We start from the raw sequence: 57,671 nt of genomic DNA, 5'->3' as shown, positions 1-57,671 counted from the left end.
AAACTTATAATGATCCGCCAATGAACGTAGCATCTGGAAGTAATAGAAGTTGCGGCGATCCCAGCCACGAATTGCGCCACCCGCCAGTGACAGCTCCGGGTTTTGCAGCACACGGTCTGGGTCAAAGAATTGTTGCACGCCCAGACCATCACAGGTCGGGCAAGCACCGGCTGGGTTGTTAAAGGAAAACAGGCGTGGTTCCAGCTCACTCATGCTATAGCCGCAAATTGGGCAAGCAAAGTTGGCGGAGAATAACAACTCTTCGGCGTGTGGATCGTCCATATCGGCGACCACGGCAGTACCGCCGGAAAGCTCCAATGCTGTTTCAAATGATTCGGCCAGGCGCTGTGCCAGATCTTCGCGTACTTTAAAGCGATCGACCACCACTTCAATGGTGTGTTTCTTTTGCAGCTCTAATTTCGGTGGATCAGACAGATCGCAAACTTCGCCATCGATCCGCGCCCGGATATAGCCCTGCATCGCCAGATTTTCCAGCGTTTTGGTATGTTCGCCTTTGCGATCTTTTACCACTGGCGCCAGTAACATCAGGCGGCGGCCCTCGGGCTGACTGATGACGTTATCCACCATCTGGCTGACCGTTTGGGCCGCCAGCGGGACATCATGATCCGGGCAGCGCGGCTCGCCGACACGGGCAAACAGCAAACGCAGGTAATCATGGATTTCAGTGATAGTTCCCACGGTGGAGCGCGGGTTATGGGAGGTTGATTTTTGCTCGATGGAGATGGCCGGAGAGAGACCTTCAATATGGTCGACATCCGGTTTTTCCATCAGCGACAGAAATTGGCGCGCATAGGCGGAGAGAGACTCAACATAGCGGCGTTGCCCCTCGGCATACAGGGTGTCAAAAGCCAGTGAGGATTTGCCTGAACCCGATAGACCGGTGACCACGATCAGTTTGTCGCGCGGGATAATCAGGTTGATATTCTTAAGATTATGGGTGCGAGCGCCCCGAACTTCGATATTATCCATTCAAACATTTCCCGGATGTAAACTGAGCCTCTCAGCGTATCCCTTTCACCTTTCGTACTTGAAACTACAGAGTTGTTAGCTTGCTGCCTAACTGCAATTCCAATTACTTTGGGTGATATATAGGTGCATTTTGCAACACCCCAAAAGGACATAGCCAGTACGAAACGGATAATTATGACACAAAAAAACCTGAATGGATATCCAGTATCCGGGTGCAATTAAGGCTGTTATTGCGATAAATCTGCTATACATTCCGCAGTTATGATCAGTTGTGCCCTTTGCCTATTAGCGTGTTAAACTTACTCGCTTATACTCGTCATACTTTAAGTTGCATGTGCGTTGACCGCCTTCCTGCAACTCGAATTATTTAGAGTATGTACTGTACAAAATTTATTTCATCAGGAGAGTTCACATGGCCAGCAGAGGCGTAAACAAAGTGATTTTGGTCGGGAATTTGGGCCAAGACCCGGAAGTCCGCTACATGCCGAACGGCGGCGCTGTTGCCAATATCACCCTGGCGACTTCCGAAAGCTGGCGTGATAAAGCCACTGGCGAGCAGAAAGAAAAGACGGAATGGCACCGTGTAGTGTTGTTCGGCAAGCTGGCAGAAGTTGCGGGTGAATATCTGCGCAAAGGCTCTCAGGTCTATATTGAGGGTGCTCTACAGACCCGTAAGTGGACAGATCAGGCTGGTGTTGAGAAATACACCACAGAAGTTGTGGTTAACGTGGGTGGCACCATGCAAATGCTGGGTGGCCGTCAAGGCGGTGGTGCTCCAGCGGGTGGTGGCGCAGCACAAGAGGGTGGCGCACAAGGCGGTTGGGGTCAACCTCAGCAGCCACAAGGTGGCAATCAGTTCAGTGGCGGCCAGACTTCGCGCCCAGCTCAGCCTGCTCCAGCAGCACAACCACAAGGCGGCAATGAGCCACCAATGGATTTTGACGACGATATTCCGTTCTGATCCCGGTAATTCAAGACTGAGAAATCAAACCCAGTGTAATAGCTGGGTTTTTTATACTGACCAGTCAAGGCATTGCCGCTATTTTGTCACATTGTCGCTGAAGACCTGTCAGGATACTTTCTGCTAAGTCAGCCGGAAAATCAGCGGGAAGTACAGCCTGTATCTGGGTGACAACTCGTGGTGTTGCAGCAATAACTTCGTCAATAATAGTGTCAGCGAGAGCGGCTCCCAATCCAACAATCTCGGCCTGTTTTCGCCAATGGCGTCGCTGTATCTGGTTAATTAAATAGTAATTTTTACTCCCTCGCACCGCCATCGCTAACTTGGTTTTCTGGGCCGCAATTTGATTACGGCCCGCCCCGATAATCGGATGGGTTGGCACATATCCTCTTGCGGTAACCTGACAATCCAGCGGCTATCATTCGATAGTCGTCGGTCAAAGCGTTCAACAATCAATGCCTTTTGGTCTTCAAACCGGCCAATTTCACAGCGGGCGGCCTTGTTCGTTTGCTAACCATTCTTGGGCATAACTCAGTGATTCTTCGCCTCGTTTTTTTTCCCAATAACCAACTCGCTGGCCGTTCATCCAGATATTGAGCCGTTGAGTTCGACGAGTCATATCACCAATCCTCTTGTTTTGATGGTAAATGTTTTGACGGTAAATTTATCGCCGGACTTTTTTCTGACGGGTGCGTTTTACTGGGATGCGAGCTGGCGTTTTTTTTCTCACCAAGGATCAGCTCGATATCTAAAAGATGCAATATTTTAAAAAGTCGTTCAACACTGGCCGATGCAGGATTAGCCTCAAGCTTTGCATAGGACTGTTGGGTAATGCCTAATAGTTGGGCCAAGCTGGCCTGAGTCAGCCCTTTATTCTTTCGAAAGCCAATTAATGTAGGGCGCAATTGACTCAAAATTTTAATAGGATAATCCATCAAGACCTCCGCAGGGAATGGTGCGCAATAACATAATACAGCATATAAACTGTAATCTCACAATACAACGAATAAGCTGTAAATCAGAAATACAGACTATAAGTTGTGATTTGATAATACAGCTTTTAGGTTGTTATGGTGGATTACAATCTAAAGGCTGTTTTATGATGATATCAGAATAAATAACGTTATCTGGCTCTCGACTATAATAACTTCTTTAGCATTGTAACTTTCTCGGTCGCTTATCATATGGAGCATGGTTATGGTCATTGTTCACCATCTGAATAATTCACGTTCACAACGAATCTTGTGGATGCTGGAAGAGTTACAAGTTCCCTACGAGTTGAAGCGCTATCAGCGCGACCCCGGCAGCTTGTTGGCACCACCGGAGTTGAAAAAAATCCATCCGTTGGGGAAATCGCCAGTGATTACTGATGGCGACCTGACACTGGCGGAATCAGGAGCCATTATCGAGTATCTACAGGAAACCTATGATGCACAGGGCTTGTTTAAGCCCACCGGCCATTATGATCGCCAACAATTCCGTTATTGGATGCATTATGCCGAAGGGTCATTGATGCCGTTGCTGGTGATGAAGCTTATTTTCAGCCGCTTCGGTGGGCCGCCAGTGCCGTGGATTATTCGCCCGGTAGCCAAGGCATTGGGTGATGGGGTACAAAAAAGTTATTTGAATAAGCAAATAGCCACTCATCGCGATTATCTGGAACAACATTTAGCAAAGAATCAATGGTTTGCCGGCAGTGATTTCAGTGCCGCAGATATTCAAATGAGTTTTCCTATCGAGGCAATCAACACCCGTAATGGGCTTGAGGGTTTCCCAAAACTGCAAAATTTCTTGGTGCGTATCCATCAGCGCCCGGCTTATCAGCAGGCGATTGAAAAGGGCGGCGCTTTCAAATTAGAAAATGGATAAATCTACATGGGTTCCCTAATTAATGTCTCCCAGACAAATTAATGTAAGAAAATGCATTAAATGTCGCTTTCTGATGTTGATTAGTCGCTACGAATAGCTAGATAATCGTTTGCCTTACAATAAGGCTATTTTATTTGCCATTTTGAACTTGGGCAGTGCTAAAAATCCTCACGTACTGAGTGTACGCTCCGGTTTTTGCGCGCTGGCCGCGTCCAAACTGCCTGCAACAATGACGCTTATTGTAGTTTTTCTTCGATTTTTTTCAGTCATGCGTGTTTCCAGCTAATCGTTTGCTATTTTCTCCGTCATATCGGCGTTGGGAGAATTGACGAGTTAATCGGCAGAGACGGAAACGATTACGTTTGGAAAGGGCACGGGCTTGTTGACTACTTTAAAATGACACACAGGGGACATAACCATGTCTAGCACCAATCCTCAGGGGAACCAGGCAGTCAAGCCAAAAGGTTCGCTTGATGCGTTTTTCAAGCTTAGTGAACGTGGCAGTAATGTACGCCAGGAAGTGCTGGCCGGCCTGACGACTTTTCTTGCCATGGTTTATTCGGTCATTGTTGTGCCGAGTATGTTAGGTAAAGCGGGCTTCCCCCCAACCGCAGTGTTTGTTGCTACCTGTCTGGTTGCTGGCTTGGGTTCTTTGTTGATGGGGTTGTGGGCGAATTTGCCAATGGCCATTGGCTGCGCCATCTCATTGACGGCGTTTACAGCATTTAGCTTGGTATTGGGCCAGCACATCAGTATTCCTGTCGCCTTGGGCGCGGTATTCCTGATGGGCGTGCTGTTTACTATAATCTCCGTCACCGGTATCCGCTCGTGGATATTGCGTAACTTGCCGATGGGCGTAGCACACGGTACCGGCATTGGTATTGGTTTGTTTTTGCTGCTCATTGCCGCGAATGGTGTCGGCTTGGTAATCAAAAACCCGATTGAAGGTTTGCCAGTCGCGCTGGGCGCTTTTACTTCTTTCCCGGTTATTATGACGTTATTGGGCTTGGCGGTGATTTTCGGGCTGGAAAAACTGCGGGTACCGGGTGGTATTCTGTTGGTGATTATTGCCATCTCAATTATCGGCCTGATTTTTGACCCAAGTGTGACTTACCAAGGGCTGTTTGCCATGCCAAGCCTGGCAGATGCTAACGGTAACTCATTGATTTTCAGTCTTGATATCATGGGCGCACTGAATCCTGTGGTGCTGCCAAGTGTGTTGGCGTTGGTGATGACGGCAGTCTTTGATGCTACCGGCACCATTCGCGCGGTAGCTGGGCAAGCCAACTTGCTGGATAAAGACGGCCAGATTATCAGTGGCGGCAAAGCGCTGACCTCTGACTCGGTCAGCAGCATCTTCGCCGGTTTGGTCGGCGCGGCACCAGCGGCAGTTTACATTGAATCCGCTGCTGGCACGGCGGCTGGCGGCAAAACCGGTATGACGGCCACTGTCGTCGGTATTTTGTTCCTGTTTATGCTGTTCCTTTCTCCGCTTTCCTATTTGGTTCCGGCATATGCGACGGCACCTGCGCTGATGTATGTCGGTTTGTTGATGTTGAGCAATGTCGCTAAATTGGATTTCGAAGATTTCGTTGATGCAATGTCCGGCCTGCTCTGCGCGGTGTTTATCGTGCTGACTTGTAATATCGTCACCGGTATTATGCTGGGCTTCAGTTCACTGGTGATTGGCCGCATTTTCTCTGGTGAATGGCGTAAATTGAACCTCGGCACCGTGATTATCGCGGTTGCGCTGGTGGCATTCTATGCTGGTGGCTGGGCAATCTAAGCTCTCTGATATTGGGGGTATCCTGCCCCCAATATTGTCACCAGACTAATATCCCTATTTTCTTTGTTTTTCCTGCCATCAATTACCGATTTTTTTCCCCGCTGCGCAAAAAATTGATCTACTATCAAAAGCTACGCTTCGGCCCTGTCTATGGGGGGGGCGCTCAGGTTTTAAGTTGAAATAAATTAAGTTGAGTCGAGTCTAAGGAAAGCATGGAAATCTTTTTTACAATCCTCATCCTGATTTTGGTGGTGTCGCTTTCCGGCGTCGTCACCCGGATGTTGCCGTTTCAAATCCCTCTCCCATTAATGCAGATTGTTTTTGGTGCCTTATTGGCTTTCCCCCACTTTGGTTTGCATGTTGATTTTGACCCTGAATTATTCTTGGTGCTGTTTATTCCGCCGCTGTTATTTGCTGACGGCTGGAAAACACCGACACGGGAATTTATCCACCATGGGCGGGAAATATTTGGTCTAGCCCTGGCTTTGGTGTTGGTCACGATTGTGGGCGTCGGCTACCTGATTTACTGGATGGTGCCGGGTATTCCGCTGGTCGCCGCCTTTGCGCTGGCGGCGGTATTGTCGCCAACTGATGCGGTGGCGTTGTCCGGTATTGTGGGGAAAGGGCGCATACCTAAATCGATTATGGGCGTACTGGAAGGGGAGGCATTGATGAATGATGCTTCCGGTCTGGTGGCGCTGAAATTTGCCATTGCCGTGGCGATGGGCACCATGGTGTTTACGGTTTCCGGCGCGACGCTAGAATTCTTGAAAGTGGCGATTGGTGGGCTGTTGGCCGGTGTGGCTGTTACCTGGCTATACAGTAAATCGCTGCGTTTGATGAGCCGCTGGAGTGGTGATGACCCGGCAACACAAATCGTCTTGCTGCTGCTGTTGCCGTTCGCCTCTTACTTGATTGCCGAGCATATTGGGGTTTCCGGCATTTTGGCTGCGGTGGCTGCGGGGATGACCATCAGTCAGTCTGGCGTGATCCGTAACGCGCCACTGACCATGCGGTTACGCGCCGACAGTGTATGGTCGATGCTAGAATTTGTGTTTAACGGCATGGTGTTTATCCTGCTGGGCCTGCAATTACCGGGCATTCTGGAAACCTCGATCGTGCAGGCCGAACTGGACCCGACGATTCAAACCTGGAACCTGTTCGCCGATGTCGCCATCATTTATGGTGCCTTGCTGGTGCTGCGGTTTAGCTGGTTGTGGTCGATGAAGAAAATCAGCAAGCGAGTGTTGACTAAGCGGCCATTGGAATTTGGCAATTACACCACCCGCGAGCTATGGGTTGCTTCGTTCGCCGGGGTGCGCGGGGCAATTACATTGGCCGGTGTGCTGTCCATTCCGTTATTCCTCAGTGATGGCTCGGCTTTCCCATCCCGTTACCAATTGGTATTTATCGCCACCGGCGTGATTTTGCTATCAGTCATTGTCGGGGTCATTGCTTTGCCACCATTGCTGCGCGGTGTAGTGATGGCCGATAAAAGTGCCAGCCGCGAAGAAATTCGTTTGGCGCGGGCGGCGGCGGCGGAAGTGGCGATTGTCAGCTTGAATAAGATGGAAGAGCGCCTGGCCGCCAGCAGTGAGGAGAATATCGACCCTGAATTACTGAAAGAAGTCAGTTCACGGGTGATTGGTACTCTGCGACGGCGAACTGGTAGCAAAGATGAAATCGAGAACAGGTTATTGATAGAAAATCTGGAGCGGCGTTTCCGCTTAACTGCGCTGCGGGCCGAACGTGGCGAGCTGTATCACTTGCGCGCTACGCAGAAAATCAGCAACGAAACCCTGCAAAAATTGCTGCATGATTTAGATTTACTGGAAGCGCTGTTAATCGAAAAAGAAGGTTAATTCGCCTTAAACCGGCGACTCATCAGTGGCCGGTTTTATCTCAACCAATGAACCATTGGGCCAAAATTCACGGCAGCGGCTAATCCATGCTTGAGCACTGTGAGAAAGATAACTTCCTTGACGCCATATCAATCCTAACTGCCAGGGCATCAGCGGTTCTAATGGTAGCCATAACAGCGCGTTTTTATCCAGCCGCTGGCAAATAGGTTCCGGCAGAATGGCGATACCAATATTGGCTTGCACCATGGCGGCGAGAAAGTCCCATTGACCGCTACGCACGGCGATTTGGGGCGTAAAACCACCGGTGGTAAAAGCATCCATTAACTGGCGGTAAAGGGCGAAATCTTCGTTATAAATCAGGATGGGAAGGTCCGCCAACTCAGGGATACTAATGGTGGTACGGTTAAGCCAAAATGCAGTGCGCGGCACCACCACACACAGTGGGTGGCTGAACAGCGGCAATGATGTCAGCGGCAAATTGATATCTGCAGGAAGGGCGGTCAGGGCTAAATCAAGCTCACCGGATAACACCGCTTGTTGCACGGTCAAACCACCAAATTCGGCAATTTGTAGCTCAATACCGGGGTAACTTCGGCGAAATTCACTGATAAGTACCGCCATTTGCGTGCCGACCATCGGCGGAATTCCCAGCCGTAACTTGCCTTTCTTCAATGAACTGATGTCTTCCAGCTCCGCTTCCAACTGTTGAAATTGGTCGAGAATAGCCAGTCCGCGCTGATAAACCGCCTGCCCGCTGTCAGTCAAATGCAGGCGTCGTCCTTCACGAGTCAGTAAACTGCACTCCAATTCATTTTCCAAATTGCGTAGCATTTTGCTGATGGTGGGCTGGGTGACAAAAAGCTTCTCCGCCGCCCGAGTGAAGCTTTGCTGGCGCACCACTTCGACGAAATAACGCAATGTTCTGATATCCATCAGCTTTCCTATCAATGAGTGAGAGAGTGGCGGTGCAAAGCATTCCATTTAGGCATGATTCCAATGATTTTAATTCATTTTTCGCAAGGTTTCCTGCGGCCTATACTGAGCACTGGTAAAATTTCCCACTGGGGTTTCTCATGTCATTGGCGTTACGCAGTTTTGCGCCGTCTGTTCTCTCGCGTTTACAAGTGCCGGTTCAGGTGGCGCTGTATGCCGGGCTGTTTATTATTGCTGACCAACTGGTGAGTCTCTTTCACCTGCCGTTGCCCGCCAATATCGTCGGCATGTTATTGCTGCTGGCTATGATTATGCTGCGGATTCTGCCGGTGCGTTGGGTTCAAGCCGGTTCGCGCTGGCTGTTGGCTGAAATGCTGCTGTTCTTTGTTCCTGCAGTGGTGGCGGTGGTGAATTACGCGCAATTAATTATGGTAGATGGTTGGAAAATTTTTGCTGTTATCGCGGTCAGTACCACACTGACACTCGCGGCGACGGGCTTAGTGGTTGACCGGGTTTACCGTTTTGAGGTGTGGCTGCAACGCCGCAAGTCTAATCATCATGAATGATTTTATTATCAGCATCGCGTGTTTCCTGGCAACACTGATACTTTACTTTGCCAACAAAAAACTCTATCGCCGCCGCCGGTCATTGCTGCTGATGCCCTTGGTGTTAACCCCGATGGTGCTGGTGTTGCTGCTGGTGGTCACCCATATCTCTTATCAGGATTATATTGGTGAGACGCATTGGTTACTGTGGCTTTTGGGGCCGGCGACTATCGCGTTTGCTGTGCCGGTTTATGAGAATCTGTCGATTATCCGCCGTCACTGGTTGTCTCTCACTGCGGGCGTTATCACCGCGATTACTGTGGCGGTAGTCAGTTCGGTGTGGCTGGCGAAGTTATTAACTCTCTCGGAAGAAGTGCAGCGCAGTTTAGCGGTGCGCTCGATTACCACACCTTTTGCCCTGGAAGCCGCAAAGCAGTTGGGCGGGCAGCCGGACTTAGTCGCGCTGTTTGTGGTGATTACCGGGGTCTTCGGCATGGCGGTCGGGGATTTGCTGTTTCTGCGCCTTTCTGTGCGCAGCGGATTGGCAAAAGGCGCGGGCCTTGGGGCCTCCTCTCACGGGGCGGGTACTGCCAAAGCCTATGAAATGGGGCAACAAGAGGGCGTAGTATCCAGCTTGGTGATGATGCTGGCCGGTATTATTACAGTCATCGGCGCACCGCTGATTGGGCATGTGCTGTGGTAATGATAATAACGCATTCTGGATGAGTGAATAATCGGTGCCAAAATCACCGATGTTTACTCAATAATTTCCTGCGATGTATAAAATAGCCATATAAATAGAAAGGTTGAATGATATTGCGGCCCATATTTTATCAGGGTAGTAATATAAAAAACTGCATATACCGGTGAAATTCGGATTTTTTGAATTCCCAATTCGTTATCTAATTCCTCTGAGAAAGTTTTTACCTCGTATATTAGATAAAAGGAAAGGGATTATGCCTCATTATTTAACGGCTTTGATTTGTGGATTACCCTGGTTGTTCACCGCCAGTTGTCTGGCACAAGCGGATGTCGAAACAACAAAATGCAGCAATACGGATTTTTCTCAGGTTTTATCCTGTTATAAAGATAAATTGTCCAGCGAGCCGCTTATTTACAATTTGCTGAGTCAGGAGGATTTACCGGGGCTAGAATGGCGTCGTTACCAACTGACTTCTCAACAGTGGGCACCTGAGAATTTGGTCTCCCCTGCCGCCTGGCAGCATGAGGTTGAGATCTTTATTCCAAGTGACAGTACCTCGACGCAAGGATTGGTTGTTATTAATAATGGTATTAACCACGCAACCAGCACGGTTCCTGCCTCTGGCCCGACTGATTTCTCCATCGACTCATTAAAAAATATTGCCCGGGAAACGAATGCCGTGGTGATATCAATCAGCACTATTCCCAATCAATATCTTGAATATCAACAGGATGGCGTACCACGCAAGGAGGATTACAGTGTCGCCCGTAGCTGGACTTTATTTATGGATGCACCGGAGTCTCGTTCTACCTTGCCCTTGCACGTCCCCATGGCGGCGGCAGTTTCTCAGGTCATGACCCTGGCCCAACAAGCTTTGCCGGAAAAAGCATTAGACAGTTTTATTGTCACCGGCTTATCCAAACGGGGCTGGACAACCTGGCTCACGTCGCTTGCTGATACCCGGGTTGTAGCCATGGTGCCCTTTGTTATTGATCTGCTTGATACCCGCGCTGCATTGGAACATATGTATAAATCTTATGGTGGGAACTGGCCCATTGCTTTCGCCCCTTATTATCAGGACGAAATTGATAAAAAGTTGGAGACTGTCGGCTTTTCTAAATTGATGCAGATTATTGATCCTATGCAATATATGGGAACTGAGTATCAATCCCGGCTGAGTATTCCTAAATATATTATCAATGCCAGTGGCGACGATTTTTATGTGCCTGATAATACAGATTTTTATTACGATAAATTACCGGGTGAAAAAGTCTTGAGGGTGGCACCCAATTCCAGCCACTATGGTATTAAGGCTTTCAGCGAACAGTCATTGATTCCCTTGGTTAATCGCCTACGGCAATCCACTGCCTTGCCGCAAGTGGATGTCAGCATCGGAATGAAAGAAAAGGTGCAAACAATGAAGGTAACGCTGTCCGAGACGCCGAATAAAGTGCTGCTATGGACTGCGGCAAATAATGATGCGCGGGATTTCCGCTATGCCTGTGATGTGCGCTACGCCGAATTCCCACTGGCGGTAACACCGGAAAATATCATTGAAATTGCGTTTATTACACCAGCTTCCGGCTGGCAGGCGACTTTTATTGAGGCCACTTTCAGTGATGGCTTCGTGGCCACGACACCGGTATATATCTTGCCGAAAGAGAGTTTCCCGACGTCGGCACCACCGACCATCGGGACTGCTTGCAAAACGTTGGAGGGGCGTCAGGCCGAAGTAATAGAAGACACTGAGTCCACAAACAGTCCAGTGGAAACAGAAAATACAGTGGTAAACAAATAGCATTGGGGCAATTTTAGATAATAAAAAACCCGGTGAAGGCCGGGTTTTTCATATTTATGTTGTGCTTAATAGAGTGATGCTTCACCCGCTGGGCGCGTTTTAAAGCGGCGGTGCAACCAAAGATATTGCTCGGGTGCGCGCATGATTTCTTTTTCAATCACTTTATTCATGTAACGGGCGGCGGCTAATTCGTCATCTATTGGATAATCTTCCAATGCTGGTTGGATAAGCAGGTCATAGCCGCTGCCATCTGTTTTGCGCAGTAACACTAATGGCAGCAACGCCGGTTTTGCCAAGCGGGCCAACATAAAGGTACCGCTTGTGGTGGCGGCTTGATCAACGGCAAAAAAGGGTGCAAAAACACTGCCTCGCGGGCCGTAATCTTGATCTGGGGCGAACCAAACGGCTTCACCTTTCTTCAATGCGTGCACCATACCGCGTAGGTCTTTACGATCCAACATCGCCTTATTGGAGCGCATTCGGCCCCAAGTCTGTACTAATTCCATCACTTTATTATTGTGTGGACGGTACATTGCCATCATCGGTTGGCATTGGCCCATGACTCGGCCACCCAGTTCCAGCGACATAAAATGTACGCCAATCACCAAGACACCGCGTTTGCCTTCCTGCGCTTTTTTCAGGTTATTCAGACCGGAGACGGTAAACCAGCGCTTGACGCGCGCATCGGGCCAAAACCACGCCATACCTGTTTCCAGCAACCCCATACCCAAGGATTCAAAATTACCCACAATCGTCCGCTCGAGGGTGGTTTTGTCCATATCAGGGAAGCACAGTTCGAGGTTACGTCGGGCGATAGAAACCCGTCGCTTGAGAAAGCGCATTGAGGTACGTCCGAGCCAAATCCCCAATTTATTTATCAGCGGGTAGGGCAGTTGGACTAATAGAAATAGCACACCAAGGCCAAACCAAGTTAGCCAATAGCGCGGGTGGAGCAGTGAAATATGGAATTTCTGCGGTTTTATCATATGAACTCTATCGTTATGCGTTAAGTGCGAGCTTGTAACGCATAAGGATATAACTCGATAGCGATACATATCTTCAGACACCGTAGGTCAATTATCGTTTTCGTGAATACGATAATTGACGCAATATTTACATTAAAAGCGGTGTTCGCGTAGTGAATGGTCACAAAAGAGAGGCTATCGGTAAGCGAGGTGAGCTTTCCATCAATTATATCATAATCACGGTAAATGATATAAAAAGATGGATGGCGAAGATGTTGTTTATACACCGTGCCAGTGTAACAGTGCGGTTATCTGTTTGGTCTTCTTACCAGAAACCCAATACTTTCCACCATACGCTGCCGATAATTAGCCAGATAGGAATGACCACCAAACTGATCAGAAAACCGATTTTCCACCAGGTGGTGAGGGGGATAAAGTTGCAACCAAATAGGATAGCAGCAGGGCCACCGGAGTAATGTGTGGTCGCCATATACAAGTTACTGAACATGCCAAACACCAATCCTGTCAGCATTGGCGGTGCGCCTGCCGATATAGTGATAGAAACAAAAATCGTATACATGGCGCTGATATGGGCAATGGCGCTGGCCATCATATAGTGGCTGTAATAGTACGCCAGCAGTAGAATCCCCATCATCGGTACCCAATTCATGCCCTGTACCGAACCGGCCATTGAGGCTCCAAACCAGCGAATAAACCCCAGCTTATTCAGTTGGCTAGCGAGTGTTAGCAGCACCGCAAACCAAATCATAGTATGCCATGCTTCTTTCTCGGCAATGACATCATCCCAAGTCAGTACGCCGCTCAGCAGCAAGATAGCCAGACCAATAAAGGCGGTTATGGTGGCATCAATATTTAGCATAGTGCCACACACCCACAGGGTTACCAGCCCAATGAATACTGATAACACGATCCATTCATTGCGGCTCATTCGCCCCATTTCCTTCAGTTTTACAATGGCCAGTGCGCGCATTTCTGGGGTTTTTTTCAATTCCGGCGGATAAAAGCGATACAGTAGCAATGGGATGACCGTGAGAGAGATTAAACCCGGGACAATCGCGGCCAGCGCCCAACTGGCCCAGGTAATGGTTATTCCCATCTCGCCAGCCAGCTTACCTATCATCGGGTTACCGGCCATTGACGTCAGAAACATGGCACAAATAATGGCATTACACTGGACGATACATTGCACCAAAAAAGCCCCGATTTTGCGTTCAGTGCTTTGCTCGGGGCTTGATTCATATACATCAGATATCGAGCGAAATAGCGGTGTAATGATGCCACCACAACGAGCAGCAGTAGATGGCATCGCGGGTGCGAACAGTAAATCGGTGAGCACCAAACCGTAAGCCAGACCCAATGAGCTATGGCCTAACTTACTGATAAATAAGTAACCGACCCGGCGGCCAAAACCTGTTTTAATAAAACTGCGTGAGATAAAGAAAGCGCAGGCTATCATCCAGATGATGGGATCAGAAAAACCAGCGAGCACTTCTTTAATGCTCAGCAAGCCGGTGGCGGTGGCGGCTGTCAGACCGAATACTGCCATGGCACCTAACGGATAAGGTGAGAGAATCACACCAATCACTGTCGCGGCAAAGACCGCCATGAGGTGCCAGGCGCGTGGGTCAACAGATTCTGGTACTGGGCTAAACCAGATGCTTATCCCAATTAATAGGATAAGAAGCATTTTTCCTATTCGCGTTTTGAGTATCAACATGATTATTTACCCTGATGTTATTTTATATGCAGTAATCTTCGCCAGCAGTAATAGAAATAATTAACATTATTAATGTTGTAATTACATGAGGTAACTGTATACAGAAAATAATTCCATCATTCTTTTTAACGTTATTCTTGTATTATACGGAGTGGGGGGCGTGGCGAGATAAATATATTGTTCTGATCTGAGTAATTCAGACAAAGTTTGTCGATTACTTTACTTTATTAATTATAATTGGCGGGTTTTTATCTATTAAAATAACGTGATTTTGTCTTAATAGATAAGATAGTAGGGCAGGTTAGGGAGATAAACATAGCTTGTATAAATTAAATGCATCAGTTAAGAAATAATGCATAACGTATAAACTTTATTATGAACTATTTCATTTTAGTTTGGGCGGATTTTTATTTTATTAAGAATAAAACTTTATTTTTCTATAACAAAAAACCCGCACAAAGGCGGGTTTTTTTATTCAAAATGATTTAACTGCTCAGGACTATCACCTTCATCGCTATCGTAAATCATTCCGATATACCTGAGGTCTTGAAGCTATAGCGTCGAAGACCTAGGTATTTATTATTGACTCTTACAGAGCAATAACGTTTACCGCTGATGGGCCTTTAGCGCCGCTCTCGATAGAGAACTCCACTTTTTGGCCTTCATCTAAGGTTTTGAAATCATTGCTCTGGATAGCAGAGAAGTGAACGAACACATCTTTGCTGCCATCAGCAGGAGTGATGAAACCAAAACCTTTGTCAGCGTTAAACCATTTTACTAAACCAGTCATTTTATTAGACATAGAGATACTTCCTTCAATTATTTTTGATTGCCGCCATAGGCGAGCGAATAGGCTTGGGCACAACTTATGGGGCACTTAGAAGGAATTTCGCGGAGAAGAGGTATCTGTCTGATAACGCTAATACGGGGAACTGCTTTACTAAAACTGCTTGCATAAATGTTACTGTCAACCGGGTACTGCTTATTCATTTACTTGGGGAGCGGCTACACTGCTCGGGTCTGGCCGTCATCGCTGTCGGTAGCCAACTCCCTAATCACACTGAATTACAGAGCGACTACGTTTACCGCTGATGGGCCTTTAGCGCCGCTCTCGATAGAGAACTCCACTTTTTGGCCTTCATCTAAGGTTTTGAAATCATTGCTCTGGATAGCAGAGAAGTGAACGAACACATCTTTGCTGCCATCAGCAGGAGTGATGAAACCAAAACCTTTGTCAGCGTTAAACCATTTTACTAAACCAGTCATTTTATTAGACATAGAGATACTTCCTTCAATTATTTTTGATTGCCGCCATAGGCGAGCGAATAGGCTTGGGCACAACTTATGGGGCACTTAGAAGGAATTTCGCGGAGAAGAGGTATCTGTCTGATAACGCTAATACGGGGAACTGCTTTACTAAAACTGCTTGCATAAATGTTACTGTCAACCGGGTACTGCTTATTCATTTACTTGGGGAGCGGCTACACTGCTCGGGTCTGGCCGTCATCGCTGTCGGTAGCCAACTCCCTAATCACACTGAATTACAGAGCGACTACGTTTACCGCTGATGGGCCTTTAGCGCCGCTCTCGATAGAGAACTCCACTTTTTGGCCTTCATCTAAGGTTTTGAAATCATTGCTCTGGATAGCAGAGAAGTGAACGAACACGTCTTTGCTGCCATCAGCAGGAGTGATGAAACCAAAACCTTTACCAGCGTCAAACCATTTTACTAAACCAGTCATTTTATTAGACATAGAGATACTTCCTTCAATTATTTTTTGCCACAATAACGTAGCGAACGTGGTCTGTTTTCAGAGGATAACTTATTGGGCACTTAGGAGGAGACTCACGGAGAAGGGATATCTATGGATAGCGCTTGAACTGAGGACTGCTTTACTAAAACTGCTTTCATAAGGTCTGTGTTCCAAACCGATGACGCTATTTAACCACAACACATTCCCCGTGGCAACCTAATATTTGACTGTCATAACCAATGTCAATGGTTTTTTACGCTAAAATCGTATAAATCGAGGTCATTTTAATGTTACGAAACAGTCAATTAGGGCAATAAAAAAATAGTCCATTTTTTTGTATTCAAGCGCTAAATGCCGGGGTGAATCCCCCGGCATTTGAGTTTAACGAGGAGAAACTGTCACAGTACCGCTGCGATCGCTAGCAATAATGACGCGTTGACCTGCGCTGAAACGGGTTGGCCCTTGCGCCTGCACGACAACAATGCTGCTGCCATCATCACGACGAATTTCCAGTTGTACACCTTCACTGCGGTTCATGGCGCTTTGTATGCCCTGACCCGCTACACCACCGGCAACGGCACCACCTGCGGTCGCGAGGCTATTACCACGGCCCCCGCCGATAGTATTGCCCAAGAAGCCACCGACTACAGCCCCGCCGATAGCGCCAGCTACATTATTTTCACTACCACCTTGAATAGTGACCGGACGTGCGGAAACCACGGTGCCATAGGTGACGGTTTGTACCTGCCGTGCTTGAGCGGCGGTAAAGGTATCACCCGACGCTGTTCTGTTGTTGGCGCATCCACTTAATACAGTAGCTGCGAGTGCTACGGCAATGATCATTTTATTCATAATTAACCCCTAATTATCAGTACAAGTCCGATGTCAGCTAGCTATCACCCAAACTATAGATAACTGTTAACAATGACTATAGCGTGATAATGATTCATTTGAGGAGATAAATAATGAGCAGATATAGATATAGACGAGTTCCTGCTGACTTTTCATGTTACCGTCATGGCTAAATACGACCCATTTATATCTTCAGGAATGTTGTCTTGTTACGCTCGATGATTTCAACCAAGATTTTCCGTCTCGACTTAGGTCGCTTAATTCTTATTCTGGCTGTCATGAGCGCCTTTGTGACGCTGGCAAACAGTTTCTATGCCAGTTATCGGGTTCAACGGCAGCTATTGATCGATAATACACTGGAAGCTAACCGTGTTTATGCCGCTAAGCTGGCGTCGAGTACGGAGATTTTTTTGCGGAGTGCGCAAAAGCAGCTTCACTACAGCAGCATGATCGCCGCAAAGCATTTTGACGATCAGGCCGTTCTGAAAGCGGAAACCGCACGACTCAAATATCAGACCGACAGTTTTAACTCGGTAGTGATAACCGATGCTCAGGGTATTATCCGCGCCACATCGCCAGACAGCCTCCAACTATTGGGCCACACTCTGACATCACCTGGGTCGGCAGAGGCACTCAAGCTCCGCCGCCCCATTATCAGCAAGCCATATGTGTCAGCAGCTAACAATCTGGTTATCAATATATCGACACCCATTATCACGCCGGATGGACACTATCGCGGATACATAGGCGGGACTATTTATCTGCGTAAGCAAAGTATTTTAAATGAGTTACTGGGTGAACATTACTATCGCGATGGTTCTTACATTGTGGTGCTCGACGGCGAGCGGCGCATTCTTTATCACCGAGATGTTAATCGTATCGGGGAGATACTAGAGCCGAAGCCGATTACAGAGGCGGCCAAAAAAAATGACAATGGTAGCTTGATGGTGACCAGCACCAATGGCGAATCGATGCTGGCGGGCTATGCCGTTGTGGATCCGTCAGGTTGGGAAATTATTACCCTGCGGCCAGAATCCTCTACTTTGAAGCCGTTGGAAGGGTTGATGCTGAAAGGGCTGGGGCATATTGCGCCGCTGGCGTTACTCACATTGTTGGGCGTTTGGTTATTATCGCGGTTAATTGCTCGCCCGCTGTGGTTACTGGCAGGCAGCGCCAATGATATGGATAAACCGGATATTGCCAGTAGCATCAAAGAAATTCCCTCATGGTATTTCGAGGCGACGCAGCTTAAACGGGCCTTGTTGATAGGTATCAGTCTATTGCAAAAGAAAATCGGCAAATTGAGGTTCGAAGCGCATACCGACCCCATGACTGGTCTGTATAACCGGCGCGGGCTGGCGATGACGCTCGAACCTATCGCCCAGCTCGGGCAGCATTTTTCTGTCATTGCACTGGATATTGACCACTTTAAATCAATTAATGACTCTTATGGTCATGATGTCGGTGATGAAGTTATCAAGCAATTGGCAATACAAATTCGTGATAGCTCCCGTGACAGCGATATTCTGTGCCGCAGTGGCGGTGAAGAGTTTCTGATGTTGCTGCCGAGCACGGTGCCGGATGTTGCCATACAGGTTGCTAACCGGCTGCGGCACAATGTAGAAATGATGGCGATGCCGGGTATCCGACCTATCACGATTTCATTGGGTGTGGCGTTTTGGAATGGGGTCGGGGTGCCGGAGGATGCGCTGAAGCGGGCGGATGAAGCTTTATACCGAGCGAAACAGAAAGGCCGTAATCGAGTGGAAGTTGCCTAGAAATCACCTAACAAAAAAGGCGCGCTCCGTGTGGAGTACGCCTTTTTAAACAACAACTTAACTGACTAGTATCAGTTCATGCCGTATTTTTTCAATTTCTTACGCAGCGTGCCACGGTTAATGCCCATCATCAGGGCAGCACGGGTTTGGTTGCCACGGGTGTATTGCATCACCATGTCCAACAATGGCTGTTCAACTTCAGCCAGTACCAACTCATACAGGTCACTCACATCCTGACCATTCAGTTGAGCAAAATAGTTCTTCAGTGCTTGTTTTACCGAGTCACGCAAAGGCTTTTGAGTCACCTGATCTTGTGAGTTTACGGTTGCAACGGTCAGTACGTCAGAATTTACGCGTTGTTCGAACATAGTTCTGTCAGCTCTTTTTTCTGTTTACGCAAGATTTTCGAAATATGCCTCCAACGCCTCCAGCTGTTCGCTGGCATCCTCAATGGCGTTGAATGTGCGCCGAAACTGGTCGTTAGGGGCGTGCTCCTGGAGATACCAAGAGACGTGCTTACGTGCGATACGAAATCCCTTGCCTGGACCATAAAAGTCGTGCAATTCCCGTATATGCCCGTTTAACAAGCGCTGCACTTCGCCAAGTGGCATCGGTGACAGCAGCTCCCCAGTGTCCAGGTAATGCTGGATTTCCCGGAAGATCCAAGGTCTTCCCTGAGCGGCACGTCCTATCATCAGGGCATCAGCCCCAGTGTAGTCGAGTACCGCTCTGGCTTTATGCGGGTCAGTGATGTCACCATTCGCGATAACGGGAATGGAAACAATCTGCTTAACTGCCCGAATGCTGTCGTATTCCGCCTCACCATTAAACAAACAAGAACGGGTTCGGCCATGAATCGTCAGGGCTTGTATACCACAGTTTTCGGCCAATTGGGCAATTTCTATACAGTTACGGTGTTCTGGCGACCAACCCGTCCGGATCTTCAACGTCACTGGTACATCTACCGCGTTAACGACTGCGGAGAGGATCTGTTTGACCAATTCAGGATGCTGCAATAATGCTGATCCTGCCAGTTTGCGATTCACTTTCTTGGCCGGACATCCCATATTGATGTCGATGATTTGTGCACCATTCGCCACATTGATTTGGGCGGCTGCTGCCATCTCATCCGGGTCATTACCGGCAATTTGCACGGCACGAATCCCCGGCTCATCACTATGAACCATGCGCAAACGCGACTTATCCGTCCGCCATACCTCTGGATTAGAGGAGAGCATTTCAGATACAGCCATCCCAGCCCCCATACCATGACATAGCGCTCTGAATGGGCGATCTGTGATACCCGCCATCGGGGCGGCAATCAGGCAATTTGTAAGCTGGATGTGTCCAATACGCATAGACAAAGAATGACCACACTGTGTCCGTAAGGGCGCGTATATTACGCATTTTTGCGCTCAGATGAAAGGCCAAACTTTGACCAATTGATGAAAAAAACGCGATAAATTACAGACTAATCTTGGGTAATTAATTATTTTCTCATATATAACATCAGGTTAAGTTAATATGATTAATTTTTGCGCTTTAGTATTTTCTACTAAACAACATAATTTTCGACTAGTTATGCAACATGGTGGAGGTTGAAAATGCTGATTTATTCATCAAATCAATGATAAAGAGCAGATATAAATGAGTCAGACATCTCATTTCAGTTAAAAACGGTGCTTGATGGATTGCTAGCTACTGCCAGGAAATGCTAGTGCGACTCTGCGAATTTGGCGTTACAACAGCGAGTGTTGCAACGCCTATAACATGGATAGTCATTATTGGTGGGGTCGATATTACTTCTTGATACCCGTGATGCGGCACCACTCTTCTTTCTCAGCCACCGGGTCGAGAGTGAATTTATCCTCGTAAGCCTGTGCGACACCCGCTGCTTGCGTTGCCAGCACACCTGACAAGCCAAGATGGCCGCCCGCAACCGGTAAAACACTAATCAACGGCGCGAGTTCCCGTAATGGGCCAGCCAGGATATTGGCGACCACCACGTCAGCGGATAAATCGGCTGGCTGATCTTTGGCAAGATACAGCTCCAAACGCTCTGAAACGCCGTTACGCTGTGCGTTATCACGACTGGCCTGAATGGCTTGCGGATCAATATCAATGCCAATAGCGCGCTTAGCACCGAGTTTTAGAGCTGCAATCGCCAGGATGCCGGAGCCGCAACCGAAATCGATAACGGTTTTATCCTGTAGGTTGAGGCCATCGAGCCATTGCAAACACAATGCGGTTGTCGGGTGAGTGCCGGTACCAAACGCCAAACCGGGGTCGAGCATCACGTTCACGGCTGTTGGGTCGGGAACATCACGCCAGCTCGGACAGATCCACAGGCGCTCACCAAAACGCATTGGGTGGAAATTATCCATCCATTCACGTTCCCAATCTTTATCTTCCAACTGCTCAATCTTATGGATGAAACCTTGACCGAGTTGCGGGTTATATTCCAGCATAGCGACCACTTCCGCCATATCGGTTTCTGCATCATACAGGCCAATCACGTCGGTATCGCCCCACAGGCGGGTTTCCCCCGGCAGCGGCTCAAACACCGGATTATCGTGGGTATCCTGGAAGGTCACAGAGACCGCGCCACTTTCTATTAGGGCATCACCAAGAGATTCGGCTTGGTTACCGGTGGTGTTTAGTTTTAGTTGGATCCAAGGCATAGCTTTCTCTTCCAAAACCGATCTTCAACTGAGGTCTCACGATCGGTTTTTATCAATAGGGTTTCGGTAAATAATACCTGCAAATAGTCATTTATTCAGTGCTGACAACCACGGGCCGGCGTGTTCGCGCCCTGTCGCCAAACTGATTCCCGATATAGAACGCCAGCAGGTTAAGCACCAGCGAGGGCACGATTGGGTGCAGGCCGGCTATCTTAATATCGAAACTGGCCAGCACGGTATAGCATACCGCGCCGACAATCATTGCGCTAAGGGCACCATGGGCATTGGCGCGCTCCCAGTATAATCCTAGCACCAATGGCCAGAGGAATACCGCCTCCAGACCACCAAAGGCCAACAGATTCAACCAGATAATCATTTCGGGTGGTCGCCAGGCGGCAAGTAGCAATAATAGCCCGAGGATCAGTGTCGACATGCTGGAAATACGCGCTAACTTACGCTCATTTTTCAGCTCTTCTGGCCATAAATTGAGGTATAAATCTTTCACAATAGTTGCGGAGGATTGCAGTAACTGGGCATTGATGGTCGACATAATCGCCGCCATCGGCGCGGCCAGAAAGATCCCAGCAGCAAAGGGCGGCAGCACGGTGATCATCAGTGTGGGGATCACTTGATCCGGGATCTTCAGGTCCGGCAGGATCGCCCGGCCTAATGCGCCGGCCAGATGCATACCGAACATCAAGATTGCCACCACAATGGTGCCGAGGATGATGCCGCGATGCACAGCTTTACTATCACGATACGAAATGCAACGCACTGCGGTATGCGGTAGGCCAATAACTCCAAAGCACACCAAGATCCAGAATGATGCCATAAACGGCAAGTCGAGGATTTGATCGCCACCTTGAGGGGAGACCAGCGCCGGATCTATATGCTGTAGAGTCTCGACGGCTTTGTGCAGCCCACCTGCGGCATGGATAACCGCCACCAACAGTAAAATGGTGCCGACCAACATCACCATGCCTTGTAAAGCATCATTCAGCACGCTGGCACGGAAACCACCAAAAGAGGTATACAGCGCGATACTGATACCGAAAATCAACAAGCCAGTGTCATAAGGGATGCCCGCTGCGGTTTCCAGCAAGCGCGCGCCACCGATAAACTGCACTGTCATGGCCCCGACAAACGCCACCAACAAGCTGATGCTGGCCAACCACACCAATAGGCGGCTTTGATAGCGGGCATACAGCATGTCGTTGAGGGTCACGGCATTATAACGTCGCGCCAGAATGGCAAATTTCTTACCCAATACTCCCAGAGACAGCCACACCGCTGGCAATTGAATCATTGCCAATAACACCCAGCCCAGGCCGTATTTATAAGCAGCACCCGGCCCGCCAATAAATGAACTGGCACTGATATAAGTGGCGGTCAAGGTCATTGCCAGGACAAATCCGCCCATCGAACGGTTGCCGATGAAGTATTCGTTAAGAAAATTCCCGGTTTTACGGCGGGTATAAGCATAGACGGATAAGCCAAATACCATGGCCAGATAGCCCACTAATGGCAGAATGACATCAGTTTGCATTGTCATCCTCCAGTGGAATATCGCGAAATATCACACGCACCATTAACCAGCACAGCACAATAAATAGCAGTGGCAGCGCAATACAGGCCGCTTCAAACCAAGCGGGCAGGCCGCTTATACCGGGAATATTGCCTGGTAAATAAGCCGTTATTATCCACCCAGCCAGATAAGCCAGCGTTAAGCCAAAGGCCCAGCGCGCTTCTTTATTGGCTTGTAGGAACCTTGTGTCCATATTCTCTCCAATACCCTTCGTACTTGGCACAACAGCGTTGTTAGCTGCACTCATTCACCCGAATCACTGACCTGAGTCAGCTCATCGGGATTCATTTGTTTGCTGCCTAGCGGCGAGGCCAACTAATTTGGGAAATCCCATTCTTATCTTAGCCTTGCAGTGTGATTAGCTACCACTATGCGAAATGCCGACCCTATTAATCAAAAGAAAATTAATCAAATGAAAAGAAAAAGGCCGGTAATTTACCGGCCCTGATATAAAAGGTAAAGCTCATGAAAGGCGAAAAAATCAGGTTTCTTGCAACCCGAGTTTTTTCTCCAGATAGTGGATATTGGTGCCACCATGCTGGAAGTTTTCGTCGTTCATGATGCGTTGCTGTAACTCAACGTTGGTCTTGATGCCATCGATAATGAGTTCTGCCAGCGCGTTTTTCATGCGGGCAATCGCAACATCACGGTTTTCACCGTAAGTGATCAGTTTGCCGATCATGGAGTCATAATATGGCGGCACGGTATAGCCGGCGTAAATATGAGACTCCCAACGTACTCCAAAACCACCCGGCGCATGGAAACGGGTAATTTTACCCGGACTCGGCAGGAAGGTATTCGGGTCTTCGGCGTTGATACGGCACTCTACTGCGTGGCCGTGGACTTTCACTTCATCTTGTTTGATGGAGAGAGGTTGGCCCGCAGCGATCCGCAGCTGTTCTTTGATCAAATCAACACCGGTGATCATCTCGGTAACCGGGTGTTCAACCTGAATACGGGTGTTCATTTCGATGAAATAGAACTCGCCGTTTTCATACAGGAACTCGAAAGTCCCCGCACCACGATAGCCGATTTCCACACAGGCTTTCGCGCAGCGTTCACCGATATAACGGCGCATTTCGCTGGTGATACCTGGCGCTGGTGCCTCTTCAACCACTTTCTGGTGGCGGCGCTGCATAGAACAGTCGCGCTCAGCCAGATAGATAGCATTACCCTGACCGTCAGCCAAAATCTGAATTTCGATATGGCGTGGGTTTTCCAGGTATTTCTCCATATAAACCATGTCGTTATTGAAAGCCGCTTTGGCTTCCGCACGGGTCATGTTAATGGATTGCTCCAGATCTTTGTCGTGACGAACCACACGCATACCACGACCACCACCACCACCTGATGCCTTGATAATGACCGGATAACCGATTCGTTTGGCAAAGGCTTTATTCTTGGTTGTGTCGTCATCCAGTGGGCCGTCAGAGCCAGGTACACAAGGTACACCAGCTTTCTTCATGGCATTTATTGCCGAAACCTTGTCACCCATCAGGCGAATGGTTTCGGCACGCGGGCCGATGAAGATGAAACCTGAACGTTCTACCTGTTCGGCAAAATCAGCATTTTCAGACAGGAAACCATAGCCGGGGTGAATAGCCACCGCGCCGGTGATCTCCGCAGCAGAAATGATTGCCGGAATGTTCAGATAGCTTTTAACAGAAGGTGCGGGACCGATACAGACAGTCTCGTCAGCCAATAACACGTGTTTAAGATCACGGTCTGCAACAGAGTGAACTGCCACAGTTTTGATCCCCAGCTCTTTACAAGCTCGCAGGATGCGTAGCGCAATCTCACCGCGGTTAGCGATTACGATTTTATCAAGCATGGAACGCCTCGTTATTCGATGACGACAAGAGGCTCGTCGAATTCAACCGGTTGACCGTCTTCAACCAGAATGGCTTTTACAGTACCGGATTTATCTGCTTCGATTTGGTTCATCATTTTCATCGCTTCAACGATGCAAAGAGTGTCACCAACAGAAACTTTCTGACCTACTTCAATGAAGGGTTTAGCATCCGGGCTCGGGGTGCGGTAGAAAGTACCGACCATTGGGGAGCGCACGATATGGCCACTGATAGCAGCAGGGGCAGCGGCTTCAGCAGGTGCTGGAGCGACAGCAGCGGCCAGAGCAGGTTGTTGCTGCGGCGCAGCAAAAGCATACGGCTGTTGCATCATTGGGTAGTTTGGTGCGGCAGGAGCACGACTGATGCGTACTGACTCTTCGCCTTCTGAGATTTCCAGCTCTGAAATGCCGGATTCTTCAACCAGTTCGATCAGTTTCTTAATCTTACGAATATCCATGAGTGTGATTCCGTACTCTTTTTGTGTTGCATTAGTTGGATTTTGACAAGCGATTTACCGCTGCCTGTAAAGCAAAGTTATAGCCATCTGCGCCAAGTCCACAGATTACGCCAACCGCGATATCAGAGAGATATGAATGATGACGGAAAGGCTCCCGGGCATGCACATTAGATAAGTGGACCTCGATAAACGGGATCTGCACACCTAACAATGCATCGCGCAGTGCAACACTGGTATGTGTAAACGCTGCCGGGTTGATCAGGATAAAATCGGTATTACCCCGTGCTTGGTGAATTCTATCAATCAGCACATGCTCTGCATTTGACTGCAAATGGGATAGCACCACATCCATTCCCTGAGCTTGAGTCTCTAATTGGCTGACAATATCAGCCAATGTAGTGTGACCGTACTTTTCTGGTTCACGTGTTCCAAGCAGATTCAAGTTAGGGCCATTCAGAAGCAAAATGTGAAACTTATCCGACATTGTGCTGGTATCTCCGGCAATTAGTCCATCATCGTAAAAAATAACCTGATGTCACCGATTTGTCACCTTTTTACGATGAATTTGACACTGCGATCGGCATTAAGGTCGGGCATTATAATGATATCGTAGCAATTAGCAGCTAAATACTGGTCTTATCAGCGAAGATATTCAATAGAAAAAGATAATGACCGATGAAAAGCTCAGGTTTTTAGCGGCACCATTGGCGAAATTTTTTATAGCGTAGCGCCAATAATATTGCTGCTATCACCGCGTAAATAATGGGGAATGGCGATAGCGTTTTGACCGACCAAAGATAATGAATTGGTGCAAGAATGGCGACAACATACACCAAATTATGCAATTTTTGCCAGTTGGCTCCCATTTTTCGTTGCGCCCACAAGGTGGATGTCACCGCCAGTGACAGTAACAATAGCCAACTTATTATGCCCAATGTCAGGTAAGGGCGGGTGACCAGCTCACGGCCCAGTAAATCAATATTACTCAGCCCAAGTTCCAGTACCGAATAGCTGACCAAATGTAGTGTTCCCCAGGCAAAACACCATAAACCCAACAACCGGCGGCAGCGGATTAACAGCGGCTGTTTGCCATAGCGCGCCAGTGGCGTGACCAGCAGTGTCGCCAATAATAATTTTAGGGTCATTAGCCCGGTGAAATGCTGAATATCTTTAGCCGGGTCGGCACTGAACCAACCTTGATCTACAGATAAAATTAGCCACAGAAAGGGGAGTGCGGCCGCCAACCAGATAGCCACTTTTAGCCACTTAATTTGCCGTAAACTGAGCCGCATCAGAAATTCTCCCGCAGATCCAAACCACGGTAGAGTGATGCGACTTGATCGGCATAACCGTTAAATAACAGTGTTGGCTGGCGCTGAACATCCAGGATACCGCCCGAGCCGATAAAGCGCTCAGTTGCTTGCGACCAGCGCGGATGGTTCACATGAGGATTCACATTGGCATAAAAACCATATTCGTTGGGCGCACTCAGGTTCCAGGTAGTCGGTGGCTGATCATGAGTCAGGCGAATATGAACAATGGATTTTATGCCTTTAAAACCGTATTTCCACGGGGTGATGAGCCGCAGAGGCGCGCCATTTTGTGGCGGTAGGGCCTTGCCATACACGCCCAGTGTCATAAAGGCCAATGGGTGCATCGCCTCATCCAGTCGCAATCCTTCGACATAAGGGTATTTCAGGCCGCCGCCAATAAAACGATCTTCCTGCCCCGGCATTTGATCCGGTGCATAAAGTGTCTGGAATGCGACATAGCGAGCATTGCTGGTGGGTTCAACCAGCTTAAGCAATTTGCCCAATTCAAACCCAATCCACGGCACCACCATCGACCAAGCTTCTACGCAGCGCATCCGATAAATGCGCTCTTCTAATGGGAAGCGTTTTATCAGGTCATCAATATCGAGTGTCATGGGCTTGGCGACGTCACCGTCGATCTTTATCTGCCAGTCTTCGGTTTTCAGTGTGCCAGCATTGGCGGCAGGATCGGCCTTATCCAAGCCGAATTCATAGAAATTATTATAGCCGGTGACTTTATCTTCCGGGGTTAGCGCCAAATCTGGGTGGTAAACCGTTGATTGAGTGAAATCCAGCGGCTTGCCAGACGGGGCTTTGGGGCGATTATTCCCTTTAAACCATGCTAGCAAATCAGCTTGCGCAGATGTGGGCAATGCCAGTGTAGCAGCAGTAATCCCCAATGCTTGCAACACCTTACGGCGCTGATAAAAAATACTTTCTGGGGTGACATCCGCTTCGGTTAGCTTGCGTGGCGTGGCAGCATTACGCAGGGAATGGGATAAAAAGTTGCGCATAAAATGACTCCATCAAACAGGGGGAAGCATATCGGCCTTATTGATATTAATCATGGCGGCTTATAGGGACAAGTGCTAGGGGGCGGAGAGAAATTTGAAAATCATTACAATACGGATAATAAGCTGGGGAGCATGACACTCTCCCCAGTGGCAGTGAATTAGCGAACTTTTACCAAGGTTCTACCGGTAATTTCGTTCGCCAATAGGCGAGCGGCGATGGTCGGGGCATCGGCGAGTGTGATAGCTTGCGAAGCTTGTTGATAGAAGCTTTCAGGCAAAATTTCCTGTAAGCGTTGCCAAGCTTGTAGACGGCGCTGTTGCGGTGTCATCACTGAATCTATCCCTTGCAACCGCACATTGCGCAGAATAAAGGGCATCACGGTCGTCGGGAGCGAATAGCCGCCAGCTAAACCACAAGCGGCCACGGTGCCGTTGTAATTCATCTGAGCCAACACTTTAGCCAGTAATTTGTCGCCAACAGTATCAATGGCACCCGCCCATAACTGTTTTTCCAATGGGCGGGAAGCATCAAGATAATCGTTACGTGACAATACCCGATGAGCACCGAGGCCTTTTAGATAGTCACTGTTACTGTCACGGCCAGAAATGGCGGCGATTTTATAACCCAGTGCTGCAAGTAGGGCGATTGCTGTGCTACCGACGCCACCACTGGCCCCGGTGACCACCACTTCGCCACTTTCTGGTGTCACGCCACCTTCCTCCAGCGCCATGACACACAGCATCGCGGTAAAACCAGCCGTACCGATAATCATGGCCTTACGCGGCTCTAACCCTTCAGGCATCGGCACTAGCCAGTCGCCGTTGACACGAGCTTGCTCTGCCAACCCACCCCAATGATTTTCCCCTACGCCCCATCCCGTCAGTAAAACTGACTGGCCGACATGAAAACGCGGATCTTCACTGCTGTGGACGGTGCCGGCAAAATCGATACCCGGCACCATGGGAAATTCACGGATAATCTTCCCTTTGCCCGTGATAGCCAGTGCATCCTTATAATTCAAGCTGGACCAATTAACATCAACGGTGACATTACCGGCTGGCAATTGTGACGGGGATATTTCGCGCACTTCTGCGGTAGTCCGGCCTTCAGTTTGCTCAAGTACAAGCGCTCGCATATAACACCTATAGATAGTATGAATGCAGAAAGGTATAGATTAAGAGTGAGTCAATATAGCGACAACATCAACCTTATAGCCTGATCAAGAACAAAAATGAGGCCGATGATTTCGTCCGTGACTATCCTTGAAAGAGGATTCACCAGAAGTTCTGTGAAAAAGGCTGAGTTATGGAGTTATGGTCGTATTATGAGGTAAAAAATCAGTATTATGGTGGCAATTTGTCATATAGTGTCTTCCTCAAAGGAACAGAGGCATTTTTTTCACTGAATTGCGCTTCGCAAGGTTAAAGGATGCGATTTACAACCAAACTTTCTGTGTTTATGACCTTGCTGGTCGTATTGGCTATGTGTTTAGTGTTACTGGGTAGCACGGCCAGTTTTTTTTATTTGTGTCAGAAAAAAATGGAGCATCGCCTCCAGAGCATCGTAACAGCTTATGATCAGTCATTGTTGCTGCAACCTGCTGATAAAGAACGTGAATGGCTGCCTATAATGATGCGAACCCTGGGCGTGTTGGAAGTTAGCGTCCAGAATGAAAACAGCACGTTATACCAACTAAAACTCCCCGCCATTTATGCTCCCTGGAACAGTCAAAGCCGCTATCGTAGCCTGGTGGTACCGATGCTGCATCAACCAGGGACTTCAATGCATTTCAGCTATATTGACCCCTTGAGTAGCTATGCTCGCTCACTTTATGCTGTCGCGATTTTGTCATTGGTGGCCGTGATTGTCGCGATGACACTCCTGCTAAGCTTCCGTTGGCTGCGTGAGCAGACCGCAGGTCAGGAAAAACTTGAGTGGCGAGCCAAACGTATTCTGAATGGCGAACGTGAACACGCTATTCATAGCGAAGGTCATGAATGGCCACCTTGCGCCAGCCGCGCTATTGATCATCTATTGGCTGAGTTGATAGAAGTTCGGGAAGAGCGTAATCGCGTTGATACTTTGATTCGTACTTTTGCCGCGCAGGATGCCGAAACCGGCTTCAGTAATCGCCAATTTTTTGATAATCAGTTGACGACTCAAATGGAGGAATCCGGCGCTCATGGGGTGGTTATGATGGTGCAGTTGCCGGACTTTGATAGCCTAATTGAAACAGGTGATCACCAGCAGGTTCAAGAACTGATGCATTCGCTGATTAACCTGCTTTCTACCTTTGTTACTCGCCATCCCTCTGCGTTATTTGCGCGTTACCATCAGAGTGACATTGCGATTTTACTGCCCCATAAAACACTAAAAGATGCCGCTGTTATGGCCGCACAATTAGTCCATGCAGTCGGGTCGTTACCCGAGCCACATGTTATTGACCGTGAGTCATTGCTGCATATTGGTATTGTGGCGTATCGCAATGGCGATTCAGCCGAACAAGTAATGGATAATGCTGGACAAGCGACCAAAAATGCGGCGATGTATGGGGGGAATGGCTGGTATGTGTACGATACCAAAGTAGCAGAAAAAGGGCGTGGCAGTGTCAAATGGCGCACTTTGTTAGAACAAACACTGGCTAATGGTGGCCCACGGCTTTATCAGAAACCGGCTGTTACCGTTGATGGTAAAATTCACCATCGTGAAATAATGAGCCGCATATATGATGGTGAACAAGAATTACGGGCTGCTGAATTTACACCACTGGTACAATTATTCGGTCTGGGTGAGCGATATGACCGTCAAAAAATTGATCGGATAATTCCTTTATTAGCTTTATGGCCGGACGAAACTCTGGCATTTTCTATCAGCGTTGATTCATTATTGCAGCGTCCTTTCCAGCGCTGGCTGCGGGATACGCTGTTGCAATGCAGAAAATCTGATCGAGAGCGAATTATCTTTGAACTTGCAGAGGCAGATGTGTGTCAATATATCAGCCAAATCCGTCCGATGATGCGTTTGTTACTCGGTGTAGGCTGCAAGGTTATGGTGTCGCAAGCCGGATTGACAGTTGTCAGTACGTCATACATTAAGTCTCTCCGGGTTGAAATGATTAAACTTCATCCAGGATTAGTCAGAAGCATTAATTTGCGTTATGAAAATCAGTTGTTTGTCGAAAGCCTGACCGGTGCCTGTGCGGGAACACATGTAAAAGTTTTTGCAGCAGAAGTTCTTACCCGTGAAGAATGGCAAACGCTGAAAGAAAAGGGTGTTTATGGTGGACAGGGCAATTTTTTTGCTCCGCCAACGCTTTTAAACCCCGGAAAGAAAAAATATTCGTATTAGGGACATGTTTAGCCTGATCGTTGAGCAAAAATTAACGTAGAATGTGTCAGTCATTTCCGTAAATCGTTGGTGGGCACTTACTTCCGACGAGAATCAGGTTAAATGTTAGATTTTATGTGCTGTGTTACGCCGGTCGTTGCGCAGAATCTGTGTTGTGTCGAGGGTTTATTCAACCTTTTCAAGCAACATGGGGGCTGAATGAAACGAGATGTCAATAACGCAGCTACTTTTTCACCGAATCAGGACGTTTTTGCGCCTTGTCGCTGCTTCGTGTGGTTGGTAAAGTAGGCGGATTTTATTTTCCGCCCCCAGCTTGCAGGATTATCCTTTCGTTATGTTTAAGAAATTTCGTGGCATGTTTTCCAACGACTTGTCCATCGACTTGGGTACCGCCAATACCCTTATATATGTTAAAGGACAAGGCATTGTACTGAATGAACCTTCAGTGGTTGCTATTCGTCAGGATCGTGCCGGTTCACCGAAGAGCGTTGCGGCTGTAGGCCATGATGCCAAACAGATGCTTGGGCGTACCCCCGGCAATATCGCAGCTATTCGCCCGATGAAAGACGGCGTTATTGCCGATTTCTTTGTCACTGAAAAAATGCTGCAACACTTTATTAAGCAAGTTCACAGCAACAGCTTTATGCGCCCGAGTCCGCGTGTATTGGTGTGCGTACCGGTCGGGGCAACTCAGGTTGAGCGCCGTGCGATCCGTGAATCAGCTCAGGGCGCAGGCGCCCGAGAAGTGTTTCTGATTGAAGAGCCTATGGCTGCGGCAATTGGCGCAGGTTTACCGGTTTCTGAAGCGACCGGTTCAATGGTTGTAGATATTGGTGGCGGTACCACAGAAGTGGCCGTTATCTCTCTGAACGGTGTGGTTTACTCTTCTTCCGTGCGTATCGGTGGTGACCGCTTTGATGAAGCCATCATTAATTATGTGCGCCGTAACTACGGTTCACTGATTGGTGAAGCGACAGCTGAGCGTATCAAGCACAGCATCGGTTCTGCTTATCCGGGTGATGAAGTTCTGGAAATTGAAGTCCGTGGCCGTAACCTTGCAGAAGGCGTACCACGTGGCTTTACGCTAAATTCCAATGAGATCCTTGAAGCGCTGCAAGAGCCGCTGACCGGTATTGTTAGTGCAGTTATGGTGGCGCTGGAACAGTGCCCTCCAGAATTGGCATCTGATATCTCTGAGCGCGGTATGGTGTTGACCGGTGGTGGCGCATTGCTGCGTAACCTGGATCGCCTACTGATGGAAGAGACCGGCATCCCAGTGGTGGTGGCAGAAGATCCATTGACCTGCGTCGCTCGAGGTGGTGGTAAAGCGTTGGAAATGATCGACATGCATGGCGGCGATTTGTTCAGCGAAGAATAGTTAGCCAAAGGGAGAAGGGCCGGTCGGATAAATCTATACCCAAGGTAAAGTCATTGGCGTTGCAGCCAGGCAAAGGAACGAATTCGGATGCGCTGACACAGGTCAGTTGTTCGTGTGAGTGAAAGCCGTGCAGAGTGCTGTAACGTCAAGTACGAAGGGATGATTCAGATTTGGCGCTTCTTCTTTCATGCCGCCAAGGAATACGCATAATTTATGAAGCCGATTTTTAGCCGGGGTCCATCCCTGCAACTGCGGTTGTTTTTTGCCGTTCTTGCAGCCATTGTTTTGGTTATTGCGGATAGCCGATTGGGTACATTTGTTAAAATCCGTACCTACATGGACACCGCCGTTAGCCCTTTCTATTTTCTGGCCAATGGGCCACGTAAAGTTCTCGACAACGTTTCTGAAACTCTGGCTACCCATAAGCAGTTAGAGCTGGAAAACCGTGCGTTACGCCAAGAGCTATTGCTGAAAAATACTGACCTACAGTTGCTCGGACAGTTTAAGCAGGAAAACAACCGGTTACGTGAATTACTCGGTTCTCCGCTGCGTCAGGATGAACAAAAAATGGTGACTCAGGTGATGTCCAGCGGGACAGACCCTTACAGTGACCAAGTAGTTATCGATAAAGGCTCTAACAATGGCGTGTATGAAGGCCAGCCGGTTATCAGTGACCGGGGTGTCGTGGGCCAGGTTGTTGCGGTCAGTAAATTAACCAGCCGCGTCTTATTGATTTGTGATACCTCCCACGCGCTTCCTATCCAGGTCTTGCGAAATGATATTCGGGTGATTGCCGCCGGTAGCGGTTGCACCGATGACTTATTATTAGAGCACTTACCTAGCAATACAGATATTCGTGTTGGTGATGTATTAGTGACCTCCGGTTTGGGCGGGCGCTTCCCCGAGGGTTATCCGGTCGCCGTGGTTTCTTCGGTCAAAGTGGATAACCAACGCGCTTATACAGTGATTCAGGCGCGTCCGACCGCCGATTTGCAACGTTTACGTTATCTGCTGTTATTGTGGGGCGCCGATCGCAATGGCGATATTCCACTCCCCCCCGCTGAAGTTCGCCGGGTCGCAAATGAACGTTTGGCTCCCATGATGTCGCAAGTATTACCTGCCGCCGATGAGATGGGCCCTCCGGCACCATCCGCAAACACGGCACCAACAGCAGTGACTGCTCCGGGAGTATCACCATGAACCGCTACAGCAGCAATGGCCGTTGGGTTATCTGGTTATCTTTCCTGATTGCCATGGTGTTGCAAATTATGCCGTGGCCTGAACAAATTTATATGTTCCGGCCTTCGTGGCTAGCATTAGTCTTAATTTATTGGGTGATGGCCTTACCGCACCGGGTGAATGTGGGAACGGGTTTCATTCTCGGGCTGATTATGGACCTTATTATGGGGTCCACTCTCGGGGTGCGGGCGCTGGCGCTCAGTATTATTGCTTATTTGGTCGCGTTTAAGTTTCAGCTATTTCGCAATATGGCGCTGTGGCAACAGGCGCTCATTGTGATGTTGCTGTCACTGACAATGGATGTCGTGGTGTTTTGGTCTGAGTTTTTAGTCAGTAATGTCTCATTCCGCCCCGAAGTCTTCTGGAGTAGTGTGGTCAACGGTATTCTATGGCCGTGGCTATTTTTGTTAATGCGTAAAATTCGCCGTCGATTTACGGTGCAATAAGGATTTAAGACTCATGACCGCCCTGTATCTCGCTTCTGGTTCTCCACGCCGCCGTGAATTATTAACCCTGCTTGATGTCCCTTTTGAGGTGCTGAAAACAGAAGTTGAAGAGCTGCGGAGACCAGAGGAAAGTGCGCAAGAATATGTCCAGCGTTTGGCACAGGACAAAGCACGAGCAGGGGTGATGGTCGCTCCACAGGATCTGCCAGTACTTGGAGCCGATACCATTGTGGTGTTAAATGGGCAAGTATTAGAAAAACCACGAGATAAAGCCCATGTGCAGGAAATACTCAGTGCGCTGTCCGGGCAGCAACATCAAGTGATCACAGCGGTGTCACTGGCGGATAAACAAGAGGTGTTATCTACCATGGTGGTGACAGATGTGACATTCCGCGTGTTATCTCAGTTGGAAATCAGTGACTATATTGCTACCGGTGAACCCATGGACAAAGCGGGCGCTTACGGTATTCAGGGGAAAGGTGGTTGTTTCGTCAGAACCATTAGCGGCAGTTACCATGCTGTAGTGGGTCTGCCGTTAGTTGAAACCCATGAATTACTAAGTCATTTCATTGCGCTGCGTAATGTGAGAGGAAGTCATGACAGCTGAATTACTGGTCAATATCACACCGTCTGAAACGCGGGTTGCCTACATTGATGGTGGCATCCTGCAAGAAATTCACATTGAGCGCGAAGCGAAAAGAGGCATCGTCGGCAATATCTACAAAGGCCGTGTTAGCCGGGTGTTACCGGGCATGCAGGCGGCTTTTGTCGATATCGGGCTGGATAAAGCCGCTTTCCTTCATGCTTCCGATATCATGCCCCACACCGAATGCGTGGCTGGGGATGAGCAGAAAAATTTCAATGTGCGCGATATCGCTGAACTGGTTCGTCAGGGGCAGGATTTAATGGTGCAGGTGGTGAAAGACCCGCTGGGCACCAAAGGCGCACGTTTGACCACCGATATCACTCTACCTTCCCGCTATCTGGTCTTAATGCCAGGGGCTGCTCATGTCGGTGTTTCCCAGCGTATTGAAAGTGAAGCTGAACGCGAACGCCTGAAAAAAACCGTGGCAGAGTATTGTGATGAGCAAGGCGGTTTTATTATCCGTACCGCCGCGGAGGGGATTGGTGAAGAAGAGCTGGCCGCTGATGCCGCCTTCCTTAAGCGCTTATGGACGAAAGTTCAGGAACGTAAAAAACGCAATATCACCAAATATAAGCTATATGGTGAAATGGCACTGGCGCAGCGGGTGCTCCGTGACTTTGCCGGGGCTGCGTTGGATAAAATCCGTGTCGACTCCAAATTAACTTATGATTTGCTGGTGGAGTTTACCAGTGAATATATTCCAGAAATGACTGAGAAACTGGAGCTGTATGCGGGTAAACAACCCATTTTTGATCTCTTTGATGTCGAAAATGAAATACAGCGCTCTTTAGAACGCAAAGTTGAATTAAAATCAGGCGGTTACCTGATTATTGACCAGACAGAAGCCATGACCACCGTGGATATCAACACCGGTGCATTTGTCGGCCATCGTAATCTTGACGAAACTATCTTCAATACCAATATTGAGGCCACTCAAGCTATCGCCCGCCAGTTGCGGATGCGAAATCTGGGCGGGATTATCATTATTGATTTCATTGACATGAGTAATGAAGAACACCGTCGGCGCGTTTTGCATTCACTGGAACAAGCGCTGAGTAAAGATCGGGTAAAAACCAGTATTAACGGTTTCTCTCAGCTAGGCTTAGTAGAAATGACCCGCAAGCGCACGCGGGAGAGCATCGAGCATGTGCTGTGCAATGAGTGCCCGACCTGCCGTGGCCGTGGCACGGTCAAATCAGTGGAAACCGTGTGCTATGAAATCTTGCGCGAGATTGTCCGTGTTCACCATGCTTATGATTCTGACCGCTTCCTGGTTTATGCTTCTCCGGCAGTGGGCGAAGCGCTGAAAGGCGAAGAGTCTCATGCGCTGGCTGAAGTGGAAATCTTCGTCGGTAAGCAAGTGAAAGTCCAGATTGAGCCACTGTATAATCAAGAACAATTTGATGTGGTGATGATGTAAGCACCTCCCGGCCTTTGTATATATAGGTTCTATCGGGAGCCGCTGCACACATGCAGCGGATGGCAAGGAGAGAAGTGTGAGGCGACTGCCCCGGATAATGTTTGTGACAGGCGCCACAATAATTGTGGTGGTGGCGCTGTTGGTCAGTGGGCTACGCATGATGCTGCCTCTTATCAACGACTATCGCGCGCAAATCGTGACCAAGGTTCAGTCTATTAGCGGAATTCCACTGGAGGTGGGGTTCATGCAAGGGACGTGGGAAACTTTTGGCCCGACATTGGAATTACGTGATATTCGCGCTCAATTACCGCAAGCCAATTGGCAGGTGCAGCGGGTGACCCTGGCGCTTGATGTATGGCAGTCATTGCTGCATTGGCGCTGGCAATTCCGCGATATGACTTTCTATCAGTTGCAGTTGGATCTCAACACCACGTTGGATCGGCAACAAAACAATGGCAGCAGCTTTGAAGCCAGCACCCTCACTGATATCTTCTTACGCCAGCTAGATCATTTTGATCTGCGCAACAGCCGTATTTCATTCCTAACCCCATCAGGCCCCCGCGCCGAATTAGAAATCCCACAACTGACTTGGCTTAACTCTCCAAGCCGGCATCGCGCTGAGGGGCAAATTAGTCTGTCGACTATCAATGGTCAGCACGGTGTGCTGATGGTGCGGATGGATCTGCATGATAATCAGGGGATTTTGAGCAACGGCACTGTTTATATGCAGGCCGATAATATTGATTTGAAACCTTGGATTAGCCGTTGGCTGCATAATAATACGGGGTTAGACAGTGCCGAGTTCAGTCTGGCGGCCTGGTTGAGTATCAAAAGTGGCGAAATCTACAGTGGCAATGTGCTGCTCAATCAGGGGCAGGCCAATTGGACAGTGGGGGGCGAATCCCATCAACTCGCGGTGGATAATTTTGTGCTGGAAGGCCGCCGCCATGGTAATGGCTGGCAAATTGATGCGCCGGAATTGAGCCTCAAAACTGACGGCCAACCTTGGCCAAAAGGGCACCTATCTGCGCTGTGGTTGCCGGAAAATACTCAGTTTATTGGGCCAGACCAATCTCAAGAGTTACGAATTCGTGCCACTAATATTCAGCTAGAGCGAGTGGGGCCGATATTGCCCACTTTGTCACTTTTTACTCCTGAGTTAATGAATCATTTAGCAGATTTACAGCCCCAAGGGATCGTCGATGTGCTGGCATTGGATATTCCCATCAACCAACTGCCAAAGACCCGTTTTCAGGCCAAGTGGCACGATATCAGTTGGCAGCATTGGGATCTGTTGCCGGGGGTGAATAATTTTGCCGGTGCGCTCAGTGGCTCTGCCGAGCAAGGGCGGCTGGATATCAACTTAAAAAACAGCCTATTACCTTATGGTAATATGTTCCGCGCCCCACTGGAGGTGAGTCAAGCTAGCGGTGCAGTGAACTGGCAAGTTGATGATAAAGGCTGGGAATTGTGGAGTGATAAGCTGGATGTCCGGGCTAAATCACTGTGGGGCAATGGCAGTTTCCACTATATGCAGCCAAATACTGGCCAGCCGTGGCTCAAGATTCTGAGTGGTATCCGCCTGTATGATGCTACTGATGCTTGGCGCTACTTCCCGGTGACGTTAATGGGCGAGAAACTGGCCGATTATCTGACTGAGGCGTTACAGGGTGGGCAAGTGGATAATGCCACACTGATTTATAACGGTAATCCTCATGATTTCCCTTATAAACATAAAGAAGGCCAGTTCCAGGTTTATGTCCCGCTGCGTAACGCCACTTTCCAGTTCCAACCCGATTGGCCGGCGTTAGACAATTTGGCTATTGACCTCAATTTCCTCAATGAAGGTCTGTGGATGAACGCGCCTCACGCCATGCTGGGCAAGGTTACCGGCAGTAATATCAGCGCAATCATTCCAGATTATCTGAAAGAAAAACTGTATGTCGATGCTGAAGTTGCAGGTGCTGGGCACGCCGTCCATGACTACTTTATTGATACGCCCTTGAAGGATTCAGTGGCGGAAACACTGCAAGAATTGCAGGTGGGGGGCAATGTAAGTGGGCGCTTACATCTCGATATCCCCTTGGAAGAAAACCGAATTACACATGCTAGCGGTGAAGTGACACTGAAAAATAACAGCCTGTTGGTGAAGCCGCTGCAAAGCCAATTGGAGAATATCAGCGGTAAATTCCGCTTCAATGATGGCAATCTTGAGAGTGATATTTTATCAGCCAACTGGTTTGGGCAACCGCTAACTGTTGATTTTACTACCAAAGAGCAGCCTAAAAACTTTTTGGTCAATGTTGGGCTACACGGCGATTGGTTACCGGCTAAATTACCAGGTATACCCGCCGATGTAGCGAAATTGCTGAGTGGCAGCGCCAACTGGCAAGGTAAAGTTGCGGTGCAATTACCCAAACAGGGTAAACCAGATTATAAGATTGATGTCACCGCTGACCTCAAGAAAGTGAGCAGTCACTTACCGTCACCGCTAGATAAATCAAGTGGTCAATCTTTGCCGCTACAAATACAGGCGGTTGGTGGGCTGGAGAGTTTTACCTTGTCTGGCAGTGCGGGCGGTAATAATGTTTTTAATAGCCAATGGCTGATAGAAAAGCAGCAGGTAGAGCTAGCTCGCGCAATCTGGCAGACCGCCGCTATTTTGAAAACAGATAGCAAAAAAATACCGCCATTGCCGGAGGATAAAGGTTTAGTGCTCAAGTTACCTGGCCTTGATGGTGAGGGCTGGCTGGCCTTGCTCGGGTCTGAATTTGCGGCAGTCAGTGCGCCTCTTGCCTCATCCGCTCGACCGACCCTAAAAGGCGGCGAATCCAATATCATTCTCCCTAAGCGACTGATATTGCAGACCCCGCAGCTATTGATCGGTGGGCAAACTTGGCACGAGCTGGCTTTAATGGTAGAGCCGTTGCCCGCCGGGACCAAAGTCACGGCGAAAGGTCAGGAAGTGGACGGAAGTTTGCTCATGGCTGAATTTGGGCCATGGCATGCTAACTTCGATTATCTTTATTACAACCCACAATGGGCGGCAGGTGCAGAGAAAACCCCACTGGCACAAGCGGCATTGCAGGAGCCACAAAGCCCCAGTAAAATTTCGTTCCATGACTGGCCAGCCCTACAGTTACGTTGTAAATCTTGTTGGATTTTGGGGCAGAATGTTGGGCGGGTTAATGCGGATTTGACCCCCAAAGGCAATATTCTGGCGCTGACCAATGGCCTTATTGAGGCGGGCAATGGGCGGGCTAAAGTTACCGGGCAATGGCAACAAGAGGGGGACAGTGATAAAACCAAGCTCAATGTGGCACTGACTGGGGCCAAAATCGACGAAACCATCTCGTTCTTTGGCCTGATGACGCCAATGAAAGATGCTTCGTTTGATATCAATGCTGATGTCAATTGGCAGGGGGTTCCGTGGCAACCGCAGATAAATACCCTCAATGGCACATTAAAGGGTAAATTGGGTAGAGGGCTACTGACTGATCTTGGTGGCGGGCGTGCGGGCCAACTATTGCGACTGGTCAGTTTTGACGCACTATTGCGTAAGCTCCAGCTAGATTTTAGTGATACGTTTAGCCGTGACTTCGCGTTTGATTCTATTCGCGGCACCGCCAATATCAAAAATGGCGTGATGCATACTAATGATTTAGTCGTTGATGGGCTAGCGGCTGATATTGCCATGAGTGGTAATGTCGATTTGGCAAAACGCCAGATAGCCATGGAAGCCGTTATTACACCAGAGATTTCCGCCACTGTCGGTGTTGCAACTGCTTTTGCAATTAATCCGGTGGTCGGGGCAGCAGTATTTGCGGCCTCGAAGATTTTAGGGCCGTTATGGAGCAAGGTTTCGCTGATTCGCTACCAGATTACCGGTAGTTTGGATCAACCAACCATCCATGAAGTATTACGCCAACTAAAGGAGAGTAAGGCGCCATGAAAAATGCCAATGTTGCATTATTACAGTTATGCAGCGGTGAAAATACCCGTGACAATCTGGCTCAAATTGAGCAGCAGATCAAACAGTTAAACTCAGGTATTCAACTGGTTATGACGCCGGAAAATGCATTGCTATTTGCCAATGCCGCCTCATACCGACACCATGCTGAACAGCATAATGACGGGCCATTGCAGCAAGAAGTCCGTGAGATGGCGCGCAAATATGATGTCTGGATTCAAGTGGGTTCAATGCCAATGATAAGCCGGGAGTCACCGGAGCTTATTACCACCAGTAGCTTACTGTTTGATAATCAGGGCGAGCTGAAAGCCCGCTATGACAAAATCCATATGTTTGATGTGGATATAAACGACGCCCATGGCCGCTATCGTGAGTCGGATACCTATCAGCCGGGGCAACAACTGACCGTGGTGGATACGCCGGTAGGCCGCTTGGGTATGACGGTTTGCTATGATTTGCGCTTCCCCGGCTTGTTCCAAGCTCTACGGGCGCAGGGGGCTGAGATTATTTCAGTCCCATCGGCCTTTACCAAAATGACCGGTGAGGCCCACTGGGAAATTTTATTGCGCGCACGGGCGATTGAAAACCAGTGTGTGATACTGGCCGCCGCACAGGTCGGGCGTCATGGCGCAACCCGCCGTACTTGGGGTCACACCATGGCAGTCGATGCTTGGGGGAAAATATTAGCCCAAAACCCAGATGCGGTGGCTGCCTTAAAAGTCAAAATTGACACTAAAGGCTTAGAAACTATTCGTAATCAGATGCCGGTATTGCAGCATAATCGCTTCCTACCGCCGCTGGTGCCGCAGTCGCATAAACTATCATCTAATTCATGATAATCATCTAAATAAAGAGTGAAAACTATGAGCCTCTCGTTTGTCAGTGAGCAGTTACTCGCTGCTAACAAGCTGAACCATCAGGACTTGTTCTCAGTATTGGGGCAGTTGGCTGAACGCCGCCTCGATTATGCTGACCTGTATTTCCAGTCCAGCTACCACGAGGCCTGGGTGTTGGAAGACAGCATCATCAAAGATGGCTCTTACAATATTGATCAGGGTGTCGGCGTGCGAGCGGTCAGCGGTGAAAAAACCGGTTTTGCCTATGCCGATCAAATCACCCTGAATGCTTTACAGCAAAGTGCCCATGCGGCGCGCAGTATCGTGCGCGATACCGGCAACGGCAAAGTGCATACCTTAGGCGAGATTCGCCATCAAGCACTTTATCCGCTGCTCGACCCGCTACAAAGCTTGTCACGGGAAGACAAAATCGCCTTGCTACATCGCGTCGATAAAGTGGCGCGTGCTGCAGATAAACGCGTGCAAGAAGTGAGCGCCAGTCTGACCGGTGTGTATGAACAAATTCTGGTGGCTGCCACCGACGGCACATTAGCGGCGGATGTGCGCCCACTGGTGCGGCTGTCCGTCAGTGTATTGGTGGAAGATAATGGCAAACGCGAACGCGGTGCCAGCGGTGGCGGTGGCCGTTTCGGCTATGACTACTTCCTGGAAACCGTCGATGGCGAAGTGCGGGCTGATAATTTTGCTAATGAAGCGGTCAGAATGGCATTGGTTAATTTGTCCGCCGTTGCCGCTCCGGCCGGTGCTATGCCGGTAGTATTAGGCGCAGGCTGGCCGGGCGTGCTGCTGCATGAGGCGGTTGGTCACGGGTTGGAAGGCGATTTTAACCGCCGTGGCAGCTCCGTATTCAGCGGCCAAATGGGTAAATTGGTGGCTTCAGAACTCTGTACCGTGGTGGACGATGGCACGATGCAAGGTCGCCGTGGCTCACTGGCCATCGACGATGAAGGGGTGCCGGGCCAGTACAACGTACTGATTGAAAACGGTATTCTGAAAGGTTACATGCAGGATAAACTGAATGCCCGTCTGATGGGGGTTGCGCCGACCGGTAATGGCCGCCGTGAATCCTATGCCCATTTGCCGATGCCGCGCATGACCAATACTTATATGCTGGCGGGCAAATCGACACCGGAAGAGATCATCGCCAGTGTGGAATATGGCCTGTATGCGCCTAACTTTGGTGGTGGTCAGGTGGATATCACCTCCGGCAAGTTTGTGTTCTCAACTTCTGAAGCTTACTTAATTGAGAAAGGCAAAATCACCCACGCGGTGAAAGGTGCAACCTTGATTGGCTCCGGTATTGAAGCGATGCAACAAATTTCCATGGTCGGTAACGATCTGGCGCTGGATAAAGGTGTTGGCGTTTGCGGCAAAGAGGGCCAAAGCTTACCCGTCGGTGTCGGCCAACCGACTTTGAAGCTGGATAATCTGACGGTGGGTGGGACGGCGTAAGGTTTTAGATTGAGCCATTAAGGTGCTTTTAATGGCTCTTTTAAAGATGTCTCTGGCGGATTACTATGATGTTATATAACCAAAGGAGATATTTATGGCTTTTCAAATCCTAGTTCCTGCGCCATATTTGCGACAGAGCCTCAGGATTTACACTTAATGGTGAGCAGATTACACCGAGACAAATGTGCGACGAACCATCTTTCCTCTGGTAACCTGGTCAGGTTTATTGTTCATCTTAATTCTCCGGGTATGCTCTCCTTCCAGACTATATATATCTCCCAAGCCATGGTAGGCTTTTACAATACCGGCGAATCCTCTATTGAATAGTTCCTCACTGACTTTTTGTGCAAATGATTTTTTGAAACCTAATTGCTGTAACCAATTACGTTTTTTAAATCCCGCACTTTTGTCCAGTACTTCATTGTCAAAACTCTCTGGCTCTACTGTATCTGCGCCAAAGCAAGCATTAAAACGGATATCATCAAACTTTTTAGGTAACCCTTCTGACGCCAGTAAGTCGACTATTTGTTTAGACGTCAATGAACCAGATTCGCCGTTAATATCTGCGGAAATATCGTCGCCAGCAGGGCTACCATGCCCCAGCACATAGAGTTTATGTTTACCGGGAGATAGGGTACTGAGTGTATGAGGACCTCCACTTTCAATATTACTGATGTATACCGTGTTTTTTAAAACAGGCCCTGTACGCGAATTCAGTGTCATTGCCGCTGTACTTTTATTGTATAAAGTTTCAAGCTTTTGCTTTATTTCTGGCGTGGCTCCTTCCACATCAAATTCGTTGGCTTTATTATATAAATCTACCGCATCCTCCCTGTTCTTTGCATGCTCACTGTAAAGCTCCTCAGACAGTTTCTTAATGTCTGAAAGATTACTTTCTCCTGCCGTAATCACTGGGTAAAGTGTTTTCCCTTTCATATATCTACGAATATTAATACCAACCGCCATTGCCACCATATCGCGTGAAATGAAGGGGATATATAGATATCCTTCCCTTCCGGAAGGGGGAGCGTTGTTGTCCAGTTGCTTAGGAGCAAGGCCATTTAGGTCAACATAGCGCACCGGATTATTCCTGACCATGCGATATAAATTTAACCCATCAACTGTCCCTGCCGGATCGCTACTTAACCACCTACCCAGCCACGGCAGATAATAACGCAAACCGTAATAATACAGGCCGGTGGCATCGCGCTCTTTGCCGGAATAGCGCACGGTTTTATATTTGGCCTCCACTGTATTGCGGGATGCAAATACGGCGGTGCCGCCGAATGGGTAATATTCTTCCTGGCTGATAATATCGCCATGAGCATCCAGCTCTAATAAACTGGAGCCAATCTGATTATCAAAACTGTAGCGCAATTGATTATTAGCAATTTCATCTGGCTTGCCGTGTTCCCAATGTAATACCCGCACCTGCGCCCGACCGGCAGCGCCGACGGTAATAACCTGAAAATCCTCAATAAGTTTATCGCCATTATGCTGGCTGCGCAGTTCCAGCCCCGGTAAGTAAGTCACTTTGGTGGTTTGGCGGGCGTTATTGGCGTGCTGAATACTTTGCTTAACCACCCGCATACCATCACTGGCATACAGATAGTTTTCATCGTCATCATTGAACGGGTTTTCAGCGCTGCGCTTGACGGTGGTGACCTGCTGCAACTGATGACGCGCATCCCATTGTAGCGGCTGACCGGGCTGTAATTGCTGCTGATTACCGGCGGCATCAAACTGACTGCGAATATCGGCGGCGGTTAACCCATCCTGCTGCTGAATGCCGTGATTGCTGGCATCCGATACCGTGATGTTTGTGCTGTACTGACTAGCCCCGATATGCTGAATTTTCAGCAAGTTACCGGCACGGTCATAGGAATAACGGCGGGTGTAATTGACATATTGATTGCCGTCAGTGAGTGAGCTTAAGGCAGGAAGTTTGGCACTTTGCGCGCCGTTGCTGTCAGATTCGCGACCCGTGGCCTCAATCAACTGATACAAAGCATCATAGCGGTAAGTGGTTTCCGGCACGATTTTTTGATTGCGGTAGAAGCGGGTGGCTTCAGCATCATTATGGATGGCGAGAATATTGCCGACCGGATCATAATCGTAGCGTAGGTCTTGCAGCAGGGTTGGCCGGTCTTTCAGTGCCGGACGAGCAGTTTTGATGCCGATAAGCCGTTGAGTTTCAGCTTCATAGCGATATTCCGTCACCACGCCATTGCCACTTTCTTCCCGCAGTTTTTGTCCGGCGGCGGAGTAGGTCAGGGACTGGACAATCACTTGCTCGCTGCCGCCGTTCACAGTCAGCCAACTGCCGATTAACTGCCCGGCGCGGTTATAGGCCATGCGCTGATGGTGGCCTTTGGCATCAGTCTGGGTGATGGGCTGGCCGAGGGCATCTGTAGTGCAGTGGGTGACAAAAGACTCCCGGCTGAGGCGGTCGGCCCAGCTTTTTTCGTCGCCAAACCAGTCCACTGGCCCAAGAGTGTCAGTGAGCAATTGGCGCTGTTGCTGTAGCGGCACCCCAGTGATAGACAGGCTAAGGATTTCCTGCAATCCGGCAGTATCATAATGGCGAAGACACTGGCCGTTAAGGTTAGCAGATTGATATTCTGGACTATTCTCAGCATAAAAGAAGCGGTCGGTGATAGTTTTCAGGCCCTCTTTGGCTTGCTGATGGTGCTCCAGTGGGCGGCCGAGTTCGGGTTCATAGTTCATCCAACTGCGGGTGCCTTTGGCATCCACATTCACCACTGGGCGGCCTTCAATATCAGTGAGTTGGGCTGTTTGACCATTATCAACGCCCTCAGTGCACAGCGCGGCTCCGGCAAGATTATACTGATAGCGGAAGTTATCGATTTCAAGGCGCGCATCACGGCTGGCAATCAATTGCCCCAGCACATTGTAGTGATTACGGCTGATCAGCTCATCGGGTGCATCACTGGCATGGGTGCGGTTATAAGCCAGTACGCGGATGGCAAGGCCCCGGTTATCGCTGATGGCGATAGTGGGGGTGTATTGGTATAGCGGGCTTGCTAAGATCGTAGACATCATGAAACTCCTTAATTCATTGTTTTTACTGTTGTAGAAAAACTAATGCAGACTCACGGCGGGTATTGCTTCGGGTCAGCGCCAGGGGAGTCAGTTCGACGTATTGCGGATAACACCAGTAGGCACCGGCGCATCAGCCCCAGGGTTGTCTTTTTGGGCCGAACGCAACTGTTTTTGCAATTCATTGCTTTTCTCCCCTGCAATGCGCTCCTGTTCCTGAACTTTTTGCAGTTGGATGGTGGTGGTTAACATTTGAATATTAAGTCTTTTATTGACATCACCTAGCCGTACTATTTGCATGTTTAGCTCCATATTCTCCCGAGTGAGTTCGTCCAGTTCCCGCGCGGTTTGTACCAGCCAAATAGCGACGGCAACCACCGCCAGTGATAGCACTGTTTTACCCAGTGCAGATAATAGGCGCAGGTTGATCATGGGTAGACCTCTCTCGGTAGTTCAAAATGCGGCCCGTCTTTAAAAGTTTTCCAATCACCGCCCCATTGCAGTGGCAATTCCATCTCTTTTGCCGCTTGTTTCATCGCTTTTGACACTAACTCAAAGGCACGCCAGTTATCCCACGGGATTTGGTTGTTAATCAGCGGGGCTAAATCCACTGCATGACCGGTTAAATGGCGGCTATTGAGAGTTTTACTGCGGCCATTTTTGACCAATTGTCGCTGGCGTTCAGGGGTGCGTACGCCTTCGATAACGCGAAAATCGACAGTGGAAAGTGTTAGGGCGCGGCGCACGATCAGCACCAAATCTGGGTGCACGTGGCGTAAGTTATGTTCGCTAATCTGACCAAAGCGAAACTGCGAGATATCATTATCCATAGTGACCTCTACTGTTTAGGGGGAATTTCTTGACCAAAAAAACGGTGCCATAAATATTGCAGTGCAGAACTGCCCATCGCACCGAACAGGCCGGCAATGGCAAAGGTCATGTAACGGCTGATCCCACCCTCAAACGAGATCAAACCGCCAATTAACCCAGTAAACCCGGAAACAATGACCTGACTTATGACGGCCGCCCAACTCCATTCGTCCTCCTCATTATTTTTATCCAGGATGTAACGAACTAAGCCTCCCCAGGCAGAAAGCGCGCCGATAATTAACCAGGTGATGACAAGATTGTCGCCGGGAACCAAAGCCTGCATTTTGCTTACCTATCCTTGTTGGTCATTAGTGAGCCTGACCTCACAATAGGCCGGTCAGGATTAATGACTTAGGTGTTAACGCAGATTTTCACTGACCTCTGTGGCGGTATCGTTTTCATCCTCACTGATAACAAACCATGGGAAATACTGTGCCCGGCGAATATAGCCTTTGGCAGTAATCACTTTAATTTCACGGCCTAGCGGGTCATAAACATGGGTGTCGGCATAAGTATCCTTGCGGGCGCTGTCATCACTGATATAGCGCCAGTCATTGAGGAAGTAAGGCTGATAAGCACGTACCGCCAGCCCTTTGTTGTCATACTCGACCCGGCCGGAAACGGCCCAGCGCTGCTCGGTGAAGCTAACGATTAGCCCGTCATTATTGGACTCCAGCTTGCCGTTCTCTTCACGAAAGTAAGCTTGCCCCTCCTCGACTCTTTGTGCCGATTGCAGTGTGCGGCCAAAACCATCACTGAAAACAATAGCTTGATGATGCTGTTGTTTTTCAACATCATTGTCGTAGCGATCAGTCACTACGGTCATGGCATGAGGGGGGATAAATAATGGCTCGGATATCCTTATAGCTAGTGTTTTACTTAATGGGTATTTACTCCGTTGTTGCCAACGGCGCGAACCCAGGGTGAAGAGATAACCGTCCTCGGTGATGAATTGATGTTGGATTAACATTTCTCGTGTTAATGGTGGTTCTGTTGCCCATCCTTGGTATGCTTGGGATTCTTGGAGGTCTGGATTTTTCAGTACAAACTCTTGCGTTTCTTTCAAATAATCGAGCCAATCATCAACATCCTGGCTTAATGGTTTTATCATCCAGCTAAATGGCTGATAAACAGAGAATTGAGCAACGGGCAGCACCTCAGACTCCATTTTGATTGCCTCATCAATGCTGATGGGGGCGGTAAAAAGTTTCACTGACGGCTGGCTAAAGCCACTTTCCACCACTTTGCCCTCACTGAGTTCGGTTCCCCAGAATCGTGAAGACGTCACCCGACCAAAAGCATCGAATTCGACGTAATGCTGGTTATTGTTAATATCGGTGAGTTGATAAGGAGTGATAAAACGGTAGTCATAGTCAGCCTTGGTGCGGCTGCCATCGGCCAGTATTATTCCAGTTATTGCGCAAAGGGTGTTATCCCACTGTATGTTGGTATAGCCGATTAAAGCTGAACTGCGTTGTTTTTCAATGCGATAGAATTTTTTAGCATCAAAATATTCAGTTAGCCCACGGCGAGCCACCCAGACATCGGTTTCATCTTTACGAGCAAAAAGGCGTGGCGCTGAGGTATAACCCGCCGCTTGTAGTTGCTCATCGCGCTGTTTGGCGTTAGGGAACATTTCTGCTAATGCTGTGAGTGAATTATCATCAAATTCCGCACTTTCACTGGCGATAACCAAAGCTTGCAGCCGATATTGTGAGTGATAAAACACTTCACTTTGACCTGCATAGACCTGCTCAAGCGGGGTACCGAGTGAGTTTTCTTTATCGGTGAGGATTTCGTAGCTCAGGCCATTGGCTGGCACCGCATCAGCAGCATAGGTCAGTATATCAACGCGTTGTTGCCATGGCAGACCCAGCAGCAAGGCAGCGTCTTCAACAATGTGCTGGTAAGACTGTTGGCTTTCGGTGATGCGCAATAGCAGTTGCTGCTCGTCATAACTGCTGGCCCAATGGTCGGTAGCCAGCCAGGAATAAGGGGAAACACTATCCTGAGCACGACGCGGGTAATTAATGGCAGTCGTATCCAGAGCATGCCCATATTCATTGCAACGCAATACAATTTGCTGGCTACATTGGGGGTCTTGCGCAATTCGTTCGTAGTGGTAATCAAGCTGTTCTAGTGACATCGGCATGACTATCAGGGCGTTATCACTTATCTGTATCTGCCGCACTTGATAGCGAGTGCTACTGGTGGTGTAAGGTAGGTTTTCCAGACCATGATTATCCAGGCCATACAGTTCGCTGCGCAGCAGGCTACCTTTCAAAGCCCGATGCAACCAATAATGCTGCCGCGAAGTGGCTTCTGTTAGTAAGTCATCACTGACCGTCTGTGAGTTGAATAAGCTCAGGCGAGTTTGATTCAATTGATAAGCTTGTTTATCTCCTTGCCAATACTCTGTTTGATAGCGGTTTTCATCGTCAGCACGGCCGGTGTGGAACCAACTGCGGCTAAGAGATGGCGCGGTGCGTTCGGTGGCGGATCCGTGGGCATCTGCATGGGTATCCAGTGTATCCACCCGGCCAAAACCGCGGAACTCGCGCTCTACACCATCATAAAAACCATGATAATAATGAGCTTGCTGGCTCAAGCTGTTTTGTGTGATTTCATCAAATTGTGTGGTTTGCGCCAAGATATGCAGCGGGAAAGGCAGGCCACAGGCGATTTTATGGCCTTGTGCGGCGGCAGCGGCTTTTTCATCCAACCAGAATTGGGCCGAACTGCGGTAACACAGGCGGCTTTCAGCGCCCATATTGTTATTCACTGTGCATAACAGATACGGCTTAGCGGTGACAAAATCATAGCGCCAATGGCGGCTTGCCATATGCGGCACACTCAGCAATAGGCTGGTCACTCCTAAACCTTGCACATCCGCCAGAGTCAGTTGGCAGGTATTATCGTAGCGAACGCCATGGGGCAACGGCAATTTCAGTGGCTCGGAAAAAGCATTGCCGCTTTGATTGCGATAAATCAGCAAATGGTCGCTATTGGCGTAAATTAAATCCGCCGTACCGGAGCCGTCGATGTCCGCTAACCAAACTTGCTGTGGGTTAAAACTGGTCACGGGCTGGCTGAAGCCGCTCAGCGTGATGGGTTTGCCAAAATAGCCATGACCCAAATTCGGCCAGCAGGTCACACTATTATGGCGTACTCGCATCAGATGTTGCTGCCCACTGCCCAGTGGATCGCTGAAAGCCACTAACTCTGCGTCACTGGCCCCAGGGATAGGCAGGGCAATCGCGGGGTCTTGATAAACCTGTTTAGCGGCGGCAAAACCGTCGCGCTGGTTTGCATACAGGCGCACACTTTTCGGCCCGATTAATGCTAAGTCCGAGATCCCATCGCCAATTAAATCAGCCAGTTGTGCTTGCGGGTGGAAGTATTCGGCTGGCAAAGCCGACAGCGGAGTAAATTGTGTCCAGCTTTCATCCGGGTTGCGGCTGTAATAACCGGCCAGCCCTGATTGGCTGATAACCCAATCCAGCCGACCATCGCCATTGATATCCATCAAACTGGCGCTATCGCGCAAGGTCGGGATTTGCGGCAAGATTTGCGCAGCACCGTAACTGACGCCATTTTCACTCTCGGCTTGCCGCACCGGCGGGTGATAGCGCCAACTGCCGCTGTCTTGATATAACATGCCCGGCAGTCCCTCGCCGTGCAGGTCAACTAGCTGATAATAGGGGTTAAACTTGTCCCATTCTGGCATCGCCTGCCAGCTTTCTTCAGTTTTGGGTTCAAACTGCTGATAATCAAATTCCAATGGGGGCATTGATAGCGCGGTGCCGTCTTTCTCATGGGCGATTTGCTGGCAACTGACTAGCTGGCTGGCATAGGGGCTGGCCAGATAATTCAAGCGCAGCCGGGCGACCAGCGTGGCCTCACTCTCATTTTGATCACCGGATAATAATCGCAAGTTATGGAACATTAATACTTGCCGACACAAGCGGCGGGTGCGGATTTCAAAACCGGTTTCATAGCGTGAAAACGAGTCTTGGCGGCATGGCCAGCTATTTGTGGTAGTTAATGGCGGCACCACCGACAAGCTATTAGCGCGTTCGCCATAATCAAATACCAGCGTAAATAACCAGTTATTCTCCTTGGCGGCCGGTTTTTTGAAAGCATACAGCGTTTCGCTGGCGGTCAGATTGCCGTAGCGCACTTGCTGTAAATAGCACTGTGTGCTGGCGTGCGGGTGGGCGGTGCTTTCTGCTGTATCAATGCTGCTATCATCTTCGCGTTGATAGTCATAGCAAATATGTTCACCAGTCGGTGAAACTGATTCTTCCAATAACCATTCGGCAATATGGTGGGGGTTATCCGGGGCGGCGATATGTGCCTGTGGGGATTTCCCCAAACAATGCTGCTGACCATCTGCGCTGTAAATTAACCAAAATGCGGTCTGGCCGGATGTTAAGTTTTGAGGCTGCCAAAATTCAATGCGATCGAATCCGCCTTCAATGCGCGGTTGATAGCGGGTCACGGTAAAGTCGGCTGATGAATAGCGGGCATCTTTTGAGGGTTCTTTGCCCGCAGAGACCGCGATCAGTACCTCACCACTGGGGCCGATAAATTCATCACGGCTATCATAGCGGGGTACCCCATTAGCAGTACGACGGCGAATGGAGAGGGTGCCCATTTGCCAACCTAGCCCAAAAGCACTGTTGCCACCGCCGCTGCTGTAACTCAGTGCCAACCCCGGCGCATAGCCACGGCCAGCAGAAATCGGCAGAGGTATGGTTAAACCTGCCAGCCCCGTTGGGCCAATGGCGCCCAGCGATTCACCCATTCCTGTAATAGCGCCGCCCCCTTTAGGGAGCGATAATGGCGCTACACCCACTCGCTGATTATTGTTTTCCATAATGGACTCCTGTCAGGCCCCCGTATGGAGGCCTGTTGGGTTTAAGTAAGTAACTGCGTTTTAGGAACGAATGGTGTAGCGAATATGCAAAATAATGTCGCTCAGGCTTTGCAGTAGATCTTTTTGTTTGCCAGTCGCATTCGGGAAACGCAGTTTCAATGCGCCATCGTCATTAATATCAAGCCCTTCAAAGGGAAGATATTTACTGTCGTTGAAGTCCAGTTGGAACTGGCCGCTGTCATTCATGCCGCGTGATACCGCGATGGCATCACAGCCTTTAGCAAAGCCGATTTTATCGCCGGTATAGCTTAAAACGGCCTGAACATCTTGATAAGGGCCTAACAGCGCAGGCAGGGAAACACTAATCTGTTTAATGCGGCGTTTTTTACCAAGCTTCATGGATGCCGGATAATCATCACCCAATTTCAGGCCTGCCAGGGAGAAGCTGGCCTCAAGTTGGTTCTTATCCAGTTCGAGAGTATTTTTACCCGATCCCGCTAAATCTATTGCGGTGCGATCCAAGAGCGACGCCACTCGCTCTTGCAGGCTAAAGTCCTTGCCAGAGGCTTTTTTATAGGCCTCGTTATAGATCTCGCTATATAGCTCTGCCAGTGAAACAGTCCGCTCTACCTCCAGCGCCCGTTCCTCCCATTTTTGGTAAGCCTCTTCCATGGTGGCCAGATTGACCATCAGGGCTTCTGCACACAGCAGGCCTGCATAGGTTCCCTGCCAAGCCCCCGGTTTGATAAATGAGTTTTTATCGAGGGTTTCCCACTGGTAGCCATATTGCACGCGGATACAGCGGGAAATTGCCAGATCGTAGAACTGGAAGTACAAGGCGGATAAATGACCCCGCATCCAGTTATACAAAGCCTGATTACTGAACTTACTGGTCATCAGTTCCCACTGAGCTTGATGCTGTTTTTGCTGAGTTTCCAGATAAGTCACCTGCAACTTGGCGGCCGTTTCACGGACTTTCTGTGCAGCTTGCTGGGTGGTGAGTTGTTCGACTTCTGCCTGAGCATTATCACGGTAAATGCCCCATTCCTGACGGCGGCGGCGGTACATCTCATTGGTGTTTATCCCATCTGCGGCGAGAGACGCCACTGATGACGCAATACTGGAACCGATGGCAATGGAGTTGGCAATCGCCCCATAACGCGCCCCGCCGACAGCCATGCCGTAAATATTGGGCACCATATCCAGTGCCGCAGCCGTCATATGCAGGGCGGTGGTGCTGGTGCCGACATACCCAGCGGTCGCCCGTAGGGTTATTGCCGTGTTTTCACCGGCATTGATATTTTCCTCATAAAGGTTTTTATAATGTTCATAACGCTGCGTCGCCCCGGTCAGTGCCGCGCTCAATCCGAGGGCTTCATGATGCAGCTCCTCCAAATTGTTCTTTTGCATCGCTACACTTTGTATCAGCAATTCTTTCCCTTGTGTTTGCAGCAGTGATGCCATTTTTTCGGCATCCTGACGTTCAATCACGTTGGCTAAGCTGTTACCGAATTGGCTGAGCTGGCTGACCATACTTTTGGCGTTTTCCAGCCCCACAGGGAAGCGTTGTAAGCCGATACTTAGGCCCGCTGGTAATTTGACTCCTCCCTTAGACGACGATGAAGCTGAATCCAACAGTTTTTTCGGGTCATCCGGCTTGGCAAACAGCGGCAGATCCATGGGCTGACCGTCAATGGAAAGGTTATGGCGCAGGTTATACAAGCGAGATTTCAGGGTCTGGCGATAGCTATGCAGCTTGGTATTCTGTTGTGGTTTGAACAGTGAGGTTTGTGCGGCGGCACTGTCATTGAGTGAGACATCAGCCCACGGGATTGCATGATCCGCTGGTGCCGGTTCCTCGCCCAACAAGGCGCTGGCCTGGATATACCACATTTTGGCCTCAGCCAGTGTATCGCGCTGGCGTTGGCGGTAAGCATGGTCGCCACGGGCCAGCAACAGATCCAGCATGCGCATAAAGGTGCTGAGTTTATAATGCATAGGGTCTGCTTGGGCGACCGCGTCGGGGTTAGTCGCATCCTGTGGAATATCATTCCAGGCGGTGTCTTCCCGTAGCGGGCGGGTCTTCCAGGGTTCGGACTGGGCGGGGTTAAAGACATAGCTTAGCCACTGGGTGGCTAAATCAAAGTTTTGTTCCTGTAGCAGGCGCTGCATTACCAGCATTGGGGTGTAGTAGAACAGCTCCCAGAAATAGAGGGCATTGGCCCCAGCGAAGTCCATTGGCTGGTCATTACCTGTCCCCAAGTTGGGTTCGCTGATCATTTGGGTATCGTGGCTGAGGATAGTCTGGATCCCGGCATCAGCCCGGCGCATCAATTCCTTGGCAAACAGAGTGTTGAGGCGTGCCTGATGCATTTTCGTTTTATCCCATTGCAGATATTGGGCCTGTGCATCATTGGTTTTTAGCGCCAGATAGTTTTCTGAGGACTTGGGGATAACACTAACAGGGATGGTTTGTTCCACTGAACCGAAGGAATGTCCGGCAGAGTCGCACTTATATTTGAGATTAATCGCAGTGGGCGGAATTTTACCAAGCGGTATTGTCAGTGTAATAGGCTCATTCCAGTCTTTATATCCCTCGATGAGATCATTAATATCCATGTCTGACTTAATAGGCCCATCAAGACGGTGGGATAATTTATAGCTAGCAACCACGTTCGTTGCTATTGGATCGTCGGTTATCGTCAGTTCGTTGGGGATGTGAACCAAATAGCTATGTTGATCATCAATGCCAGTCTCAACCATTTTATGCTTGAACGGGGTATACAGTGACTCTATCGAGCTATGGGTAAAAGTATGTGATTGTTCTTGGGGTTCCGTGCCCGGCAAAGGAACTGCGACGTTTATATTATTGGGGAACCTGAGCATTTTGCCTTTAAGAACTCCACTGAAAGAGCTATTAGCACGGGGTTTCTTTTCAGACGAAAGTTCAACCAACCTCTTCCACATTCCGATGTATGTTCTAACGCTGGTATATGCTTTAAATTGATGCTCTGTAAGATGTACGACGATGACACAGATATAGCATTGATAATCATCTCTTAGTTTGGATTTATCTATGCCTCTATCGACCTTTCCGGTATAGACGATATAGGGTTTACTCACGCCATGCTCGTTATACACTTTTTGCAGTAAAGAATAATCTATTCCCTTTGCCGGAATATTGGGGGCTTTTACCATGACTCGCGGGGGTCTGAGTTGTAATGTTATATTGCTATCTGTCTGAGAAACGATTTTCAGGTTAGTGAAACCATTAGAAGCAACGTCGATATGCGCCCCCTCTGTGCCTGACGTTTTCTGGGCTTCTCCAACAGTAACATTAGGAACGAAAAACTTGGTTTCCCCACTATAGAGGTTACTGATTCGGCGCTCGGTGTTGGTATCAAATTCATTTTGAACACCCTGGATCCAATTGGGCTTATTAGTTAAGAGAACGGCTTCATTCATCATCTGATCAATAACCCAAGTCTGTACGTCCTTGGCTATAGAAGCGTTATCGTAACGATCCTTTTTTGGGTACAGACTGACGTATATTTTGGCCGGAGAATCCAAAACTGTGCAGTGCAGCCCTCCCAGATTCACCTCAGCTAGCGGTTTATCTTCGGCTATCGCAAAGGTGAACGGCGTACTCCAACTGCCGTTGTAGCGCAAGTGAGATAGCTTCAGTTCATACAGCCATTTTTCACCGTCTTCACTTTTTCGGTTGCGGGTGTCTTCGTGCCGCTCCAGCCACAGCAAATGTAGCCGAGAATTAAAGCGAACCGGGCGAATGAGCTGGTTATACGGCATGGCCGAGCAGCTGATTTTCTTCCACTCACTCCAGGCGGAGGCTGGGAATTTTCCCTCACTGAACTGAGCATGGTCGACGGTACGCCAGTAATAACTCGGCGGGGAGGCGAGGCTCTCGCCAATAAAGTAGGTCAGTCCGTTATCGATACTGATGTCATCGTGGTAGCCACTGATAACCGATAGATTGGCTATCTCTTCAAATTCGGTCAGGTAGGTTTTGAACGCGTCTTCCACGGTGTCGGCGGTGAGTTGCCCCTGATTAATGGATTGAAGTAGGGTATCCATCATGCTGGTCTGGCCGATGCGCAGGGCCGGATCAATATAGTTTTCCGGGAAGTAGGTCAGTTGTTGGGTCCCGGCCCAGGAACTGTAGCGTTTGTTAGTGGCTTCCCAGTGAGTGAATAAAGCGCGGGTGAAAATCAATTTATTGACTGTTGGTTCTAGTTGGGCCTGATAATAACAGCGATTAATATATAACTGGAGGCTGGCACAGGCTTCGGCAATACGGCCGGTTTTTATTTTCATGCTGACCTGATTATCAATCAGCAAGTAGCCATAGAGGTCATCGCGGGTCTGTAATTGGAGGCTCTGGTCGGCGATTTTGTTTAGATAATAATGGGTTAGTGCAACACCCTGCTTCTCAACTAATGTGGCTTCAATCGTGGCTTGTTCAGCGGTGGGTAGTTTTTCAAATGCCGCATCAAACAGCGAAGTTAAATAATCAATTGATGCGCTAAATGTATGAATGCGATCATACAGTGGCAGGTTCAGTGGGACAGGTACTTGCAGGATTTTTGCTGCTTGCTGCCAGTGTAGTACTTCTTGAATATCATAAAAATTAACGATATTAGCGCCAGGCTTATAAGCGTCATTGTATTGGGGCAGATAACCTGTGATGTTGGCATTGTCGGGCTTATAGGCCTCAACAGAGTATTGAAGATAATTAAAGCTGTCGGCTGGCTCCCCGATGAGGATTGCTAGTTTTTGCAGGTTCAGCGTGCCCGCTTTTAACTCAGTAAACAGAACATCAGCTTGTTCCGCATTCAGGCTCCTAACCCAATGTTGGAACTCCATCAGTTCTATTATTGTACTAACGTTGTTAAGCTCAGTATCAATTGTAAATCTGGACTTGAAATCAGCTGCCAGCAATAGTTCCATTTCTTGATCAGACAATTGCAGTATTTTATAAATCCTGGTCAATCGTGCTAACTGACGGTAGAAAAGTTCTATATTGCTGGGTATGTAGAAGTATTTAGAGATATCCAGATTTTTACCCTCTGACCAGATTGTAGTGGTATCTGACCATATCTTCTCGAGATTCCTTCCTTGCTCACCCTTTTTCCACCACTGTAATAGGTTGTTTGCCACCTCAATCGTTAAGCCAAATTCTGTTGCCAATACGCTAGCCATGGGGGATTCATCTGATTCATGTTGTTGCAGTTGAATCACCCAATGTTTGGTTTCAGCGCGCAGGCTAGCTTTATTCTTAACATCTATTTTTAGTAAATCACTGAGGTTCAGGTTGCTTTGTTTAAGTTGCTGGGTAATGCGAAAAATACGTTCGAGTCGCGAAGAGTAGCGCGCCCTATAGCTGGTTTCATACTCATTGATTAACGTAACAAAATCTTGAGGATCTAACTGGAGGCATTGCGCGACTATCGCAACATTTGGATCTACGCGTTCAGGATTGTTCCAATCTACTTTGCTGATGGCGAGTGCATCTTGCTCCGAGAGATTATAGCGCTGCTGCCAGATTTTAATTAAGTGTAGTTGCGCCAAGCTGCTATTATTCATGTCCTTAGCTTTAAGGACAAAACCTACCAAGGTCTGTGGCGAGAGATGGGTGGCTTTATACAGTAAAAATAGCCGGTGCAGTGCAGTTGGGTAGGTATCCTTATCTTTTTCTGCAGCCAGCAGGCGTATTGTTTCGTTAACGACCGTCAGCGGCAGTGCGTAGTACACCGCTATTTCGGTTGGTGAGGTGGGGACATTCTCAAGTTTAACGGGGGCCGTGAGTTGTTGATAGCAGGAAAATGAAATTCCTAGACCTAGGCATACCACGGCTTCCCTGTCAGCTTCTTCTGGCCACAACTCGGCAGCGGTAGTTTTCCGCGCGGCGAGGATTTGTTGCCACTTTTCAAATTTAGCGTCGTAAGGCAGGTTACATTCTTCAAGGGTATTATCAATATCTGCCCTGCCGGTTTTCTCTTTGATGGCCCGGATCAGAATCTCATTGGATAGCATCAGGGTAGATACTTCATCATCCTGATTATCCTGATTTAACAGCAACTCGCCGATATCCGGGCGGCGCTTGTCGATATGATAAAGTGAAGATGCAGCGTGTAATGGCCGGGCCTCACGATACAAATCAGTAAGATAGGCGGCAGGCGAGAAGCGCGAGGCGACATCCCCTTCATTGACATACACGCCATCCCGCTCGGGCACGTAATCATTGCTATAGAGCATGGCATCCGCTTGATCTTCGACATGCGCCAAACGGGTGCGCGTTATGTCTAATGACTCCGCCTGTTGTAATTGTGGATTACCTTGAACAGAATATTTGCGCTTAGCAGCTTGTTGCTTGTCCCGCTGTTTGGTCGCTTTTGCATATAACGTATTAATTTCACTTAAACTGAGCGTCTCATGTAGCGCCTCATAAACCTGCTCGAATGAATAATTAGCATAATGGGCTGCATCTATATTGCTGGGCTCATTGGTATTGTTGTGCTCTTTAATTTCATTATTTATATCAGACATAATAGACCTCTTTATTTAAATGGAATAGCCAGTCATAAGAGTGTTCGGTTTTATTGCAGGCTGTTGTTAAACTAGAAGTATTAACTTGTAATATTGACTTCCCGCCAT

Annotated in this window: 47 protein-coding genes (2 of these 47 only partly in view); 17 read left to right on the top strand and 30 right to left on the bottom strand. The window is 48.8% G+C overall.

Annotated features, from left to right (window positions below):
- A protein-coding gene (gene uvrA / locus OP863_RS17970) for an excinuclease ABC subunit UvrA (RefSeq protein ID WP_038638557.1) crosses the window boundary here: on the bottom strand, positions 1–990 show its beginning. Its footprint begins 1,842 nt before the window's first position; the window shows 990 of its 2,832 coding nt (coding positions 1–990); the start codon lies at positions 988–990; the stop codon falls past the left edge of the window.
- Between the two features lie 412 nt (positions 991–1,402).
- Between uvrA and OP863_RS17965 the strand changes: the two genes are divergently transcribed.
- A complete protein-coding gene (locus tag OP863_RS17965; RefSeq protein WP_145588509.1) occupies positions 1,403–1,951 on the top strand; it encodes a single-stranded DNA-binding protein in 549 nt (182 codons plus the stop codon).
- 64 nt (positions 1,952–2,015) lie between these two features.
- On the opposite strand, the gene OP863_RS17960 is transcribed toward OP863_RS17965, so the two are convergent.
- The 4 genes from OP863_RS17960 to OP863_RS17950 are packed head-to-tail and all read right to left on the bottom strand — an operon-like array spanning position 2,016 to position 2,886.
- The gene (locus tag OP863_RS17960) at positions 2,016–2,333 is read right to left on the bottom strand and encodes a hypothetical protein (RefSeq protein ID WP_265525678.1); all 318 of its coding nucleotides are present in this window, start codon (positions 2,331–2,333) and stop codon (positions 2,016–2,018) included.
- A complete protein-coding gene (locus OP863_RS20025; protein WP_322887870.1) occupies positions 2,270–2,407 on the bottom strand; it encodes a hypothetical protein in 138 nt (45 codons plus the stop codon). Before OP863_RS20025 ends, OP863_RS17960 begins: the two co-directional genes overlap by 64 nt.
- Before the next feature lie 28 nt (positions 2,408–2,435).
- Positions 2,436–2,570 carry a HipA N-terminal domain-containing protein gene (locus OP863_RS17955; RefSeq protein WP_261369802.1) on the bottom strand — a complete coding sequence of 45 codons (135 nt, stop codon included), beginning with the start codon at positions 2,568–2,570 and terminating at the stop codon, positions 2,436–2,438.
- 1 nt (position 2,571) lies between these two features.
- Positions 2,572–2,886 carry a helix-turn-helix transcriptional regulator gene (locus OP863_RS17950; RefSeq protein WP_186368366.1) on the bottom strand — a complete coding sequence of 105 codons (315 nt, stop codon included), beginning with the start codon at positions 2,884–2,886 and terminating at the stop codon, positions 2,572–2,574.
- 262 nt (positions 2,887–3,148) lie between these two features.
- Between OP863_RS17950 and OP863_RS17945 the strand changes: the two genes are divergently transcribed.
- The 3 genes from OP863_RS17945 to OP863_RS17935 all read left to right on the top strand — a co-directional run bounded on the left by OP863_RS17945 (position 3,149) and on the right by OP863_RS17935 (position 7,468).
- Positions 3,149–3,820, top strand: coding sequence for a glutathione S-transferase family protein (locus OP863_RS17945; protein WP_145588503.1), 672 nt, complete (start codon positions 3,149–3,151; stop codon positions 3,818–3,820).
- A gap of 418 nt (positions 3,821–4,238) precedes the next feature.
- The gene (locus OP863_RS17940; protein WP_038638571.1) at positions 4,239–5,606 is read left to right on the top strand and encodes an NCS2 family permease; all 1,368 of its coding nucleotides are present in this window, start codon (positions 4,239–4,241) and stop codon (positions 5,604–5,606) included.
- A 212-nt stretch (positions 5,607–5,818) separates the two neighbouring features.
- Positions 5,819–7,468: a Na+/H+ antiporter gene (locus OP863_RS17935; RefSeq protein ID WP_038638574.1), complete on the top strand. Its 1,650-nt coding sequence runs from the start codon at positions 5,819–5,821 to the stop codon at positions 7,466–7,468.
- Positions 7,469–7,474: 6 nt separating this feature from the next.
- Here OP863_RS17935 and OP863_RS17930 read toward each other — a convergent pair whose 3' ends face one another.
- Positions 7,475–8,401 carry a LysR family transcriptional regulator gene (locus OP863_RS17930; RefSeq protein WP_038638576.1) on the bottom strand — a complete coding sequence of 309 codons (927 nt, stop codon included), beginning with the start codon at positions 8,399–8,401 and terminating at the stop codon, positions 7,475–7,477.
- A 140-nt stretch (positions 8,402–8,541) separates the two neighbouring features.
- Between OP863_RS17930 and OP863_RS17925 the strand changes: the two genes are divergently transcribed.
- The 3 genes from OP863_RS17925 to OP863_RS17915 all read left to right on the top strand — a co-directional run bounded on the left by OP863_RS17925 (position 8,542) and on the right by OP863_RS17915 (position 11,447).
- On the top strand, positions 8,542–8,967 hold the full coding sequence (locus tag OP863_RS17925) for a CidA/LrgA family protein (protein WP_038638579.1): 426 nt from the start codon (positions 8,542–8,544) through the stop codon (positions 8,965–8,967).
- Positions 8,960–9,649, top strand: a complete 690-nt coding sequence (locus OP863_RS17920) for an LrgB family protein (RefSeq protein WP_050292217.1) — start codon at positions 8,960–8,962, stop codon at positions 9,647–9,649. Before OP863_RS17925 ends, OP863_RS17920 begins: the two co-directional genes overlap by 8 nt.
- Before the next feature lie 253 nt (positions 9,650–9,902).
- Positions 9,903–11,447 carry a PhoPQ-activated pathogenicity-related family protein gene (locus OP863_RS17915; RefSeq protein ID WP_265525677.1) on the top strand — a complete coding sequence of 515 codons (1,545 nt, stop codon included), beginning with the start codon at positions 9,903–9,905 and terminating at the stop codon, positions 11,445–11,447.
- A 65-nt stretch (positions 11,448–11,512) separates the two neighbouring features.
- On the opposite strand, the gene lpxP is transcribed toward OP863_RS17915, so the two are convergent.
- The 6 genes from lpxP to OP863_RS17885 all read right to left on the bottom strand — a co-directional run bounded on the left by lpxP (position 11,513) and on the right by OP863_RS17885 (position 16,756).
- Positions 11,513–12,433: a kdo(2)-lipid IV(A) palmitoleoyltransferase gene (gene lpxP, locus OP863_RS17910; RefSeq protein WP_145588497.1), complete on the bottom strand. Its 921-nt coding sequence runs from the start codon at positions 12,431–12,433 to the stop codon at positions 11,513–11,515.
- Positions 12,434–12,737: 304 nt separating this feature from the next.
- A complete protein-coding gene (locus OP863_RS17905) occupies positions 12,738–14,150 on the bottom strand; it encodes a DASS family sodium-coupled anion symporter (RefSeq protein WP_145591932.1) in 1,413 nt (470 codons plus the stop codon).
- Between the two features lie 589 nt (positions 14,151–14,739).
- Complete coding sequence (gene cspG / locus OP863_RS17900; protein ID WP_050115883.1) at positions 14,740–14,952, bottom strand: cold shock protein CspG; 213 nt, start codon at positions 14,950–14,952, stop codon at positions 14,740–14,742.
- Positions 14,953–15,215: 263 nt separating this feature from the next.
- Complete coding sequence (gene cspG / locus OP863_RS17895; protein WP_049613850.1) at positions 15,216–15,428, bottom strand: cold shock protein CspG; 213 nt, start codon at positions 15,426–15,428, stop codon at positions 15,216–15,218.
- A gap of 263 nt (positions 15,429–15,691) precedes the next feature.
- Positions 15,692–15,904: an RNA chaperone/antiterminator CspA gene (cspA, locus tag OP863_RS17890; RefSeq protein ID WP_011817288.1), complete on the bottom strand. Its 213-nt coding sequence runs from the start codon at positions 15,902–15,904 to the stop codon at positions 15,692–15,694.
- Between the two features lie 381 nt (positions 15,905–16,285).
- On the bottom strand, positions 16,286–16,756 hold the full coding sequence (locus OP863_RS17885) for a glycine zipper 2TM domain-containing protein (protein ID WP_038638593.1): 471 nt from the start codon (positions 16,754–16,756) through the stop codon (positions 16,286–16,288).
- Between the two features lie 218 nt (positions 16,757–16,974).
- Here OP863_RS17885 and OP863_RS17880 point away from each other — a divergent pair, with 218 nt between their 5' ends.
- Entirely contained in the window at positions 16,975–18,534 is a 1,560-nt protein-coding gene (locus OP863_RS17880) for a sensor domain-containing diguanylate cyclase (protein WP_145588521.1), read from the top strand.
- A gap of 71 nt (positions 18,535–18,605) precedes the next feature.
- Here the strand turns inward: OP863_RS17880 and fis are convergent, their stop codons facing one another.
- From fis to OP863_RS17825, 11 genes are all read right to left on the bottom strand, one after another.
- Positions 18,606–18,902, bottom strand: coding sequence for a DNA-binding transcriptional regulator Fis (fis, locus tag OP863_RS17875; RefSeq protein ID WP_002210061.1), 297 nt, complete (start codon positions 18,900–18,902; stop codon positions 18,606–18,608).
- Between the two features lie 24 nt (positions 18,903–18,926).
- The gene (gene dusB, locus OP863_RS17870) at positions 18,927–19,892 is read right to left on the bottom strand and encodes a tRNA dihydrouridine synthase DusB (protein WP_038638599.1); all 966 of its coding nucleotides are present in this window, start codon (positions 19,890–19,892) and stop codon (positions 18,927–18,929) included.
- 441 nt (positions 19,893–20,333) lie between these two features.
- Positions 20,334–21,215 (bottom strand): 50S ribosomal protein L11 methyltransferase, encoded by an 882-nt coding sequence (gene prmA, locus OP863_RS17865; protein WP_145588472.1) that lies wholly within the window; start codon positions 21,213–21,215, stop codon positions 20,334–20,336.
- A gap of 91 nt (positions 21,216–21,306) precedes the next feature.
- Positions 21,307–22,761 (bottom strand): sodium/pantothenate symporter, encoded by a 1,455-nt coding sequence (panF, locus tag OP863_RS17860; protein ID WP_038638606.1) that lies wholly within the window; start codon positions 22,759–22,761, stop codon positions 21,307–21,309.
- Entirely contained in the window at positions 22,751–22,993 is a 243-nt protein-coding gene (locus tag OP863_RS17855; protein WP_038638609.1) for a YhdT family protein, read from the bottom strand. Before OP863_RS17855 ends, panF begins: the two co-directional genes overlap by 11 nt.
- A gap of 288 nt (positions 22,994–23,281) precedes the next feature.
- Positions 23,282–24,631 (bottom strand): acetyl-CoA carboxylase biotin carboxylase subunit, encoded by a 1,350-nt coding sequence (gene accC, locus OP863_RS17850; RefSeq protein WP_011817284.1) that lies wholly within the window; start codon positions 24,629–24,631, stop codon positions 23,282–23,284.
- An 11-nt stretch (positions 24,632–24,642) separates the two neighbouring features.
- Complete coding sequence (gene accB / locus OP863_RS17845) at positions 24,643–25,107, bottom strand: acetyl-CoA carboxylase biotin carboxyl carrier protein (RefSeq protein WP_038638613.1); 465 nt, start codon at positions 25,105–25,107, stop codon at positions 24,643–24,645.
- Positions 25,108–25,138: 31 nt separating this feature from the next.
- A complete protein-coding gene (gene aroQ, locus OP863_RS17840; protein WP_038638616.1) occupies positions 25,139–25,591 on the bottom strand; it encodes a type II 3-dehydroquinate dehydratase in 453 nt (150 codons plus the stop codon).
- 208 nt (positions 25,592–25,799) lie between these two features.
- Positions 25,800–26,399: a protein-methionine-sulfoxide reductase heme-binding subunit MsrQ gene (msrQ, locus tag OP863_RS17835; RefSeq protein ID WP_038638619.1), complete on the bottom strand. Its 600-nt coding sequence runs from the start codon at positions 26,397–26,399 to the stop codon at positions 25,800–25,802.
- On the bottom strand, positions 26,399–27,433 hold the full coding sequence (msrP, locus tag OP863_RS17830) for a protein-methionine-sulfoxide reductase catalytic subunit MsrP (RefSeq protein WP_038638622.1): 1,035 nt from the start codon (positions 27,431–27,433) through the stop codon (positions 26,399–26,401). The genes msrQ and msrP overlap by 1 nt, the downstream gene beginning before the upstream one ends.
- A gap of 158 nt (positions 27,434–27,591) precedes the next feature.
- The gene (locus tag OP863_RS17825; protein ID WP_038638625.1) at positions 27,592–28,569 is read right to left on the bottom strand and encodes an MDR family oxidoreductase; all 978 of its coding nucleotides are present in this window, start codon (positions 28,567–28,569) and stop codon (positions 27,592–27,594) included.
- Between the two features lie 293 nt (positions 28,570–28,862).
- Here OP863_RS17825 and csrD point away from each other — a divergent pair, with 293 nt between their 5' ends.
- The 9 genes from csrD (at position 28,863) to tldD (ending at position 42,190) form a co-directional block, all read left to right on the top strand.
- Complete coding sequence (gene csrD, locus OP863_RS17820; protein ID WP_145588328.1) at positions 28,863–30,782, top strand: RNase E specificity factor CsrD; 1,920 nt, start codon at positions 28,863–28,865, stop codon at positions 30,780–30,782.
- A gap of 334 nt (positions 30,783–31,116) precedes the next feature.
- Positions 31,117–32,160, top strand: coding sequence for a rod shape-determining protein MreB (mreB, locus tag OP863_RS17815; RefSeq protein WP_002228205.1), 1,044 nt, complete (start codon positions 31,117–31,119; stop codon positions 32,158–32,160).
- A 213-nt stretch (positions 32,161–32,373) separates the two neighbouring features.
- A complete protein-coding gene (mreC, locus tag OP863_RS17810; RefSeq protein WP_038638634.1) occupies positions 32,374–33,360 on the top strand; it encodes a rod shape-determining protein MreC in 987 nt (328 codons plus the stop codon).
- A complete protein-coding gene (mreD, locus tag OP863_RS17805; protein WP_038638637.1) occupies positions 33,357–33,845 on the top strand; it encodes a rod shape-determining protein MreD in 489 nt (162 codons plus the stop codon). The genes mreC and mreD overlap by 4 nt, the downstream gene beginning before the upstream one ends.
- 13 nt (positions 33,846–33,858) lie before the next feature.
- Complete coding sequence (locus OP863_RS17800) at positions 33,859–34,452, top strand: Maf family protein (protein WP_265525676.1); 594 nt, start codon at positions 33,859–33,861, stop codon at positions 34,450–34,452.
- Entirely contained in the window at positions 34,442–35,911 is a 1,470-nt protein-coding gene (rng, locus tag OP863_RS17795) for a ribonuclease G (RefSeq protein ID WP_038638642.1), read from the top strand. The genes OP863_RS17800 and rng overlap by 11 nt, the downstream gene beginning before the upstream one ends.
- A 76-nt stretch (positions 35,912–35,987) precedes the next feature.
- Entirely contained in the window at positions 35,988–39,863 is a 3,876-nt protein-coding gene (gene yhdP, locus OP863_RS17790; RefSeq protein WP_145588322.1) for an AsmA2 domain-containing protein YhdP, read from the top strand.
- Entirely contained in the window at positions 39,860–40,717 is an 858-nt protein-coding gene (gene nit1 / locus OP863_RS17785; protein ID WP_265525675.1) for a deaminated glutathione amidase, read from the top strand. The genes yhdP and nit1 overlap by 4 nt, the downstream gene beginning before the upstream one ends.
- A 27-nt stretch (positions 40,718–40,744) precedes the next feature.
- The gene (gene tldD / locus OP863_RS17780; RefSeq protein ID WP_145588320.1) at positions 40,745–42,190 is read left to right on the top strand and encodes a metalloprotease TldD; all 1,446 of its coding nucleotides are present in this window, start codon (positions 40,745–40,747) and stop codon (positions 42,188–42,190) included.
- Positions 42,191–42,358: 168 nt separating this feature from the next.
- Here the strand turns inward: tldD and OP863_RS17775 are convergent, their stop codons facing one another.
- From OP863_RS17775 to OP863_RS17745, 7 genes are all read right to left on the bottom strand, one after another.
- The gene (locus tag OP863_RS17775) at positions 42,359–45,250 is read right to left on the bottom strand and encodes an RHS repeat domain-containing protein (RefSeq protein ID WP_265526291.1); all 2,892 of its coding nucleotides are present in this window, start codon (positions 45,248–45,250) and stop codon (positions 42,359–42,361) included.
- A gap of 90 nt (positions 45,251–45,340) precedes the next feature.
- Positions 45,341–45,682: a DUF2570 domain-containing protein gene (locus tag OP863_RS17770; RefSeq protein ID WP_145588318.1), complete on the bottom strand. Its 342-nt coding sequence runs from the start codon at positions 45,680–45,682 to the stop codon at positions 45,341–45,343.
- Positions 45,679–46,080, bottom strand: a complete 402-nt coding sequence (locus OP863_RS17765; RefSeq protein ID WP_145588317.1) for a M15 family metallopeptidase — start codon at positions 46,078–46,080, stop codon at positions 45,679–45,681. The genes OP863_RS17770 and OP863_RS17765 overlap by 4 nt, the downstream gene beginning before the upstream one ends.
- 8 nt (positions 46,081–46,088) lie before the next feature.
- Positions 46,089–46,403: a phage holin family protein gene (locus tag OP863_RS17760; RefSeq protein ID WP_145588315.1), complete on the bottom strand. Its 315-nt coding sequence runs from the start codon at positions 46,401–46,403 to the stop codon at positions 46,089–46,091.
- 75 nt (positions 46,404–46,478) lie between these two features.
- Positions 46,479–50,999, bottom strand: coding sequence for a SpvB/TcaC N-terminal domain-containing protein (locus OP863_RS17755; RefSeq protein WP_265525674.1), 4,521 nt, complete (start codon positions 50,997–50,999; stop codon positions 46,479–46,481).
- Positions 51,000–51,059: 60 nt separating this feature from the next.
- On the bottom strand, positions 51,060–57,563 hold the full coding sequence (locus OP863_RS17750; RefSeq protein WP_265525673.1) for a neuraminidase-like domain-containing protein: 6,504 nt from the start codon (positions 57,561–57,563) through the stop codon (positions 51,060–51,062).
- Between the two features lie 80 nt (positions 57,564–57,643).
- Positions 57,644–57,671: the 3' end of a LysR family transcriptional regulator gene (locus OP863_RS17745; protein WP_265525672.1), read on the bottom strand. The gene runs 839 nt beyond the window's last position; 28 of the gene's 867 nt are visible here — the last part of the coding sequence; the start codon falls outside the window, past its right edge; it ends in the stop codon at positions 57,644–57,646.

It is taken from the genome of Yersinia sp. SCPM-O-B-9106 (C-191) (assembly GCF_026183365.1).
In the GTDB taxonomy this organism is placed as follows: Bacteria; Pseudomonadota; Gammaproteobacteria; order Enterobacterales; family Enterobacteriaceae; genus Yersinia; species Yersinia rochesterensis.
This window is presented reverse-complemented; position numbering and strand designations above follow the sequence as displayed.

Bases quoted from the DNA above. Each gene is read 5' to 3' on its own strand.
- OP863_RS17965 (WP_145588509.1), top strand. From the start codon at position 1,403: ATGGCCAGCAGAGGCGTAAACAAAGTGATTTTGGTCGGGAATTTGGGC.
- OP863_RS17955 (WP_261369802.1), bottom strand. From the start codon at position 2,570: ATGACTCGTCGAACTCAACGGCTCAATATCTGGATGAACGGCCAGCGA.
- OP863_RS17950 (WP_186368366.1), bottom strand. From the start codon at position 2,886: ATGGATTATCCTATTAAAATTTTGAGTCAATTGCGCCCTACATTAATT.
- OP863_RS17945 (WP_145588503.1), top strand. From the start codon at position 3,149: ATGGTCATTGTTCACCATCTGAATAATTCACGTTCACAACGAATCTTG.
- OP863_RS17940 (WP_038638571.1), top strand. From the start codon at position 4,239: ATGTCTAGCACCAATCCTCAGGGGAACCAGGCAGTCAAGCCAAAAGGT.
- OP863_RS17935 (WP_038638574.1), top strand. From the start codon at position 5,819: ATGGAAATCTTTTTTACAATCCTCATCCTGATTTTGGTGGTGTCGCTT.
- OP863_RS17930 (WP_038638576.1), bottom strand. From the start codon at position 8,401: ATGGATATCAGAACATTGCGTTATTTCGTCGAAGTGGTGCGCCAGCAA.
- OP863_RS17925 (WP_038638579.1), top strand. From the start codon at position 8,542: ATGTCATTGGCGTTACGCAGTTTTGCGCCGTCTGTTCTCTCGCGTTTA.
- OP863_RS17920 (WP_050292217.1), top strand. From the start codon at position 8,960: ATGAATGATTTTATTATCAGCATCGCGTGTTTCCTGGCAACACTGATA.
- OP863_RS17915 (WP_265525677.1), top strand. From the start codon at position 9,903: ATGCCTCATTATTTAACGGCTTTGATTTGTGGATTACCCTGGTTGTTC.
- lpxP (WP_145588497.1), bottom strand. From the start codon at position 12,433: ATGATAAAACCGCAGAAATTCCATATTTCACTGCTCCACCCGCGCTAT.
- OP863_RS17905 (WP_145591932.1), bottom strand. From the start codon at position 14,150: ATGTTGATACTCAAAACGCGAATAGGAAAAATGCTTCTTATCCTATTA.
- cspG (WP_050115883.1), bottom strand. From the start codon at position 14,952: ATGTCTAATAAAATGACTGGTTTAGTAAAATGGTTTAACGCTGACAAA.
- cspG (WP_049613850.1), bottom strand. From the start codon at position 15,428: ATGTCTAATAAAATGACTGGTTTAGTAAAATGGTTTAACGCTGACAAA.
- cspA (WP_011817288.1), bottom strand. From the start codon at position 15,904: ATGTCTAATAAAATGACTGGTTTAGTAAAATGGTTTGACGCTGGTAAA.
- OP863_RS17885 (WP_038638593.1), bottom strand. From the start codon at position 16,756: ATGAATAAAATGATCATTGCCGTAGCACTCGCAGCTACTGTATTAAGT.
- OP863_RS17880 (WP_145588521.1), top strand. From the start codon at position 16,975: ATGATTTCAACCAAGATTTTCCGTCTCGACTTAGGTCGCTTAATTCTT.
- fis (WP_002210061.1), bottom strand. From the start codon at position 18,902: ATGTTCGAACAACGCGTAAATTCTGACGTACTGACCGTTGCAACCGTA.
- dusB (WP_038638599.1), bottom strand. From the start codon at position 19,892: ATGCGTATTGGACACATCCAGCTTACAAATTGCCTGATTGCCGCCCCG.
- prmA (WP_145588472.1), bottom strand. From the start codon at position 21,215: ATGCCTTGGATCCAACTAAAACTAAACACCACCGGTAACCAAGCCGAA.
- panF (WP_038638606.1), bottom strand. From the start codon at position 22,761: ATGCAAACTGATGTCATTCTGCCATTAGTGGGCTATCTGGCCATGGTA.
- OP863_RS17855 (WP_038638609.1), bottom strand. From the start codon at position 22,993: ATGGACACAAGGTTCCTACAAGCCAATAAAGAAGCGCGCTGGGCCTTT.
- accC (WP_011817284.1), bottom strand. From the start codon at position 24,631: ATGCTTGATAAAATCGTAATCGCTAACCGCGGTGAGATTGCGCTACGC.
- accB (WP_038638613.1), bottom strand. From the start codon at position 25,107: ATGGATATTCGTAAGATTAAGAAACTGATCGAACTGGTTGAAGAATCC.
- aroQ (WP_038638616.1), bottom strand. From the start codon at position 25,591: ATGTCGGATAAGTTTCACATTTTGCTTCTGAATGGCCCTAACTTGAAT.
- msrQ (WP_038638619.1), bottom strand. From the start codon at position 26,399: ATGCGGCTCAGTTTACGGCAAATTAAGTGGCTAAAAGTGGCTATCTGG.
- msrP (WP_038638622.1), bottom strand. From the start codon at position 27,433: ATGCGCAACTTTTTATCCCATTCCCTGCGTAATGCTGCCACGCCACGC.
- OP863_RS17825 (WP_038638625.1), bottom strand. From the start codon at position 28,569: ATGCGAGCGCTTGTACTTGAGCAAACTGAAGGCCGGACTACCGCAGAA.
- csrD (WP_145588328.1), top strand. From the start codon at position 28,863: ATGCGATTTACAACCAAACTTTCTGTGTTTATGACCTTGCTGGTCGTA.
- mreB (WP_002228205.1), top strand. From the start codon at position 31,117: ATGTTTAAGAAATTTCGTGGCATGTTTTCCAACGACTTGTCCATCGAC.
- mreC (WP_038638634.1), top strand. From the start codon at position 32,374: ATGAAGCCGATTTTTAGCCGGGGTCCATCCCTGCAACTGCGGTTGTTT.
- mreD (WP_038638637.1), top strand. From the start codon at position 33,357: ATGAACCGCTACAGCAGCAATGGCCGTTGGGTTATCTGGTTATCTTTC.
- OP863_RS17800 (WP_265525676.1), top strand. From the start codon at position 33,859: ATGACCGCCCTGTATCTCGCTTCTGGTTCTCCACGCCGCCGTGAATTA.
- rng (WP_038638642.1), top strand. From the start codon at position 34,442: ATGACAGCTGAATTACTGGTCAATATCACACCGTCTGAAACGCGGGTT.
- nit1 (WP_265525675.1), top strand. From the start codon at position 39,860: ATGAAAAATGCCAATGTTGCATTATTACAGTTATGCAGCGGTGAAAAT.
- tldD (WP_145588320.1), top strand. From the start codon at position 40,745: ATGAGCCTCTCGTTTGTCAGTGAGCAGTTACTCGCTGCTAACAAGCTG.
- OP863_RS17775 (WP_265526291.1), bottom strand. From the start codon at position 45,250: ATGTCTACGATCTTAGCAAGCCCGCTATACCAATACACCCCCACTATC.
- OP863_RS17770 (WP_145588318.1), bottom strand. From the start codon at position 45,682: ATGATCAACCTGCGCCTATTATCTGCACTGGGTAAAACAGTGCTATCA.
- OP863_RS17765 (WP_145588317.1), bottom strand. From the start codon at position 46,080: ATGGATAATGATATCTCGCAGTTTCGCTTTGGTCAGATTAGCGAACAT.
- OP863_RS17760 (WP_145588315.1), bottom strand. From the start codon at position 46,403: ATGCAGGCTTTGGTTCCCGGCGACAATCTTGTCATCACCTGGTTAATT.
- OP863_RS17755 (WP_265525674.1), bottom strand. From the start codon at position 50,999: ATGGAAAACAATAATCAGCGAGTGGGTGTAGCGCCATTATCGCTCCCT.
- OP863_RS17750 (WP_265525673.1), bottom strand. From the start codon at position 57,563: ATGTCTGATATAAATAATGAAATTAAAGAGCACAACAATACCAATGAG.